The organism is Pedobacter frigidisoli, from assembly GCF_004331675.1.
In the GTDB taxonomy this organism is placed as follows: Bacteria; Bacteroidota; Bacteroidia; order Sphingobacteriales; family Sphingobacteriaceae; genus Pedobacter; species Pedobacter frigidisoli.
Genome location: NZ_SJSN01000005.1, coordinates 1 through 57,671 on the forward strand (window position 1 = coordinate 1; position 57,671 = coordinate 57,671).

At 37.6% G+C, this 57,671-nt stretch carries 35 protein-coding genes (1 of these 35 running past the window's edge); 8 read left to right on the plus strand and 27 right to left on the minus strand.

What is annotated here, in order from left to right:
• Window positions 1–367: 367 nt before the first annotated feature.
• Together EZ449_RS07195 and EZ449_RS07200 are read right to left on the minus strand one after the other, a co-directional pair.
• Entirely contained in the window at window positions 368–952 is a 585-nt protein-coding gene (locus EZ449_RS07195) for a 50S ribosomal protein L25/general stress protein Ctc (RefSeq protein WP_131557293.1), read from the minus strand.
• Between the two features lie 18 nt (window positions 953–970).
• Entirely contained in the window at window positions 971–1,921 is a 951-nt protein-coding gene (locus EZ449_RS07200; RefSeq protein ID WP_131557294.1) for a ribose-phosphate pyrophosphokinase, read from the minus strand.
• A gap of 352 nt (window positions 1,922–2,273) precedes the next feature.
• Here EZ449_RS07200 and EZ449_RS07215 point away from each other — a divergent pair, with 352 nt between their 5' ends.
• Both EZ449_RS07215 and EZ449_RS07220 read left to right on the plus strand, forming a co-directional pair.
• Window positions 2,274–5,300, plus strand: coding sequence for a protein O-mannosyl-transferase family (locus tag EZ449_RS07215; protein WP_131557295.1), 3,027 nt, complete (start codon window positions 2,274–2,276; stop codon window positions 5,298–5,300).
• A 228-nt stretch (window positions 5,301–5,528) separates the two neighbouring features.
• Entirely contained in the window at window positions 5,529–8,567 is a 3,039-nt protein-coding gene (locus EZ449_RS07220; protein WP_131557296.1) for a DUF2723 domain-containing protein, read from the plus strand.
• Window positions 8,568–9,022: 455 nt separating this feature from the next.
• On the opposite strand, the gene EZ449_RS07225 is transcribed toward EZ449_RS07220, so the two are convergent.
• The 21 genes from EZ449_RS07225 to EZ449_RS07325 form a co-directional block, all read right to left on the minus strand.
• Window positions 9,023–9,985 (minus strand): acetyl-CoA carboxylase carboxyltransferase subunit alpha, encoded by a 963-nt coding sequence (locus tag EZ449_RS07225; RefSeq protein WP_131557297.1) that lies wholly within the window; start codon window positions 9,983–9,985, stop codon window positions 9,023–9,025.
• Between the two features lie 503 nt (window positions 9,986–10,488).
• Window positions 10,489–12,048, minus strand: coding sequence for a S10 family peptidase (locus tag EZ449_RS07230; protein ID WP_131557298.1), 1,560 nt, complete (start codon window positions 12,046–12,048; stop codon window positions 10,489–10,491).
• 145 nt (window positions 12,049–12,193) lie between these two features.
• Complete coding sequence (locus EZ449_RS07235; protein ID WP_131557299.1) at window positions 12,194–12,574, minus strand: hypothetical protein; 381 nt, start codon at window positions 12,572–12,574, stop codon at window positions 12,194–12,196.
• 24 nt (window positions 12,575–12,598) lie between these two features.
• Window positions 12,599–13,660, minus strand: coding sequence for a DUF5007 domain-containing protein (locus EZ449_RS07240; protein WP_131557300.1), 1,062 nt, complete (start codon window positions 13,658–13,660; stop codon window positions 12,599–12,601).
• Between the two features lies 1 nt (window position 13,661).
• A complete protein-coding gene (locus EZ449_RS07245) occupies window positions 13,662–14,363 on the minus strand; it encodes a fasciclin domain-containing protein (RefSeq protein WP_131557301.1) in 702 nt (233 codons plus the stop codon).
• An 11-nt stretch (window positions 14,364–14,374) separates the two neighbouring features.
• The gene (locus EZ449_RS07250; protein ID WP_131557302.1) at window positions 14,375–15,844 is read right to left on the minus strand and encodes a RagB/SusD family nutrient uptake outer membrane protein; all 1,470 of its coding nucleotides are present in this window, start codon (window positions 15,842–15,844) and stop codon (window positions 14,375–14,377) included.
• A gap of 11 nt (window positions 15,845–15,855) precedes the next feature.
• Window positions 15,856–19,032 (minus strand): SusC/RagA family TonB-linked outer membrane protein, encoded by a 3,177-nt coding sequence (locus tag EZ449_RS07255; protein ID WP_131557303.1) that lies wholly within the window; start codon window positions 19,030–19,032, stop codon window positions 15,856–15,858.
• 408 nt (window positions 19,033–19,440) lie between these two features.
• Window positions 19,441–21,021: a SusD/RagB family nutrient-binding outer membrane lipoprotein gene (locus EZ449_RS07260; protein WP_131557304.1), complete on the minus strand. Its 1,581-nt coding sequence runs from the start codon at window positions 21,019–21,021 to the stop codon at window positions 19,441–19,443.
• Between the two features lie 19 nt (window positions 21,022–21,040).
• Window positions 21,041–24,316, minus strand: a complete 3,276-nt coding sequence (locus EZ449_RS07265; protein WP_225872253.1) for a SusC/RagA family TonB-linked outer membrane protein — start codon at window positions 24,314–24,316, stop codon at window positions 21,041–21,043.
• Between the two features lie 188 nt (window positions 24,317–24,504).
• The gene (locus EZ449_RS07270) at window positions 24,505–25,566 is read right to left on the minus strand and encodes a FecR family protein (protein ID WP_131557306.1); all 1,062 of its coding nucleotides are present in this window, start codon (window positions 25,564–25,566) and stop codon (window positions 24,505–24,507) included.
• Between the two features lie 418 nt (window positions 25,567–25,984).
• A complete protein-coding gene (locus EZ449_RS07275; protein ID WP_131557307.1) occupies window positions 25,985–26,539 on the minus strand; it encodes an RNA polymerase sigma factor in 555 nt (184 codons plus the stop codon).
• A 129-nt stretch (window positions 26,540–26,668) separates the two neighbouring features.
• Entirely contained in the window at window positions 26,669–28,555 is a 1,887-nt protein-coding gene (locus tag EZ449_RS07280) for an alpha-amylase family glycosyl hydrolase (RefSeq protein ID WP_131557308.1), read from the minus strand.
• Window positions 28,556–28,665: 110 nt separating this feature from the next.
• Window positions 28,666–30,042 (minus strand): MFS transporter, encoded by a 1,377-nt coding sequence (locus EZ449_RS07285; RefSeq protein WP_131557309.1) that lies wholly within the window; start codon window positions 30,040–30,042, stop codon window positions 28,666–28,668.
• A 130-nt stretch (window positions 30,043–30,172) separates the two neighbouring features.
• The gene (locus tag EZ449_RS07290; RefSeq protein ID WP_225872254.1) at window positions 30,173–31,855 is read right to left on the minus strand and encodes an alpha-amylase family glycosyl hydrolase; all 1,683 of its coding nucleotides are present in this window, start codon (window positions 31,853–31,855) and stop codon (window positions 30,173–30,175) included.
• Window positions 31,856–32,013: 158 nt separating this feature from the next.
• Window positions 32,014–34,332 carry a glycoside hydrolase family 65 protein gene (locus EZ449_RS07295; protein WP_131557311.1) on the minus strand — a complete coding sequence of 773 codons (2,319 nt, stop codon included), beginning with the start codon at window positions 34,330–34,332 and terminating at the stop codon, window positions 32,014–32,016.
• Window positions 34,333–34,452: 120 nt separating this feature from the next.
• Window positions 34,453–35,133: a beta-phosphoglucomutase gene (gene pgmB / locus EZ449_RS07300; protein WP_131557312.1), complete on the minus strand. Its 681-nt coding sequence runs from the start codon at window positions 35,131–35,133 to the stop codon at window positions 34,453–34,455.
• Window positions 35,134–35,179: 46 nt separating this feature from the next.
• A complete protein-coding gene (locus EZ449_RS07305; RefSeq protein WP_225872255.1) occupies window positions 35,180–37,123 on the minus strand; it encodes a glycoside hydrolase family 13 protein in 1,944 nt (647 codons plus the stop codon).
• Window positions 37,124–37,196: 73 nt separating this feature from the next.
• Window positions 37,197–38,195, minus strand: coding sequence for a SusE domain-containing protein (locus EZ449_RS07310; RefSeq protein WP_131557313.1), 999 nt, complete (start codon window positions 38,193–38,195; stop codon window positions 37,197–37,199).
• A gap of 18 nt (window positions 38,196–38,213) precedes the next feature.
• Window positions 38,214–39,818, minus strand: a complete 1,605-nt coding sequence (locus tag EZ449_RS07315) for a RagB/SusD family nutrient uptake outer membrane protein (RefSeq protein WP_131557314.1) — start codon at window positions 39,816–39,818, stop codon at window positions 38,214–38,216.
• A 13-nt stretch (window positions 39,819–39,831) separates the two neighbouring features.
• Window positions 39,832–42,804 (minus strand): SusC/RagA family TonB-linked outer membrane protein, encoded by a 2,973-nt coding sequence (locus tag EZ449_RS07320; RefSeq protein WP_131557315.1) that lies wholly within the window; start codon window positions 42,802–42,804, stop codon window positions 39,832–39,834.
• 437 nt (window positions 42,805–43,241) lie between these two features.
• Window positions 43,242–44,252 carry a LacI family DNA-binding transcriptional regulator gene (locus tag EZ449_RS07325; RefSeq protein WP_131557316.1) on the minus strand — a complete coding sequence of 337 codons (1,011 nt, stop codon included), beginning with the start codon at window positions 44,250–44,252 and terminating at the stop codon, window positions 43,242–43,244.
• A gap of 327 nt (window positions 44,253–44,579) precedes the next feature.
• Here EZ449_RS07325 and EZ449_RS07330 point away from each other — a divergent pair, with 327 nt between their 5' ends.
• Entirely contained in the window at window positions 44,580–44,939 is a 360-nt protein-coding gene (locus EZ449_RS07330; RefSeq protein ID WP_131557317.1) for a response regulator, read from the plus strand.
• Between the two features lie 26 nt (window positions 44,940–44,965).
• On the opposite strand, the gene EZ449_RS07335 is transcribed toward EZ449_RS07330, so the two are convergent.
• Complete coding sequence (locus EZ449_RS07335) at window positions 44,966–45,325, minus strand: DUF6717 family protein (RefSeq protein WP_131557318.1); 360 nt, start codon at window positions 45,323–45,325, stop codon at window positions 44,966–44,968.
• 67 nt (window positions 45,326–45,392) lie between these two features.
• Here EZ449_RS07335 and dinB point away from each other — a divergent pair, with 67 nt between their 5' ends.
• On the plus strand, window positions 45,393–46,493 hold the full coding sequence (gene dinB / locus EZ449_RS07340; protein WP_131557319.1) for a DNA polymerase IV: 1,101 nt from the start codon (window positions 45,393–45,395) through the stop codon (window positions 46,491–46,493).
• Window positions 46,494–47,071: 578 nt separating this feature from the next.
• On the opposite strand, the gene dnaK is transcribed toward dinB, so the two are convergent.
• Window positions 47,072–48,982, minus strand: a complete 1,911-nt coding sequence (dnaK, locus tag EZ449_RS07345; protein WP_131557320.1) for a molecular chaperone DnaK — start codon at window positions 48,980–48,982, stop codon at window positions 47,072–47,074.
• Between the two features lie 851 nt (window positions 48,983–49,833).
• Between dnaK and EZ449_RS07350 the strand changes: the two genes are divergently transcribed.
• Both EZ449_RS07350 and EZ449_RS07355 read left to right on the plus strand, forming a co-directional pair.
• Window positions 49,834–50,241 carry a DUF1304 domain-containing protein gene (locus EZ449_RS07350; protein ID WP_225872256.1) on the plus strand — a complete coding sequence of 136 codons (408 nt, stop codon included), beginning with the start codon at window positions 49,834–49,836 and terminating at the stop codon, window positions 50,239–50,241.
• An 8-nt stretch (window positions 50,242–50,249) separates the two neighbouring features.
• A complete protein-coding gene (locus tag EZ449_RS07355) occupies window positions 50,250–50,825 on the plus strand; it encodes a murein L,D-transpeptidase catalytic domain-containing protein (RefSeq protein WP_131557321.1) in 576 nt (191 codons plus the stop codon).
• A gap of 446 nt (window positions 50,826–51,271) precedes the next feature.
• Here EZ449_RS07355 and EZ449_RS07360 read toward each other — a convergent pair whose 3' ends face one another.
• Window positions 51,272–52,477, minus strand: a complete 1,206-nt coding sequence (locus tag EZ449_RS07360) for a class I SAM-dependent methyltransferase (RefSeq protein WP_131557322.1) — start codon at window positions 52,475–52,477, stop codon at window positions 51,272–51,274.
• A 291-nt stretch (window positions 52,478–52,768) separates the two neighbouring features.
• On the opposite strand from EZ449_RS07360, the gene EZ449_RS07365 reads away from it, so the two are divergent.
• Together EZ449_RS07365 and EZ449_RS07370 are read left to right on the plus strand one after the other, a co-directional pair.
• Window positions 52,769–54,505, plus strand: coding sequence for a GMC family oxidoreductase (locus EZ449_RS07365; protein ID WP_131557323.1), 1,737 nt, complete (start codon window positions 52,769–52,771; stop codon window positions 54,503–54,505).
• Between the two features lies 1 nt (window position 54,506).
• Window positions 54,507–55,139, plus strand: a complete 633-nt coding sequence (locus EZ449_RS07370; RefSeq protein WP_131557324.1) for a gluconate 2-dehydrogenase subunit 3 family protein — start codon at window positions 54,507–54,509, stop codon at window positions 55,137–55,139.
• A 103-nt stretch (window positions 55,140–55,242) separates the two neighbouring features.
• Here EZ449_RS07370 and EZ449_RS07375 read toward each other — a convergent pair whose 3' ends face one another.
• A protein-coding gene (locus EZ449_RS07375; RefSeq protein WP_131557325.1) for a glycoside hydrolase domain-containing protein crosses the window boundary here: on the minus strand, window positions 55,243–57,671 show its 3' portion. Its footprint extends 532 nt past the window's final position; the window shows 2,429 of its 2,961 coding nt (coding positions 533–2,961); the start codon falls outside the window, past its right edge; the stop codon is at window positions 55,243–55,245.

Below are 57,671 nucleotides of genomic sequence, written 5' to 3' on the forward strand. Positions count from 1 at the left end.
TTGACAGAACTCATTCAGATCTCCCGGGGTAGGACAATCTACTTCCTATGGATGTGGCCTCTGTATATACGTAATAGTCCCCGTGCAGTATTGGGCTTCTGTTTGTTGGGCAACATCACCCGGACTAAATCCGCCTCATATACAGTTTCTGTTCGTAGGCCCCCATATTTGCCGCGGACTTCCTTCAGATTCGCAGTCACCCACGACACCCTTGTCTCTGGCTAACACTTCCTACTGCTAAGCGTGTTCGGGACTCTAACCCTATAGTCGATTGACATGCCCGGCGCACCCAAAAAAAAGCGGTACAAATAAATTTGCACCGCTTTCTTTAATCTGTGAAATCACTTAAATCAGTGAAATCATTTTACTATTTTTTACCTTTAGCAGCTTCTGTTTCTGCTTGTTTCAATGCTCTACTCATGGTTACCGATACGATTGTATCTTCTGGAGTATTAGTAATTGCATATCCATCACCTTTAATATCACGAACGCGAACTAAACCACCAACTTCTAATTTAGCAATGCTAACTTCAACAGATTGAGGCATTTTAGCTGGTAACGATTTAACACGAAGTTTACGTAATTTTTGAACCATTTTACCACCCATTTTAACACCTGGAGAAGTTCCTGTTAATTTTACAGGGATTTCCATAACGATTTCTTTATCATCAAATAATTGAAGAAAATCGATGTGCATTAAAATATCAGTTAATGGGTGAAATTGTGTGTCTTTAACGATTGCTTTAGTTTTTGCACCGTTCACTTCGATTTCTACAAAGTTTGCTTCTGGAGTGTAAATTACGTCTCTTAAGTCTGCAATAACAACAGCTAAATGTTGTTGTGATGTACCACCATACAATACCGCAGGAACTTTACCTTCGTAACGAAGCTCTTTGGCATCGCGTTTCCCTACGTTCTCTCTTGGAGAACCGCTAATTGCGATTGTTTTCATTTTATATTTATTTAATTATTAATACTCTTGTACTTTAAATAGATCGCTGATTGATCCGTGTTCGTTTACATTAGCAATTGCCCTTGCAAATAAACTTGCTGTACTCAGCTGTCTAATTTTCGGACTTTCCATTTTCAATGGAATAGTATCCGTTACTATTAATTCAGCCAAAACTGAATTTTCTATTGTTTCAATTGCCTTGCCCGATAAAACAGCATGTGTACAAACTGCTCTTACACTTGCTGCACCATTCTCCATAATCAGGGCTGCTGCCTTTGATAAGGTTCCTGCAGTGTCGCAAATATCGTCAATTAATACGACATCCTGCCCAGTAACATCACCAATGATCGACATTGATTCGATTTCATTGGCACGTTTACGGCGTTTATCGCAAATAATAACCTCTGCATTAAAAAACTTAGCAAAGGTACGAGCCCTGTAAGAACCGCCCATATCTGGCGATGCAATGGTTAGGTTCGGCAATTTTAAGCTTTTAATATAAGGAACAAATATTACCGACCCATCTAAGTGATCTACCGGAATATCAAAAAATCCTTGTATCTGTGCAGCATGCAAATCCATCGTCATAATACGGTGAATACCTGCAGACTTTAATAAATTCGCCACCAATTTAGCACCAATAGCCACGCGAGGTTTATCTTTTCTATCTTGTCTGGCTAAACCATAATAAGGCACAACTGCTGTAATATAATGTGCCGATGCCCTTTTAGCCGCATCAACCATTAACAAAAGTTCCATTAAATTATCGCTAGGCTGATAAGTAGATTGGATCAAGAAAACATCACACCCACGGATCGATTCATCAAATGAAGGTTGAAACTCACCATCACTAAATTTGTGAATGGTTACCTCACCAAGCGGCTTGCCGTAACTCTCGGCAATTTTTAGTGATAATCCTCTAGAACCTGTTCCAGAAAAAAGCTTTACCTGATTAAACTGCAATGGCATGATCCGTGTGTAGTTTACTAGTTAAAAAAAAATCGGATCATGTATTGTTAAAATACACGATCCGATGCTAAATTTTGTTGTCCGACCTGGATTCGAACCAAGACAAACAGTACCAAAAACTGTCGTACTACCCTTATACTATCGGACAAAAGCTTATCAAGGATATATCCTCGAAAGGGAATGCAAATGTAGGTAGCATATTTTAATTATGCAATAGTGTTTTTAAAAAAAAGTTAAAATTTATTTCTAACTGATTGAAGATCAAAAAAAAGTTTTTTTGTGGTGCAACATTGTGATTCGAAATCCGACTTTATAGGAAACCTATAACCCAGTTACTTCATTAAACTAAACTATGAGCTATTCAAAAATCAACAACCTGGCCGGATGGACGTGTTTTTTCATTGCTGCCATCACCTACATCTTAACCTTAGATCAATCGGTTAGCTTTTGGGATTGTGGTGAGTTTATCGCCACAGCTTTCAGAATGCAGGTTGTACACCAACCCGGAGCACCAATGGTCTCGATGATTCAGCGATTATTTTCCACGATGGCCATGGGTGATAAAACCATGATCGCTTATTTCATGAATCTTTCATCAGCCCTAGCAAGTGCAGGAACAATTCTATTTTTGTTCTGGACCATTACGGCCTTGGCAAAGAAAACCATCATTAAAAAAGATGAAGTATTAACCAATTCTAAAATCATCAGCATCGTCGGCGCAGGTTTAGTTGGTGCTTTAGCATATGCATTTTCAGACAGTTTTTGGTTTTCTGCGGTTGAGGCTGAAGTTTACGCCATGTCATCACTTTGCACCGCAATCGTATTCTGGGGGATTTTAAAATGGGAATCGCTGGCCGATGAACCAAAAGCTGATAGATGGTTGTTGTTTGTCGCCTACATTATGGGTATTTCAATCGGCGTACACATTTTAAATCTACTAACCATTCCAGCACTTATCTTTGTTTATTATTTTAAAAAGGCCAAATCTCCAAATTGGCAAAGTGTTTTAAAGGTTTTTATCATTTCAATTGTTGTTTTAGGCATTGTTCAATTTGGCATTATCCAATATATGATATCCTTTGCCGCAAGCTTCGATTACTTTTTTGTAAATACATTGGGTTTTGGCTTCGGAACAGGTGTTTTATTTTACGCCATTCTTGTTATAGCTGGCTTGGTTTACGGCATCAGGTATTCTATTGTTAAAAACAAGAAAGCAATGAATTTGATCATGCTTTTTGCCGTGCTTTTAATTTTCGGATACAGTTCTTTCGCATTAATGATTATCAGAGCGCAGGCAAAACCCAATTTAAACAACACCGATCCAGAAAATGCCTTTAACTTTTTGAGTTATGTAAACCGCTCCCAATATGGAGATCGCCCATTGCTCTATGGTGAAAACTACAATTCGGAGAAGATAGACATTAAGGAAACTGATCAGCTCTATAGGAAAGGCGAAAATAAATATGAATCAGCAGGAACGAAATCGGAATATATTTATGGCGATAAAACACTAGCCCCTCGAATGTATAGCGATAAACCCGAACATGTTAGGTTTTACAAAAACTACATGGGTTTTGATGATGCCCACAAGCCTAGCCTGATGGATAACCTAAAATACATGTTCTCATTTCAAACGGGACAAATGTACATGCGCTATTTTATGTGGAATTTTGTTGGCCGACAAGATAATGAAGATGGGCAACATGGCGGCAATGATGGTGCATGGTTAAGCGGCATTAAACCAATCGATGCTATAAGATTAGGCAATCAAACCAATTTGCCGCCATCAATAGTAGAAAACAAAGCTTATAATAGATTCTTCTTTTTACCCTTGATTATCGGCTTGATTGGAGCTGTTTGGCACTTTAAGCGCAATCAAAAAGATGCAGGGGTAATTGGTTTACTATTCATTTTCACTGGCATTGCCATTGTAGTTTACCTAAATTCCATCCCACTCGAACCCCGAGAAAGAGATTATGCTTATGTAGGTTCTTTTTATGCGTTCGCCATTTGGATAGGCTTGGGTGTTTTCGGCTTGAAAGATTTTGTATTTAAAAAGCTTACTCCAGCAAGGGCAAGTATCTTCGCTTCGATTATTGCTTTATTTGCGGCTCCGATTATAATGGCTAGCCAAGGTTGGGATGATCATAACCGCTCTGAAAGTCACGTGGCGCATGATATGTCTGTTAATTATTTAAAATCTTGTGCGCCAAATGCCATTCTTTTTACTTACGGAGATAACGACACTTTTCCCGTTTGGTATGCACAGGAAGTAGAAAATATCCGCCCTGATGTTCGGGTGGTAAACCTAAGCCTTTTTACGGCAGATTGGTATATCGATGGGATGCGGAGAAAACAAAATCAATCAGAGCCTTTGCCTTTAACTATCAAACCTGCCCAATATGTTGCAGGAACCAGAGATGTGATGTATTACCAAGACTATAAAATTACGCAACACATTGAATTGAAAGAAATTTTGGATGTTCTTTTATCTGATAATGATGAAGACAAAGTAACCATGAATGATGGCTCCAAGTACAATGTTTTGCCAACCAAAAACCTAAAATTGGCCGTTAACCCGAAAGAGGTTTTGGATACGGGAACGGTTCCGAAGGAAGATGCTGGAAAAATTGCAAGCAGCATGGAATGGACTTACAATGGCGATTATGTGAGTAAGGGAACATTAGCGTTATTCGATATTTTAACCCACAACAATTGGAAAAGACCAATTTATTTTACTGGGGCAATGCCCGATGAACAATATATTGGGCTTGATAAATACCTTTATATTGAGGGGTTGAATAAGCGACTACTTCCACTAAAACCTGATACCTCGGTAACCCAAAAATTCGAATTGGTTAACGTAAAACCGATGTACAATAACCTGATGAATGTTTATGGATTTGGAAATATCAAGAATGCAAATCATTTGGATAGGCAATCTGCGGATGATGTAACCATGTGTGCCAATATGTTTAATGGTTTATTAAATGGATTGATTAACGATGGCAAAATCGTAGAGAGCATAAAAGTTGCAGATAAATATTTTCAGGTTATGCCGGAGAAAATTTATACTATGCGCCAGGTAATGAGCAATTTTTATTTAACGGAAAACCTTTACCGAATCAACGACCTCAATAGGGCAAATGCAATGATCAGCAAATCTGCAGATTATATTGATAAGGAATTAACGCACTTGGCTGATGTTTCGGAAAGCAAAAACCAATTGGCATCTGAACAAAATGTTCGTTTCTACCTCACCTATCTTGGCCAAATGGTAAAATTAACAGAAACGTTTAAGCAGAATACCCTGAGCAAGAAACTCGAAAAACAATACAATAACTTGCTCGATCGTTTTACGCCATTCGCCACCGGCTAGCTTGAAAATACTTTAAATTTTAACCCATAAGCAGATTTTCAATTTCTGTTTATGGGTTTTGGGATTTTTATCTATTAAAAAATGACTTTTAATCCTAAGCCATAATGAGCTTAAGCCGTATAATTTTGTTAAATCAATCCAAAAATTTACCTGTTTTATCGACTAGAATAGTTAATTTCGGCAGCATTTTTATGTGAACACCATTTTTTAATATCATTAAACAAACCAATGAATTATTCAAAAGTCAATAATATAGTAGGCTGGATCTGCTTTTTAATTGCTACAATAACTTACGTTTTAACCTTAGAGCCATCTGCTAGTTTTTGGGATTGCGGGGAATTTATCGCCTCAGCATTTAGGATGCAGGTTGTTCACCAACCGGGAGCACCTTTATTCTTAATGATTCAACGTTTCTTCTCTATTTTTGCTATTGGCGACCTTACTAAAATCGCTTATTGGATGAACGTAGGTTCTGCAGTTTGTAGTGGAGCAACTATCTTATTCCTTTTCTGGACAATTACTGCCTTAGCTAAAAAAACATTGGTTAAATCTGGTGAAATAATTTCTACAGGAAATTTGATCAGCATTATGGGCGCTGGAGCAGTTGGCGCATTGGCTTATACTTTCTCTGATAGTTTCTGGTTCTCAGCAGTAGAATCTGAGGTTTATGCACAATCATCGTTATTTACAGCCATCGTTTTTTGGGCAATCTTAAAATGGGAAGCACATGCAGACGAGCCAAGAGCAGACCGTTGGCTGTTGTTTATCGCCTATATTATGGGTCTATCAATTGGTATCCACTTGTTAAACTTATTAACTATTCCAGCGCTTGCCTTTATTTACTACTTTAAAAGAACGGGTAAGGCAACGAGATCGGGCATTATCAAAACCTTAATTGTTGGTATTCTAATCCTAGCTGTAATCCAATATGGTATTATTCAATATTTAGTTTCATTCGGTGCGTATTTCGATTTATTCTTCGTTAATACTTTAGGCTTAGGTTTCGGAACTGGTGTATTATTCTTTGCAATTCTGGTAATCGGGGCACTGGTTTGGGGTATCCGTTATTCTATTCAACATCAAAAGAAACTGTTAAACCTAGGGTTAATCTCTACGGTATTAATTATATTCGGATACGCCTCTTTCTCTATGATTATCATTAGGGCAAAGGCAGATCCTAACTTAAATAACAGCGCACCGAAAGATGCTTTCTCATTTTTAAGTTATTTAAATCGTGAGCAATACGGAGATAGACCATTAGGTTACGGACCGAATTATAATTCTGAAAGAACCGGTGTAACAGAAGGAAAAACCATTTGGAGAAAAGGAAAAGAGAAATATGAAGTAGCCGGCAAAAAGACCGATTATGAATATAGCAACAATACCCTTCTTCCTCGAATGTACAGTGATGACCCTAAACATGCGGCTTTTTATAAGGAATGGATGCACATGGATGATGCAAAAAATCCGAATTTGGTGGATAATGTTGGCTTCTTGTTCAGCTATCAAATCGGTTATATGTATATGCGCTATTTCGGATGGAACTTTATTGGTCGCCAAAATGATGAGCAAGGACAAGGAAGCGGACACGAAGGCGAATGGATTAGCGGAATTAAGCCAATCGATGCCTTACGTCAGGGTGATCAAACTAATTTACCGCCATCAACAATAGACAATAAAGCTTATAACAGATTTTTCTTCCTGCCCTTAATTATTGGTTTAATGGGTGCGGTTTGGCACTTTAAACGCAATCAAAAAGATGCTGGAGTAATCGCCTTACTATTCTTCTTTACTGGTATTGCGATTGTTTTATACCTAAATCAAAAGCCATTAGAGCCTCGTGAGCGTGATTATGCCTACGTAGGATCGTTTTATGCCTTTGCCATTTGGATTGGGCTCGGGGTACTCGCCATTAAGGAATGGTTATTTAAGAAACTCACCCCAACAACTGGCGCAATTGGAGCGACAGTTATTGGTTTACTTGCTGCGCCAGTAATTATGGCTGAGCAAGGTTGGGATGATCATGATCGTTCTACTAAAATGGTACCACACGATATCGCTTTAGATTACCTACAATCATGCGCACCAAACGCCATCTTGTTTACCTACGGAGATAATGATACTTACCCACTTTGGTACATCCAAGAGGTAGAAAATGTTCGTCCGGATATTCGCATTGTGAATTTAAGTTTATTCGATACAGATTGGTACATCAATGGTTTAAGGCAAAAACAGAACGAATCGGCTCCACTGCCAATCACCATGAAACCAGAGCAATATGTTCAAGGTGAACGTGATGTAATGCCGTACGATGATTATAAAATTTCTGGAAGCGTTGAACTTAAGAATGTTGTAGATCTTTTATTATCGAATGATGAGGGCGATAAAGTACCGATGCAAGATGGTACAAAATCTAACTTCTTACCAACCAAAAACCTGAAGATTACGATTAATCCACAAGAGGTTGTTAGTACAGGAACAGTTCCTGCGGCAGATGCTTCGAAGATTGTTCCGGTAATGGATTGGACCTTCAATAAGGGTTATGTAACCAAGGGAACATTAGCGATGTTCGATATTTTAGCGCACAACAACTGGAAACGTCCGATTTATTTCGCTTCTACCGTTCCATCAGAGCAGTATAATGGTTTAGATAAATATTTATATAGTGAAGGTTTGGCCTTACGCTTATTACCTTTAAAAGCTGATACCACAACAACTGATGAAAAAGCTGAGCAATTAAATACGCCAGTTTTATACAATAATGTAATGACTAAGTTTGCATGGGGCAATATGAAAACCGCCACCTATTTAGATCCTCAATCATCTGATGATACATTTATCTTCACCAACATTTTCAGCAACTTAACTGGAAGCCTACTAAAAGAAGGTAAAACAGCTGAAGCTAAAAAGGTAGTTGATAAATATTATGCAGTAATGCCTCAGAAATTTTACGGACTGCGTACTGTTGTGGTTAAATATTATATGGCAGAAAACCTTTATAAACTTGGGGAAACAGCTCGAGCGAACGAGATTTTAAATCAATCTGCAGATTATATTAACAAAGAGCTTAATTATTTAGCCGATCTTTCTAAAACGAAAGGTTTGACGGGTTCGCAAAACATTCAAACTGGATTATACTATTTAGATAGAATGATTAGAACGAGTAAAGCCGCCGGACAAGATAAAGTGAGCGATAAATTGCAAAAGATATTTACTGGTTTAGAAAGTAGATTATCGATGTTCTTCCCTCAACAAAGTCCGCAATAGCAAGGGCTAAAAATAATTTTAAGCAGCTGCATTAATTTATAGCTGCTTTTTTTTGGTTTAGGGGTTTGCCGCAGATTTCAACTTGCGAAGTTTCTAATGGCACGGTGCGTTGGAGAACTTCGTAAGTTTAACCTAAAAACCCTTTCAGACTTTTACGGTTCTGCCAATACCCGTTGGAGACTGACGAAGTTTTCTATCACACAACCTAACTAAACTTCGTAAGTCGATGGCTGGTAACTTACGAAGTTTCTAAGGGCACGGTGCGTTGGAGAACTTCGTAAGTTTAACCTAAAAATCCCATCAGACTTTTACGGTTCTGCCAACACCTTTTACCCTTTGGAGACTGACGAAGTTCTCCATCACACAACCCAACTAAACTTCGTAAGTCGATATCGTAAAATAAAAAAGCCTGTCTAACATCCGTTAAACAGGCTTCAAATTTATTTAGTTAATGATTATTCGTTGACTACACCCATTGCACAGAATTTTTCAATCCGCTGCTCAATCATTTTATCTGTTTTTATTTTACCTAACGAAGCTAAATCCCTAATAATATATTCTTTTAAAGTATTACCCATTAACTCTGGATCTTGATGCGCACCTCCAAGTGGTTCAGGAATAATTCCATCAATCAGCTTGTTACCAAACATATCGTCAGAAGTTAATTTTAAACACTCAGCAGCTTTTTCCTTAAAATCCCAGCTTCTCCACAAAATAGAAGAGCAAGATTCTGGAGAGATAACCGAATACCAAGTATGCTCCAACATGTAAACCTTATCGCCGATACCAATCCCTAAAGCACCACCAGAGGCACCTTCGCCAATCACGATACATATAATTGGTACACGAAGAATCGACATTTCTAATAGGTTTCTGGCAATGGCCTCCCCTTGTCCGCGTTCTTCTGCCTCTAAACCGGGGTAAGCACCCATGGTATCGATTAAGGAAACAACAGGCTTATTAAATTTCTCTGCCAAACGCATTAAACGTAAAGCTTTGCGATAACCCTCGGGGTTTGCCATACCAAAATTACGGAATTGACGCTCTTTGGTATTTTTGCCCTTTTGGTGACCAATAACCATTACCGTTTGGCCATTTATAGTAGCAAAACCACCAATAATTGCCTTATCATCCTTAACCGTTCTATCGCCGTGAAGCTCGATAAAATCATCGCAAATCATGCTGATGTAATCAAGCGTTTGGGGTCTATCAGGGTGGCGGCTCATTTGAACCTTATTCCAACCTGTTAAATTTTGATATAAGTTATTCGTGGTTTCATCTAATTTACCGTCAAGCTCATCTAACGTGGCAGACATATCTACCTTAGTTTTTTCGGCAACTTGCTTAACCTTTTCTATCTGCTGAACTAAATCTGCAATAGGCTTCTCAAAATCGAATGATGTTTTTATTTGCTGCATAATTGATCTGCAAAAATAAGTAATTATTTTTAGTTTGCCGTCAACAGTTTTTCGTTTAACTTTTGCTAGCCAATTAACCTACAACCACGATCTATATTTTAATTTGGAAAGCAATTACAGAAGCATTTCGGTTAAAGCAGTCCCGCCCCCATTGCTGCTCCGAAGAAAAATCGGGAGCATCCATTCAGGTCGGGTTTATATTACTCAACTTATGCAACTATGCCAGTTTCCGTGCGAAAAGCCAAGGTTATCTAGCCCTGATTGAAGCGAAGATCATTTTTAGCTGTTCTTCGAAATCACTCAGAACAACACAGTAAAAAGATCGTAGTGCAAAGCAGGACGAACGATAATTATTGTACTGCCTATTGCGCTTCAAAAAATTATTAAAGTTAATTAAAACGGTCTGTGAGACACAGACCATGGAGTTCGCAACCTCGCCCATACGTAGGCAATGTACTTTCTGCTCATCGATCTTAAAAACCTTAAATCTCCAAAAATCCTGGTTAAAATTTTGCCGCTTCCCCGGCTTTTGGCAATGCTTTCTTAATAAATTCGCGAATATGGTTATTGGCTGTCTTTAAATCATCTTTACGGAGGTACATCATGTGCCCACTTCTGTAACCCTCCCAACTCATGCGATCTTGCAATTTACCCGCAGCATCTAATTGCCACATGCTATATTTTGCATTGAAATAATCGCAAGCACCATCATAGTAACCCGATTGCACCAATAAATGTAAGTAGGGGTTTTGTGCCATCGCCTGACGAAGATTATCACCTGTTTTATCGCCAGTATTATCCCAAGGATAAACCGAACCGAACATATTATATTTTAGATCTGTTTTGTAATTCAGCTCGTTGCGGATGTACATATTGATCGCTGGCGTAAAAGAATGTAACCAAGAAGTGAGTTCGGCATTATAATCTGGTCCCTCCCCGGCACTCATTTTATCGATGCCACGATAGCGAGAATCCAATCTTCCAACAGTGAATCCCTTATCCCTCATCAGCTCTTTCCAAAAGAAATCTGTCGGCACATTGAGGTTATAATCCAATATTACTTTTTCTGAAAGACCAGAATAGCGAGCCATTTTAGCGGCAATGGCTTTCTTTTTTTCGGAACTAAGCATTCCACCTTGCGATATTGCAGGAATAAGTTCGTTAATGGTAAAAGTTTCAACTTCAGGAAGCATCACTGTTAAATCCTTGCCCTGCAAATCGGTAGGCAAAACTTTATGGTACCAAGCGGTAGCTGCAAAATAAGGCAAACGCAAAGCGGCATCTACAGGGCCGCTTCTTTCGATGCCCAATTCTGTCGGAGATACCAGCACAACGCCATTTAAATACATCCATTGGCTGTTTTGAAGCTCCAACGCTAAACCAGAAACCCTTGTTGTACCATAACTTTCACCAATTAAGAATTTTGGAGAAGCCCATCGGTTATTTCGGGTGACAAAAGTATTAATCCATTCGGCCAAATACTTGATATCGGCTCTAACACCGAAGAATTTTTCTTTGGGTACATCTTTGTTAATTGCTCGAGAGTAACCTGTATTTACCGGATCTACGTAAACAATATCGGCAACATCTAAAATTGAATAAGGATTTTGTTTATAACCATAAGGCTGAATAGGATAACCTTCATCATCGATATTCAAAACCACAGGGCCAGTGTATGCAATATGCATCCAAACAGAAGCCGAACCCGGGCCGCCGTTAAAAGAGATTACCAAAGGTCTTTTTTCGCGATTGGAAACATCGCTTCTTTCATAATAGGTATAAAATAAACCTGCTATGGCCTTTCCATCTTCATCCCAAACTGGAAGCGTACCTGTTGTTGCTTTATATGGCACTGATTTACCATCTATATTTACCGAATGATTGGTGACTACGGCACTTTCTACTTTGATTGCACGTTCGTTACCTGTAGTTTTTGGCTCTTCTTTTACGGTTACCTCAGTTGTTGTAACTGTTTCCTTTGATGGTTTTTTTCTTGGTTCTTGCTGGGCTTGAGATAAAAGTGCTGAAAAAAATAAAGTGGTGAGTATAAGTCTGAATTTCATTGCGTTTGGTTTGGTTTATAAATATCAAATTAAAGCAGCGTTAATCAAAACTCACATTAGAAATGTTACGCATAAAAAAAAGCCGACATTGGTTTTGGCAATGTCGGCGATTTAAGGGGATTGTAATTAATTAGGGTTTATGACTTTATACTATGGTTTCTGCTTTAGCTTGGTTGATCTGCCAGCCAATAGTGAAACTACCAGTTATCAATAACTTAATATGATATTCTATGTCGCCATTTATAATGACTCCCTCCCAACCATCAGCATTAATTGTACCGCCAGAATGGGATACATTTACTAAATTTATCGTAACGCCTTGTACCGTGGCCTTTACGTTATTATAAAGTTGTCCTGAATTATATTGCAAACTCGCTGTGCAGATTACGCCATTATCAGCATAAAAAGTTTTAGTAACGATTATTGGTGGGGATACTAATTTACTTTCAAATTTAGCATCTGCGCTTAAATTTCCAAATGCGCAAATTGTTGTTATTAACAGCATTATTAAATTACGATTTTTCATTTGCTTTTAGTTTAAGTGTATTAATTATTTCTTGGTAGCCTTTAACATTATCTCATAAATGTATTTTCCAGGTCTATTAATTCTGGTATTAAACCTCACATTTAATTTAACAGGTCTTTTTGCCCAAGTTCCATACGGAAGATCATTTGGAGGATTCCAACCTGCAGCAGAAGCTGTGTCAATAGAGGCAATGTTACTTGCATTTATCCTATAATAACAGTTAATACCATTGCTTTGCCCATCCCAATATAATGATGGGAATGGTGTTGTAGCATAGTCATACAGTACAGCTGTATCAGTAACAGTAGTTTTATAGGCAAAAGTTGATAGGGTTTTTAAGAAGCTGTTTCCATTTGGTCTTTGCTTATATTCTGACGGGGCAAATAATGCTCCATTTTTATCAACAAATTTCAATGCTACCTGATTTGGTGAATCAGCAACCCGCTTAATTCTCAACCAAGCGGTTGTAGATCTACCCACTGCTGCATTGATCCAATCAGCATCATAAGCAAACCTAACAGCAGTTTCACTATTGGCCTCAACAGCTAAAGCATAAGGTGCATTGATATATTCGTATTCAACCTGTGGTGATAAAATAATTGTACATATATTATTGTAGACTTTAGTGCCATTCGGATTTTCGACCTGTAAATCTAATAGATATTCTCCTGATGGAATATTATTACTGGCTTCATTAAATACCATTTGCCCACTCACTGGAGCGATCTCGAATGGTGTTTTCTTCACTGTGGTACGTTTTTTATTAATTAATGCCAGCGTTGTATCTGTTGTAGGGTCGTATGGCAATGTCCAAATATCTACGTTGTAGAGGTTAAAAAATTCTTGTTGACGCTTTCCAGTAGCCTTATTTCGCACATCCAATAAAGTCACCTTAAACGGTGGTGTAGATGCATCGGGAATTAAGCCTTGAGAAATATAAAATTGGCCAGCATTTACCCTTAATGGGTTTGAAGAATACCTTAAATAGTCACTTAAAAATCCTTCCTTAACCTTTCTGCAAGCATTAAAGCTAATAGCAGTAACAACTAAACAAAGTAGTCCTGCATATAAATATATCTTTTTCATTTTAGTTATCTTTTATCTTGAAAGTCCAAGGATGAAAATTTTGTAGCACGTGAACAATACCATTTGTAGTTTCGATGCCTGAGGTTTGACATACTGCAGCTCTATCTAATAAAGCTTCATCCCCACTTGGGTCTTGGGTCTTACCATCAACAATGATATCAACCTCTCCTAATACTTTAACAAAATAAACAAGCCTTGCTTCTGTGGTGATAATTCCATCAACTGTAAAGCCTGGAGTTTTAGTATAGGAGATTAAAAAATTCTCTTTAGCGGAAACTACAGGATGGTAAATTTTTCCATTTTCAGTTAATTGTGGATAAGATATCTTGCCTTGAAAAACATAGATCCCTAAAGAATCGCGAAGCATTTTGGGAGTGAAATACTTAAATAATGAATCTAATGTATAGTTGTTGTTTTCATCAATCTCCCTCAATTCGGCTCTTTTAATATTCAAAAAATTATTAATGGAGTAGTTATTTGGAACAAAGAAAGTGACATCACCATTGATCATATCTTTCATCCCAGCCTTATCAATAACCATCAATGTGGTATCAAAAACTTTCTTATTGTGAGATTTTAAGAAATCGTAAGTTGTCATATTAACTTTTGGATTACTTAATCCTCCATCTATAATTCCATTTCCTTTTTTACAACCAAACATGACGATGATGGCCGAAAAAATTAAAAATATATACTTCTTCATATTATGTCTTATTAATATTTGCCTTTCCAAAATTCGGTCTGGTTAATTAAATTATTGTTTTGTAGAATGCTGTTTGCGATTGGCCATCTCCAACCCTTTAATGCTTTTCTGGCATCAGTCATCCAAACAGGACTACGATTCATTCTTACACCGTCGAAGAAATTTTGGCCCTCGCCGGCTAACTCTCTAATTCGCTCATTCATAATTTCTATCTTCAACAAGTTACCTGAAAGTGCAGTAACATCTGTATTGGCCCTTTCTCTAACTACATTAAGCGCAGTTCTAGCCTCAGGATCACGGGTTAGAAAGTTTAGTGCTTCTGCTTTTAACAAATACATGTCAGCCAACCGATAAATGATTAAGTTGCTTTCTATAAATGGCTGATTGGGAGTCTTAAAACCAACGTCGCTATATTTTATTAAAAGATCAACATCTGCACTACTACTATAGCCATAAAAATTTGCCAATCTTGCATCATTATCGTTTGGATAGATAGTGTATAAATAATCATAGTTAACAAAATACAGCGGAATACCCGTTACTGTAGTTAGATAAGGCGAGGTTAGCGTCTTAAAACCTATAGCTTCAGAATAGTTAGGGATAGAAAAGTTCGCCTCATTATTGGAATTACTTGCCGTTATAACAAATATATTTTCCGTTGAGAATGAATTTTTGAAAGCTAATCTAATGTTATCGGCTGTTTCTAGCTTATACGTATCTACTCTACTAATAATAGAATCGGTATATAAAACTGTTTTATCATATTCATGACGCCAAGCACTAACATGAGCAAGTAATGCTAAAGCTGCACCCTTATTAGCCCTTGCTCTACGGTATTGGGCGGTACCCTCAAAAGTTAGCAATGCCGATGCTTTACCAGCATCGCTCTGAACCTGTTTGGTAATTACATCTTCTGGCGATTGGGGCAGATATTTAATTTCTTCTGCAGTGTAGATTGGAACATTCTGTAATGGAACATCTCCCCAAACGCGTGCTAAATAAAAGTAACACAAAGCTCTTAGAAAATATGCTTCTCCGATTACATAATTTTTACCTTTTGTACCATTTGCGAATGATGCATCTGGAATTGATGGTACCTTATCGATAACCAAATTGCAGACATTAATTACCTTATACCAATTTGTCCAGTTGTGTGCTCCTTCTTCTCGATAATAAACTGCTGCCAAATTTCCGCTTAAATAAGGGCCCTGCATATTTGTATCAAATGTTTGAATTTCACCAACTGGCAGATCACCCCAAATAAAGAAAGCATTATCCTTATACAAACTTGTTCTTAAAAGTGCATAAGCTCCACTTATGGCGCCTTGTGCATCCGCTTCTGTTTTCCAAAATTTATCATCGTAAGTTGCATTGTCTAGCTCATTATCTAACGCCTTTTTACAAGATGGAGAGATTAATATGATCAATAGCATCGCGATCATAAATAAACCGCCGTTTGCTTTTATATTTTTTGTTTTCATCCTCTTAATATTTAAAATTCTACCTGCAAACCAAATGTATATTTTTTCGGAATTGGATATCCATCTCCGAAGTCATATCCTTGAGCATTAACCGCTTCTGCATCTATACCCGAGAATTTTTGAAACATCACTAGGTTATCCACCATCGCATAAAGTTTCAAGCGATTAAGACTTAATTTCTTCATCCACAGGTTTTTCTGTGGTGTAAAATCGTAGCCAAGGTTTACATTCTTAATCCTAACATACCAACCTGGCTCAACATAAAATGTTTGTTCAGCTCTAAATACGTATAATCCTGCGAATGGATTTAAGGCAGGAAAAGTTGCATTATCGCCAGCGTTGCGCCAATAATTATACTGTTCGTAATCTCCAATTGATGCTCTGGCTAAATCTTCAGGCTTGCCGTAAAACAATCCGTTTGACAGCCTTTGCGCAAGGGTATTGTTAACAATTGTTCTGCCTAGTGTAAATGTAGTAAAGATTGATAATGAAAAATTTTTATAACGGAAAGCATTATTAATCCCTCCTGTTGCCTTAGGATTTGGATCACCATAGAAAGTTCTATCATCTTCACCATTGTTGTCAGAAATTTTATAATCTCCGCTTATATCACGCCATTTCGGCATTCCTAATAGCAATGTTCCCCATTTTGTAGCACCTACTTGGCCTGTGTATGGATTTACCAATAAATCATTAATCGAGTTGATAACGCCATCGGTAACATACATGCGATACATATTTAATGGCTTTCCTACCACATAAATAGTTGTTCCGTTTGGACCACTACTAATCAAATCCCGATTACCATTTGGTAATGAAGTGACCATATTTCTATTGAATGAAATATTAATGGATGGGCTCCATTGAAATGCGGCTTCAGGCTTAAAAACTCTTCCACTAATCTGAAATTCTAAACCACTGTTCCTCACGCCTGCAGCGTTGCTTAAAGATGTACTATAGCCAGAGGTTTCAGGAACTAGAACTTTTAGCATCTGCCCAGTTGTATTTCTAACATAAGCATCAACTGTTAAGCTCAACCTGCGCTTAAAAAACTCTAAGTCTAAACCGATATTGGTTTGAGCCGATTGTTCCCAAGTTAAATTGTTATTGGTTAGCTTATCGAAATTTGGATAAATTACTGGTACACCGTTATATGTTCCTGCATCAGATGACCCATTATAACTTCCATCGTAACCAGCTTGTCCAAGTGCAAAACTATTATACCGATCATTATCTCCAATACTGGCTTCATCACCACTTAAACCCCAGCTAAACCTTACTTTAGCTAAATCGACCCAGCTTAAGTTTTTCATAAAATTTTCTTCTGTTGCAATCCACGCAGCTGAAAAAGATGGGAATACTGCCCAACGATTATCACGGCCAAATCTAGAAGATGCATCAGCTCTGATATATGAATCGAAAAGGTATTTTTCTTGAAAATCATAGTGCGCACTTCCAAAGAAAGATAATTTAGCGTAAGTGGAGTGATCAGAGTTACCCCCCACATTGCCTTGGGCAACACCTGAGACTACTTTAATATTATCATTTGGCACACCATTTCCGGCTACTCTTAGTGATTGATTATCTCTTTTTTCGAATGCTTGCCCTGCCAAGAAGTTTAAATTATGGTTTTCATTGATAGAAAAATTGTATAAAACTGTATTGGTAATTAAATACTTTAAGCCTTCACTAAAACCAGAGTATGCATAAGCTAATCCGTCAGACTCACTACGGGCCGGACTAAAGAAATCTCTTTTTGATGAACTATAATTAACTGCAGCTTCGGTATTGAAAGATAAGTTCTTAACAATATTGTACGTTAATTTAGTTACCATACTCACATTATTATCGGCATTGCTGTTTCTAACCGATTCGTAGGGCGTCTCAATATCTGCTCGATCTTGATCGGACAGATAAAATAATGAGGAGGGCATACTAATTGGACTAATCTGGAAAGCATTGCGATAGCCTTGCTCACCTGGCCTTACTCTACCAACCATCCGAATTCCTCTACTTAAACGTAATGAGGTTTGCATCTGGAACTTTTCGCTAAAGTTTGCACCCAAATTCGCATTAACGGAATAACGTTCATAACCAGTTGCCTTAATTATTCCCTTTTCATTGTAATGACCTACACCAACTCGGTAATTAAATTTATCACTTCCACCAGAGATGGCAAGATCTTGATTAGATACTGTTCCATTTTGATAGAATAAATCTTGCCAATTGTTATTATTATTAAATGATGGATTTAAACTATCTGTGAGCATAATTGGCTGTCCATTTGCAATTTGGGTAGGATTCCCATAATGATAGATGAGTTCTAATTTACGTCTACGCTCTTCTGCACCAATTACAGTTTCCAAAAAATTTGGCTGCCTTACCACGCCGTAATAGGTATTAAAACTTACTTTTGGAACGCCAGCAACACCTCTTTTGGTTCTAATTAATATAACTCCATTTGCGCCACGCGATCCATAAATTGCTGCGGCAGATGCGTCTTTTAATACATCAATAGACTCTACATCATTTGGATTTAGAGAAGTTAAAAAGTTGGTTCCAGTCTGGCTGAAAGCTTCAACTTCATCATCGGATATTGGTAAACCATCGATTACATATAGAGGATTACTAAACGCCCTATCTCCATCAAATTCTCCAGAAGACATGATTCTTGTGTTTCCCCTAACCATTAAAGATGTGCTTACGCCTGGCTGACCCGTAAAATTTTGAACATTTACGCCTGGCAACTTACCTTGTAAAAGCACATCAACACTGGCAGCTGGCAAATTTTCGATATCCTTACTGGTTACTGTAGCTAATGCAGCAGTAGAGTTTTTTCTCTTCACTGCTTGATAACCTACCACCACAACATCGGTCAATGATTTTGCATCAGAAACTAGTGAAACATTAATTTCACTCTTCCCAGAAACAGCTACTTCCTTGGCCTTGTAGCCAACATAGGAGAAAATTAACACTGCATCGCTTGTAGCTGCAATGCTAAATCTACCTTTATCATCGGTACTTGTTGCTGTGGCGGCGCCTTTAACCTTTACCGAAACGCCCGGCAAGGTTAAGCCGTCATCAGATCCCCTGACAACTCCGGTGATTTTTAACTGCGCTGTTACGGACGCAACAACGAGTAGAAAAACGGCGAGCAAGCCGATTTTTCGGGTGTAAAATTTGATCATAGAAAATTTATTTAGTTGTGATTAGTTTCCTTTTCCGTTTTGCCTACAAAAAAAGTAAGCGACAAAAATTCTTAGGGATATCGAATCTGTTTGTCATCTAAAGGTAAGGGCAAACATTTAACATATTTTAACTAAACAATGCGCAAACGTTTGATTAGGCTGAATATAAAAAAGCCATCCAGAAGCCTCAAATAACACATTAACAATGTATTATGAGCTTATATAAAGTCAAAAAATAGAGATTCCTTTTCAATCAAAAACATATTGCTAGACAGTGTCAAAATCGTGATAAATTACAGCACAAACGTTTGATTAATGAGTTTTCTAAAATCGAAAAACACCTCAATAAAAAAAGCCGATATCGAAAATATTCGATACCGGCTTGTAAAAAAAATCGAGACTATTTAATTATTTATCCCACCAAACCTTACCTACGAGTTTATCTCCGCCAGGAACGGACGAAGAAGCTGCCTTATAATTCGCAGCATTGGTAACATTTTCTCCAAGTGGATATGGGAAACGGCGAGGAATTGAACCGCCAGTATTTGTATTTGGATACACAATAGGAACCAAAGCTGGAATTCCTGTTCTTCTCCAATTCGACCAAGCCTCATAAAAATCGAGCATGGTAATGGTATGTGCCCAATATTGTGTAGCGATCATATCCAATCCATTAGCGGCAACATAAGGATGAGCTGTTAAGTAAGTATTTGCATCGCTAGCGGTTAAGGCCATTGTAGCATCGTATTGAGAAAGAAAAGTCATGGCTGAGGTAACGCCAGCATTATAATGTGTAGCAGCTGAACCGCCAATACTATAACGCTGTGCCGCTTCTGCCCAAAGCAATTCGGTTTCTGCATAAGTTAAAATAAATGTACTTCCATTGCGTTTCAGCATACCCGGATTTGGTGAAGAATAATCCGTAAAATCGGTGTAAGAAGCATCCTGACGAACATCTCTACCAGCAATACCACTTAAATCCTTACCGTTTGGCATTCCTTTTTGAACAGCAGCGGAAGTTATAAATGCAGGATTTTGATCTTTTGTAAGATCAGTTAAATACAATTTAGTTACCGCAACCTTACTTAAACGTGGATCGTTATTCGTTTTTAAAAAGTTGATGAAAGTGCTGCTCCATCTGGTATAATAATTCTCCTGACCACCATCTCCTAGTAAAACCTGTGCATTTCTATTTTGCGTTACACGGCCACCATTAGCATCGTGCTTAAAGATCGCATTGTCGCCATCGCCAGTCATGGTTTTACCAACTGCCTTGTTAATATAGGTTTGTGCCAAGGCTGCATCGGCTTTTGTTAGGCGCATTGCCATACGCAACATTAAACTACTTGCAAAACGCTTCCATTTAGCAACATCGCCTCCATATACCAGGTCGCCAGTTACTGCATCTCCACCTGCATTTAAAGCATTTCCAGCTTCATCTACCTCTTTCAAAAGATCGGCATAAATGGCCTGTTGCGCATCATACTTCGGATATAAGTTGGCGGTATAGTAACCTTTTCCGGCATCGAAATAAGGAACATCGCCATACAAATCAGTTAACCTTTCAAAAATTAAGGCTTTCCAAATTCTGCCCATTTGATAAACGTTATTGTATTGTGGTTTCCCTTTGGTAAATTCTACCAAATCGGCAGCATATTTTACCTGATCTGGATAAGCCTTTTCCCAATAAGCAGCAGTGTAACCCTCATTTAGCATGTATTTGTCTCCAGCCCAATAACCAATTACTGATGACATTCCCTGCATCATCGTTGCGGCATAAATTAAATTCCCCCTCCAGGTTTCGTAAGCAAAATCGATGCTTCCGGTGTAATTTAATTGTGCTGTTGATAAGAGATAATTGGGATTATATTGTTCTTGCCCAACCGAAACGGGATCGGTATTTATTTTTTCGAAGTCTTTAGTACAACTGGTTATCAGTGCTAACCCAGATAATAAAAGTGGTACGTATAATTTTATGATCGTTTTCATTTTCAATTCGTTTAAAGGATTATAACTTAACACTTAAATTTAAACCATAAGTACGCACAGGAGGCACGCCGCCTAACTCCATTCCAGGAATGGTTGCGTTGTAGCTAGATTCCGGATCGATGTTATCGGTTTTCTTCATGATAATAAATAAGTTACGCCCAACGAAACTTAAGTTTAAGCCCTTAATCTTGTTATTGAACATTTTTGCTGGGAAATTATAGCCCAAAATCACCTGCCTGAACTTGATAAAGCTTGCATCTTGTACAAATTGTTTCGAGACATTATTGGCATAAGTGCTGTAATAATTCGCGGCATTATTTCCGAGTGCATCACGATTTTCGAGCGTAGCTTGATGCAAACCAAATACATAACCATAATAATCAGTAGCTGAAAAAATCTTTCCTCCCCATTTCCCATCAATCAAAAATGATAAATTAACGCCTTTGTAGCTGAATTCGTTGTTCCAACCAGCAGACCATTTATTGTAGGCCGAACCGTACGGTTTTAACTCACCTCTTTGCGGAACCCCATTGGTATCTTTTACGATATTACCACTGGCATCATAAAGGGCATCATAAGCCATAACTTGCGCTCCAGCCAAACCAGCAACGTTTTGTAAGAAACCTACTCCGCTTCTGGATGTTGCCAATAACTGTGATGCTGCTCCAGGAGCTAAAGTGATTACCTTGTTATCGTTATAAGAACCGTTTAAACTCGATGTCCAATTGAAATCTTTATTTTTAAGAACTACCCCTGAAATCAAGGCCTCAACTCCCTTGTTTTGAAGCTCTCCAATATTTAAGGTTGCGCCACTATATCCTGTGGTTGTAGAGGTTGGCACATCAAGAATTTCATCTGTCGATTTTTTGTTATACCAAGTTACGTCTAAGTTTAATCGATCGCCAAAAAAACGCAACTCAGTTCCAATCTCTAATTCCTTAGCTTTTGAGGCAAATAAGCTTGCATTCGGAATCGATGGGTTAACGATATTTCCAATCGGCGTTCCGTTTATGGTTTCACTTCTTAAGTTATAATACAATTGCGTTTTAAAAGGTAATGCACCCTGACCAACAACAGCATAACCAGCCCTTAACTTACCAAAGCTTAAAAAAGATGGTTTCCACAATTCGGAAAACACAAATGAGCCACTTACTGCAGGATAAAATACGCTAAGCTTATTATCTTTCCCCGGGGTTGCCAAGGTTGAGAACCAATCGCTCCTACCACTTCCGGTTAAATAGAATATATCTTTGTAAGTGAATTCTAAGGTACCATACACAGATTGTGTTTCTTGGTCGCTTTGAACAACACCGACCGATTTACCGCCCGTATTGGTTAGCGTATAAATCCCAGGGATTTGAAATGAAGCACCTTGATTTGTAGTTTGTGCCGACTTAGTTCTGCGATAGCTGGCACCAATATTTGGCGTGATAGAGATATCATCAATTTTAAAGCTTTTACCAATTAATCCATCCACATTTACATCAGAAAAAGTAGTAAGTTGCTCTGTGAAACCCCCATCTGGATCGTATCCAGTTCCTGAAGGAGTTACACCAAGATAATTTTCAGTATAAGCATCTCTACCAGCTCTAGCTTGCAAAAATAAACCGTTATCAAAAGTATATTTTGCATTGGCAGAACTTAATAAACGTTCCTTTTTGGTGTTGTGAATAAACTCGTACGCGGCAAACCATGGATTAGTAGCATAAGGATTGCCAGTATTGTATAACACCTCATTTCCCTTGCCATCTTTCCAAGGATCTAGATCTTTTATATTGATACTTGTTGGCAAAAATGCAGCGTTGTAATTGGCATTACCAGCGCCATCAGAAACCATCGGACGATTTTTAGCCTGCTCCAAAATATAATTAAATCGAGCATCAATCACCAGTCTTTTAATCGGGTCGAATGTGCTTGCCAAGGTAAAATTCTGCCTGTTTAAACCTGAATTAGGCACAACAGAATTATTATGCAAATCGCTACCAGAAACACGGATTACACCTCCGGTAAAAGTTTTATTTAAGGCCAATGTATTCGTAAAGGTATTTCCAGTTTTATAGAAATCCTCGATATTGTTTTCTTGTGCAGTGTAAGGTCTGCTTACTCCATCAAATTGGATTACATTCGATCCATCTAAACGGGCGCCCCAACTCGAACCACCCGTAGAGGCCGCTGCTAATTGCGTTGTTGGTTTTTGTCCGTTTACGCCCTGACCATAAACATATTGCCAGTTGGTACGATCCATTACCTGTTCTCCAACATAATTACTATTAAATTCTATGCTATTACCTTTGCCGCTTTTTGTGGTGATTAAAATAACCCCAGATTTAGCACGATAACCATATAAAGCCGCTGCAGCCGCTCCTTTAAGTACAGAGATGCTTTCAATATCATCAGGATTTAGGTTACTGATTGCATCACCTCGATCGGGTGAATTATCATATTGTCCGCCAGAGTTACCAACTGAATTGGTATTGAAACGACCAACAGGTTCGCTTTCCATCGGAATACCGTTAATCACATATAAAGGCTGACTACTTTGGCCCAAACTAGAAACGCCACGAATTACGACGCTTGTTGCGGCCCCTGCACCTCCAGATGTGGAACTTACATCTAAACCAGCAACCTTGCCAACCAACGAATTTAATACATTATTTTCTCTCGCTTGAGTTAGTGTTTCTCCAGCCACTTGCGTTACCGAATAACCTAATGCTCTTCTTTCTTTTTTGATACCTAAGGCAGTAACGACAACCTCAGTAAGTTGTTTGGTGTCTTCTGCCAATACAACCTCAATTGTAGTTTGAATACCGATCGAAATTTCCTTTGTCTGAAAACCTGCGTAAGAAATTACCAAAACTGCATTTTCAGGTGCGTTTAAGGCAAATTTTCCATTAATATCTGTCGATGTGCCGATACCCGTTCCTTTAACACGAACACTAGCACCAGGCAAAGCACCTCCAAGTGCATCTTTAACCGTACCCGAAATCGGAACTTCTTTATTGCGACTAATCACAATTAAACCACCATCAGAAATAGTGTATTTCAAGTTTGTTCTATTCAGTATGGCCGCCAAAACATCGGTTACCAAAGTATTGGTAACGGTGATGCTTACATCCTTATTTACTGGAACATACGAAGAGCTGTAAACAAAATGGTAACTGCTTTGCTGCTCAATAATCTGTAAAACCTTGCCCAGTTTTGTTTTCTTTACATCGAGAGAAATTTTTTCCTGAGAAAAAACCGATGCAGAAACATTAAGGCAAGTAATGAAAACCATAATACAGGCCAATTTCATTAGCATAATGAATTTTAAAAGCCTCCGGTATTTCGGATGCCCTTGCAGTAAGTAATAATAAATCATATTTTTGTTTTTTTTGGTTGCATAAGTTCTTGGCAGCAATCTGTTTGCGCATAAACTGCCATTAATTAATCAAAGAAGAAAACTGTTAAGGGCGGTGCTCCAACACCGTCCTTTTTTTGTTCCTACTTTGAGATGATCACTTGGTTTCCTTTTATCTCATATTTGAAATTTTCTACTTTTTGTAATGCCGATAAAGCTTGGTCTATGGTTTCATTACTGAAAGTTGCCGTAAAACGATACTTTTCTAATTCTGGATGGGTAAACTTAATTTCTACATTATACCATTTCTCCAAAATGTTCTTAATCTCATCAAAATCCTGATCGTAAATCTCTATCCGGTTTTTGGTCCAAGCGGTTTCTACAATCGTACTATCTTTTATTAAGGTATAATGGTTTATTGTAATTTCTGGTCGTGATAACGATGGCTTAACGAGCTTTGCTTTCTGTGGAGTTACCGTATTTTTATAAAACGTAACTTTCTGACTAGGCCTCAAAGTAATGGTTCCGCCGTTGCCATTTGTAGCTTCCATGGTAATTAAACCACGGATTAATGTGGCTTCAGAAGTTACTTCATCTGGATATGCCTTTACGTTAAAAGCCGTTCCTAAAACGTTGATATTAAAATCTTCCGTATGAACCTTAAAGGGCACATCCTTGCAGTGAACCACATCAAAAAAAGCCTCGCCTGTTAAATTAACTTCACGTGTCTTTTTATTAAATCCTTTTATAATTGATAATGAGCTCTTAGCATTCAAGAGCACAACTGTTCCATCTGATAAATGAATTTTCTTACGCTCACCACCTTTTGTTGCCCATGTAAATACTTCTTGAGTAGATTCACTTTGCTTGAAATTATTATAGCTTACGTATAAAAGTGCCGCCCCAACCATTACTATAATTGCCGCAGCAATTTTCAGCCAAAGAAAGCGGTTCATTCTGATCACCTTTTCTTCTGGAAACATGCTTTTTTTAAAAGCTTCCAATTGTTTGTTTTGTTGGCGTTTGTTTCCACTTAAAATCGCATATAATTTTTTCGCTTCTGTAATCACTTCAGCCTGCTCAGGATGGGCATTATTGTACTTATCCCAATATTCAACGCAAAGCTTATCGGTTCCGGCACAATATTGCTGGAATGTACTATCGACAAGAAAATCTTCTGCATTGAATTTACTTCTATCAACCATTATAATTCACCTTTTATATATCAGTGCCCAAAAGCTTTACTTTTTCCTAAGGATATTTTAACTTTTTTTTAACATGACGGAATATGTGGGTTGGCGATGGCAAGAAATAGGAAATTTAATTTTTAGGATTCTAAGTTTAACGATCCAACTTGCGAAGTCTCAAAGGCCAAAAGCCAGGAAAGACTTCGAAAGTTTAGTCGCAGAATCTTCTTAAAGACTTAAGAAGTTTGCCCATTTCATAACCCACCTAAACTTCGTGAGTCGAAAAATCCAACTTCCGAAGTCTCAAAGAACAGAAGCGAGGAAAGACTTCGAAAGTTTAGTTGTAGAATCTTTATTAAAGATGACGAAGTTTAATCTTTCTTGAAGACTGACGAAGTTCCCCATTTCACATCCCACCTAAACTTCGTAAGTCGGATTACGCATTAAACTCTTTCCTTAAGATTTTTAGCGCATCGTAAATGGTGTTGTAAGCAGTCTTTATGCTTTGATTGCTTTGTTCGGCAATTTGCTCATAACTCAATCCATCAAAAAACTTTAAATGAATGAGTTGTTTTTGGCGGAAAGTAAGTTTTTCTAATGCATTTTTGAGTTGATATTTTACCAATTCATCGCTTTGCACTTTTACAATAAACTCTTCATAACTCATTTCCATCCAATCGCCATCCGCTCCTGCATTAAAAAGGGCGTCGTTGATTTTACGCTTTCGTTCTAATATTCGAAGTAATTTACGTTTCAGAAAAGTGCGGAGATAGGCTTCAACATTATCCACCCGAGTTAAGGTTTCATGTTTATCCCAAATGGTGGTAAAAACGAGATCGGTAGCTTCGCTAGAAGTATCTGCATCGGCACAAACACGAATACCGAAGTTAACCAATGGATAATATAATTCTTTGTAGAGATCAAAAAAAGCATCTTTATCGCCAACACGTAGTCGTTCCCATAATAAGTGATGCGATAGTTTGTGGTTCATTAGGGTGATTAGTTGTTAAAGCAATATTAACTAAAAACCATAAGATTATTACAAAGAAAGCCGCAGATCCGCAGATTTTATTTTTATGTAAAACCTGTGAACTTGCGGCTCAGAAATGAATATCTAACTTTACTTTAAGGCAGTTTTGCTGTAAATGTGGTATTCGCCCGGTGCTAAAGTTTTTGTATAAGAATTGGTAGTTAGACTGATGCTCGATCCAACGGCATCCAACCAAGTTCCAGATGCTCCGAAATCGATGTTTGCTGCCTGATTTACCACATCGAAATTACCAATAACCACAACTGCGTTTGCGCCCTCAGTAAGTTTGATATATTTAATCCCACCAGCTAAATTATAAGTAGAATTGGTAGAATTGAAAATGCTATTATTTTTTTTCAAACGGATAAATTTAGCGTAAGCATCATACAAAGCCTTGCGATTCGGATCTGAGTAATAATCCCATTTAATTGGTTTTTCTCCAGTTCTATCGTTGTTATAATTAATGCTATAATCGTAACCCAACTCTCCAAATTGCCAAACCATTTTCGGTCCGGGAATGGCAAATAAAAATGCTGCAGCCAATTCCTCACGCTTTAAAGATGTAGCCAAGTTTCCTTTAATTACATAACTGCCCGATGTATTTCCATAAGTGATGTTCTTAAAATTTAAGCGTTCTTCATCATGACTCTCGCCATAAGTAACCAAGTTTTCTGATTTTGCAAAGCCGTGATTACCGTAGAATCCCCACTGAAAATTAGAATTATCCAACCAACCCATTGTAGCCTCATTCATATTGTAATTGAGGTTATTCCAAAGCACCATGCCATCATCAGCCAAAACTTTTTCTTCTGATTCCTCTGCAAAATGCTCCAAAATCACATAGAAATTATTGGCATCCAAACTTTTGATATAACTGTTATAATCTTTCCAGGTAGCCACACGACCCGCATCATAAAGCCTAAATTGCGAATCATCTGTAGAAGCTTTCTGAGTAAATCCTTTGGATAAATCAAAACGGAAACCATCAATTTTATACTGTTGCATCCAGAATTTAATTACATCTTTTGAGAATTTTTTCGTAGCTGCACTTTCATGGTTAAAATCGTAGCCCACATTAAAAGGATGTTTTGGATCTACATTAAACCAAGGACTATTTGCCGTAGGTTTAGAACCGTCAAAATACATTTGAACCATTGGCGATTGCCCAAATGAGTGGTTGAGCACCATATCCAAAATTACGGCAATTCCTTTTCCGTGGCATTCATCTATAAAATTTTGAAGTGCGGTTTTTGTTCCGTAATATTTATCTGGTGCAAAGTAAAACGATGGATTATAGCCCCAACTCAAATTCCCCTCAAACTCATTTACCGGCATTAATTCGATGGCATTTATTCCCAATCCAGTTAAATAATCCAATTTCGCCAATGTAGAGGCGTAACTATGTTCGGTAGTAAAATCGCGAATCAGCAATTCGTAAACAACTAAATTGTTTTTTTCAGGTCGATTGAAACTTGTGTTTTTCCAAGTATATGTTGGTTGGTTTGCTTGCATAACACTCACAATACCAGTTGTTTTTCCCGTAGGATAAGCTTTTAAATTTGGATAAACCGTTGCCGAAATGTATTTATCGTTATCTGGATCTAGAATTTTTTCGCAATAGGGATCGGCAACTTTTAATTTTCCATCAACATAAAATTGATAGGCATATTCCGTATTTGGATTTAGGTTATCCATTTGTATCCAACAAGTATTTCCGTCAGATGCTTTCTTCATTATGGAAGCCGATGTTGACCAATCATTGAATTCCCCTATCAGTGAAACCGATGTTTTTCCAGGCGCATAAAGCGTTACAATGGCTGATGTTCCATTATTGATGAAAGTGACGCCATCCTTTGCACCTGCTGGCAAATCTGCTGAGGGTATCACAGGAACAACTTCAGGAGTTTCGCTTGATGCTTTTTTACAAGCCGTATTAAAAGCTGTAACTAACAGCAATAAGTAAAATATTTTTTTCATTTGGTTAGATTTAGAGTCGTCATTGCGAGGCACGAAGCAATCTTAAAGCGCTCGCTGGGCTACCTATAGTAATAAGATTGCTTCGTGCCTCGCAATGACGAGTAGTCTATTTATATCGCTCTATTTTCTTCTATTCCAAGTTCAGCGGCTAAAACGTCGTCTACTTTTTTTGGTTCTTTTATGAATAAATAACAGATTATTGCTGCCAAAATCATTAATCCACCACCCAGCTGAACAGCTAAAAGTCTATCGTTATTAAGCACATTGCGCATTAACCATCCAAAACCAAGTGAAGCAATAATCTCTGGCAATACAATGAAGAAATTGAAAATCCCCATATAAATACCGATTTTATCTTTGGGTAACGAACCGCTTAACATGGCGTAAGGCATCGAAAGAATACTTGCCCAAGCCACTCCAACACCCGTCATACACAAATACAGCATGTTTTTATCATGTACCCAAGCCACACTGATTAACCCGATTGCCCCGCAAAGTAAACATAAGGCATGAGTGGTTTTACGACCTAAAGCATCAGCGATTTTTGGTAAAACCAACGCAAACAGGAAAGTAATTACACTATAATAAGCTAGCGTTAAACTACCGAAATCGGCACCGTGAGCGTAAACTGGATCGGCTGCATCTTTACCGCCAAAAACATTAACCGCCACTGCTGTGGTGTAATAAAACCACATCAAGAACAAACCTGGCCAAGTGAAAAACTGAACCAAAGAAACGATTTGCATCCGTTTTGGCATGTTTCTCAATGCGTGGAAAATCTCTTTTGCTCCACCACCAAAACCTTTATTGCTTTCGCGAACTTTTTCTTTAAAATCAACATCTTGTGGGGGATATTCCTTGGTAGTAAAAACTGTCCATAGTACCGCCGCAAAGAAGAAAAACGCACCGATATAAAATGAAACTTTTACGTTATCGGGAATATTACCTTGTGCTGCAGTATTTTGCAAATGGAATACATTGTTCATTAACCAGGGCAATGCCGAGGCAACACTTCCACCTAAACCAATCATCATACTTTGCATAATGAAACCACGGTTAACTTGGCTATCGGGTAATTTATCAGTAACAAAAGCACGGAAAGGTTCCATTGCGATATTTCCAAAAACATCTAAAACCCAAAGTAGTCCAGCAGCCATCCAAAGGGCACTACTGTGTGGCATAAAAATTAAGGCAATACTGCTCACAATGGCACCGACCATAAAATAAGGTCTTCTTCTTCCCCATTTCGGATGCCAAGTTCTGTCGCTCATATAACCGATAATCGGCTGAACCAATAGACCAGTCAGCGGTGCTGCCAAAAACAATAAGGGAACCTGATCAGGATTGGCGCCAAGGTTTTCGTAAATACGCCCCATGTTGGCACGTTGTAAATCCCAACCGAACTGGATTCCGAAAAACCCGACACTCATATTGATAATTTGTGCAAGCGTTAATTTCGGGTTCTCGAATATTGTTTTTAAGCTCATTATATTTGGTTTAGTTTAGTTTAACCGCAAAGAGCGCTAAGTGAATAACGCAAAGGGTGCAAAGCTGGGCATATATGCTTTGTGTTCTTAGCGATAATCTTTGCGTTCTTTGCGGTTAATTCTCGTTATTCTAAAATTCTATCACTTGTGCCGATACCGGTGCAAGTTTTACAGGAATGCTCGTTCCTACGGGTATATTTAATTTTTTATCAGTTAACAAATCCGTAACCGGAGATGAGTTTTTAACTTTTAAAATGCTATCAGGAATTTCGAAGTTCGCTTCTAATGTTTGCGTTCTATCGAAATTAGCGACTACCAATAAACGTTGCTTACCAGAATAACGAATAAAAGCATACATGCGGTTATTCATATTTCCAGCTTGTGGAACATCATAAATTTCGCCGTTTACAACTGCATCGCTTGTTGAAGTAACTTTTAACAACTGTTTGTAGTAAGCTCTTAAACTTTGCTGTGCAGCATTTAGTTTATGACCATCAAATAATCCTCCATTCATCCATTTCTGGTGATTGGGAACGCCCCAATAATCAAAAATTGTGGTTCGGTTGTCATCACCTCCGAAGCCTTCGGCACCTTTTCCTGATTCGCCAACCTCTTGTCCGAAGTAAAGCATTACCGGACCCGAGCCTAAAGTTGCCGAAACCACCATTGCAGGTAAAGCCAATTCAGCTTTTTCTGCAAAGCCTACCGATGCAATACGTTCTTCATCATGATTTTCTAAAAAGCGCAACATGTGTTTGCCAAAACCGGCGCTTTCTACCTGCCACACATGACGAATATCCTTTACATCTGCAGATGGTTCGTTTCTAATCAATTTTTTCAGACCATCATAAAGTCCAACTTTATCGTATAAATAATCGAATTTACCCTCTTCCAAATATTGCTTGTAAACCTGTGGATTGTAAGCTTCTCCCAGAAAAATCAAATCAGGATTCTCTTTTTTTACCTGCGGAATAACCCAGTTCCAGAAAGCAATCGGCACCATTTCGGCCATATCACAGCGGAAACCATCAACGCCTTTTTTTGTCCAATAGATTAAAATATCACGCATTTTGGTCCAAACAGGTGGAATAGGTTCAAAATATTGTTTTTCTCCATTTTGATAATCCACTCCATAATTTAGTTTGATTGTTTCAAACCAATCATCGTATTTTGGCTGCGCAACAAATGCATTATTCCCTGTTGCCTTTGCAGGATTTTCATCAAACTTGCCATCTTGCAACGCAGAAATTGGTGTTTGCTTGGGTTCATGTTGGGGCACTAAAAACTTTTGACCAGGAATATAATAGAAATCGTTTTGCGCACTGAAACCTTTGGTTACATCATCCTTCGCACCAAAATCTATAATATTTTTTGGTTTGGCATAAGAATGATAACTTCTGGCAACGTGATTCGGAACAAAATCAATAATTACTTTTAAATTTTTTGAATGCGTTCTTTTCACCAAAGCCTCAAACTCTTTCATCCTGTTTTTAACATCGACCGCCAAATCAGGATTTACATCGTAATAATCGCGAATAGCATAAGGCGAACCCGCTCTGCCTTTAACCACATCGGCATCATCAACCTTAATTCCATAAGCAGAATAATCGGTTAAACTGGCGTGAGCAATGGCGCCAGTGTACCAAACGTAATTTACATGAAGCTCTTTAATGCCATCTAAGGCCTTATCTGTAATATCATTAAACTTCCCAGAACCATTTTGTTCAATGGTGCCATAAGGGATGTTCGTTGTGTTTTTATTTCCGAATAAACGGGGCAATAACTGATATATAACGATTTGTTTATCGTTCATATTTTTACTCTTTTTTTGTGCAAAGGATGATTGTGAAATTAGTAAAAGGAAAAATGCTATCACTGAAATCATTGGAGTGAGATTGCTTCGTCGTTCCTCCTCGCAATGACGACTTATTGAGTAGTTGCCGTCTTCCATTTTACGTTTTACCTCTACAATCATACCAACTCCGCGTTATTTACTTCAATTTCTGCGTTCCCTGCTAATTTATAAAGTTGGTTTTTGATTCCGATTTCTAAATCAACCGCGTTGTTGTTTTTGATATTGATTCCCTTTTCAGTGATGTTAATTTTCAACGTTGCACCTCTGAAACCAATGGTAAACGAGAACGATTTCCATTTTTCAGGTAAGAATGGATTGAATTGCAATTTTCCATCGCGAACACGCATACCTGCGAAACCCTCTACCACGCTCATCCAAGTTCCGGCCATAGAAGTGATGTGTAAACCATCTTCCGTGTCGTTGTTGTAATCGTCTAAATCTAAACGGGCAGTACGTAAATAGAATTCGTAAGCACGGGCTTCATCATTTAATTTAGCAGCTAAAATACTGTGTACGCAAGGCGATAAAGAACTTTCGTGAACGGTACGCGGCTCATAAAAATCGAAGTTTCTTCTGATCGTTTCCAAATCGTAATCTTCTTCGAAGAAATACAATCCTTGCAAAACATCTGCCTGTTTAATAAACGGCGAACGCAAAATTCTATCCCAACTCCATTTTTGGTTAATTGGTCTATCGCTTGCCGGTAAATCTTTTACTAAAGTTTGTTCCTTATCTAAATAACCATCTTGTTGTAAGAAAATTCCTTTTTCCTGATCTTCAGGATAGTACATTTTCTCAATGATATCTGCCCAATCAGCAAATTCTTTATCATCGAAATTTAAGCTATTTAATAAGCTTGTATATTTTTCCGGTTGTTGCGTTTTTACAATTTCAGCAGCTTCAGTTGCATATTTCATGCACCAGGTTGCCAATAGATTGGTGTACCAGTTATTATTTACATTATTTTCGTATTCATTCGGACCGGTTACGCCAAGCATTACATATTTTTGTTTTTCACCGCTCCAGTTTACACGTTGTTTCCAGAAACGGGCAATGCCGATTAAAACTTCCAAACCGAAATCTGATAAATAACTTTCATCACCTGTGTAGCGGATGTAATTGTAAATTGCGAAAGCGATAGCGCCGTTACGGTGGATTTCCTCAAAAGTAATTTCCCACTCATTGTGGCATTCTTCGCCATTCATGGTTACCATCGGATACAATGCGGCGCCATCTTTAAAACCTAATTTCGCCGCATTTTCAATCGCTTTACCCAATTGCTTGTGGCGATAAACTAATAAGTTTTTGCTTACTTCCTGTGGCGCAGTTGCCAAATAGAATGGCACACAGTAAGCTTCTGTATCCCAATAAGTAGAACCACCGTATTTCTCGCCTGTAAAGCCTTTCGGACCGATGTTTAGCCTGTCGTCTTTACCTGTATAAGTCTGGAATAATTGAAAAATGTTGAAACGGATGGCCTGCTGAGCAGAAACATCGCCCTCAATAATGATATCGCTTTCTTCCCACTTAGTTGCCCAGGCTTTAGTTTGCTCTTGGTATAAAGTATCGAAACCTTTTGCAGTAGCTTTTGCAATAACTGCTTTTGTTTCTTTTAAAAGTGATTCTTTAGGATAATTTTCTGAAGATAAATTTGCAGCGATTTTAATCAAAGTGATTTCTTCGTTTAATTTTATATCAACTGAAAAAGTTTGTCCGACGAATTTCTCTTTACGAACAGCTTCAGGATTGATAGTTACTTTCTCTGAATCTTTATACAATTCGATGTTACTTCCTGTGCAAACTTCAAATTCAGTTTTTTTCGTTCTTAGTTTGATGTAAGCCTCCGTTCCGCTGATTTCATCAGAAACCATATCCCAGAATTTTTCATCGTAATTGCTATCTTGGTTTTTAATATCACCATCAATGAACGGCATCAACGTAATTTTACCATCGAAGTTTAAAGGTGTAATGCTGTAACGGATTGCACCAACTTCATCATCAGCTATGCTGCAAAAACGTGTTGCTTTAACTTTTACCGTTTTACCACTTTTCAGTTTTGCAGTAAATGTACGTTCCAAAATACCCGCATGCATATCCAAAACACGTTTGAAATCGCTTACTTCAGCTGTTGCCAAATCTAAAACTTCACCATCCAATTTTACTTCGATGCCCACCCAGTTTGCAGCATTTAAAACCTTAGCAAAATATTCCGGATAGCCATTTTTCCACCAACCCACGCGGGTTTTATCCGGATAATAAACACCGGCAACATAATTTCCTAAAAGGGTTTCGCCTGAGTAAGTTTCTTCAAAGTTGGCACGTTGCCCCATACGGCCGTTTCCCAAGCTGAAAATACTTTCCGAAATTTTATTTAAGTGTGGATCAAAGCCTTCTTCGATAATGTTCCACTCATCTGCTTTAATGTAATTCTTCATCTTTTATGCTTTCGTCATTGCGAGGCACGAAGCAATCTCCTTTCAGAGCGTTCATCCTCACAATTATATTGAATTCTTTATTAGATTGCTTCGTGCCTCGCAATGACGGCCTTGGTAAACCTACAATTCCTCTAAATCCTTAACTGTTAATTTATCTAATCCGCTTACCACCACATCTGCTTCGGTAAGTACACTTTTTGTGCCGATACCAATCGCTTTCATTCCACCACGTTTTGCGGCTTCAACGCCTGCAACTGCATCTTCAAAAACTACACATTCATCAGGTTTGAAACCTAAAAGTTCAGCACCTTTCAAGAAAACCTCAGGATCTGGCTTTGACTTCGTAACCATATTTCCATCTACTATCTCATCGAAAAAATGAGCAAGATTTGTTTTTTCTAAAATGATTCCAGAATTTTTACTTGCCGAACCTAAGGCCAGTTTATAACCTGCTTTATGAATCGCCGTTAAAAAATCAACTGTACCAGATAAAACTTCAGCAGGAGTCATTTTGGTAATCATATCTACATACCAGCTGTTTTTTAAGGTGGCTAATTCTTCTTTTTCAGCATCTGTTTTTTCTACACCGCCCCAAGCCAAAATTTTATTTAAGCTTTCTACACGGCTTACGCCTTTCAATTGCTCATTCTGTTCTTCAGTAAAATCGAATCCCATGGTATTGGCCAAACGTTTCCAAGCTTGATAATGGTAAACTGCTGTATCTACCAGTACACCATCCAAATCAAAGAGACAGGCTTTAATTTGAGATGTTGCAGGTAGTATATTTGATATTTCTTGCATGTGTATTTATAATATCCGTTGGCTAAAGCCGAACGGCAATGAATGACTAATTTAATTCTAAGACCAATGTTGTTTTGGCTGGCACTTTAATTTCTTTGATTGAAATACTTTCACCAGAGATAACATTTTTTGCAGTGGTAATTCCACTGGTTCTTTCTGCAAAACGATCGGTATTTAAAGTTTTTTCTTTTTCTGTATTGTTAGAAATAACCATAACTGTTCCTTTTTGTTGGGTATTGTATCGGAAATAAACATAAACATCATCTTCAGGTACAAATTGCATCAATTTACCTTTTTGTAAGGCAGCACTATTTTTACGGTAGTTGGCCAAGGTTTTCACAAAATTGAAAGCTTCATTTTCTTTATTTGTTCTGCCATCGACGATGAACTTATCTTTTTTATCTCCATCCCATCCACCAGGAAAATCAGAGCGAACCAAACCATCAGGGTTAGAGAAATTTTTCATCAATATCTCGGTACCATAATACATTTGAGGAATACCACGCATGGTTAACAATAAGGCCAAGCCCATTTTATATTTGTCGAAATCTTCATTTACAACCGAGTAAAAACGACTCATATCATGGTTATCTAAAGCGATACAATTCAAAGTAGGATCTTTATAAAGAAAATCATGCGCAACAACATCATACAAGCGGTTCACACCATCTGTCCAACCATTCTTTCCATTTAAAGCTTCGTAAATTCCCTCCTTGACTGCCATATCTGTAATTCCTGGGAGATGTGTATCAAAACCACGATTTACGGTGTTTCCGCCAGTAAAATAGGCTTGATTGGCTACACCAGAAACAAATGTTTCTCCAAAGATTGATAAATTAGGAAACTCTGCTTTTAATTTAATTGCCCAATTAGCCATATATTCAGGGTCGTTGTAAGGATAGGTATCCAAACGCAGTCCGTCGATTCCTGCATATTCAATCCACCAAATGTGGTTTTGTGTTAGATAATTTTGGACATAAGGATTTTGCTCATCCAAATCAGGCATTGAGGGTACAAACCAACCATCGAGCATTTTTTTACGGTCGGCAGCTGATGCATGTGTATCCATCACGGTTTGGTCGCGATAACTGGTTTGTGTATATTTTGGCCATTGGTGTACCCAGCTCTTCATTGGCAAATCTTTGAAAAACCAATGTCCTGTACCAATATGGTTGTGCACAATATCTTTAATCACCTTCATGCCTTTAGCATGAGCAGTTTCTACGTATTTTTTAAAAAGTTCGTTTGTTCCGTAGCGAGGATCAATTTTATAATGATCGGTTACCGCATAACCATGATAGGAAGCTTTCTCCATGTCATTTTCTATTTCTGGAGTCATCCAAACGGTGGTAATCCCCAAATCTTTTAGATAATCCAAATGATTGATTACCCCTTGAATATCTCCACCGTGGCGATAATACATACTATCGCGGTTGAGTGCTGTTTCAGCTAAACCTTTAACAACATCATTACTTTTGTCGCCATTCGAAAAACGATCGGGCATCAATAAGTAAATAAAATCTTTTTGAGTTACACCTTGAATTCTGCCAGCGCTTTTATCGCGATTCTTTAACTCGTAGCTATAACTAAATACTTTTTTCCCTTTAACAGTAAAATTAATCGGGAACGTTCCCGACCTTACTGTTGAAGAAAGTTCTAGATCCACAAATAAATAATTAGGGTTTTCGACTTTGTTTACCTTAACCAATTTAACGCCAGGATAAGATAATGAGATCCTGCTTGCTGCGATATTATCGCCATGGACAAGCAATTGTAATTTTGGATTATGCATCCCTGCGAACCAGAACATTGGTTCAATTCGCTCGAGTTTTTGTGCAAAAAGATTTGCACTGATTAAAAGTATAATAAGGGCAATAATGATTTTTTTTATTCCGATTGCATCAAAAGACTTAACTGCAAATTTAGTTTGAGCATTCAATTTAAAAGGAGATTCGAAGAATGATGGGATTGAGATAAGGGATTTGATCATGCTAAAACTTGAAATGATTAAAAAAAACCCTGTGAAAGTTTTTCAATTCTCACAGGGCTATTCTAGTTAATGATTATTGTTTAACTGCAGTATACGTTCCGGTTTTGCCATCAGTATTCACTGTTAAAGTTAGCTTGTAGGTACCTGCTGTCGAAATTACTATATTTCCAGATCCCTCACCAATACTAGTGGCCCAATCATGATTTAATCGAAATTTAAGTTCTCCAGCTGTAAGTGGAGTTGTAATAGACCAGCTACCTTTACCGTCGTTAATAAATTTCATATCAGTATCTACCGCCCAGTTACTTCCAGGTACGGCGTTCCCAATTATCGACCAATAATCAGCTTTAGCTATGGTATAAGTTTTCTTATTTAAATCTACTGTTAGCAATTTAAACTCTGCAGACATAGAGCTTATGTCTCCACCTGAAGTACTAATAGTTCCTGCACCTGCATCGCCATAAGCCACATCCCATTTTTTTGCTGGAGTGATTTTAAATGGGCTACCATCAAATTTGATTATACCAGTGTAAATACCATTACTTGTCAACGAAACCAAACTATCAGCGGTTGCTGGATTCCAACCTTGGTAATTCCCAGGAACGTAAATCCAAGCCGATGCCAAATAAGGTGTTGCTGTTAACGTAACAACGTTTGAATACGTCATAGCATTTGCTGCAGCTCCCGATTTTAACCTAACTTCAACTTGAGCTGAGGTACCAATTTTAGCACCTAATGCTAATAACATGGTATTAAAATCGTTAACTGTAGGAGAATATGATGCGCTACTTACTACAAATTCTTTAGCTGTAATAAAATTATTTCCTTTAAGATCAAACTGCAAACTTGTTGCAACTGGAACTACATATCCTGTTGAGGTAGAAAGCGGATATGTGAATGTTAAAGCTGGTTTAGCTCCGTTTGATTGCACCAAACTTAATGCTGTTGCCGAAGCCGTTAAAGTACCTGTTGGACTAACATTTGAAACTATTTGAGTTTCGTCTTTTTTGCAAGACCAAAGCGATAAGGTTATTAAACCAAGCGCCAAGGATTTTAAAAATATTGATTTCATCTTTTTAAAATATTAAGATTAATAGCCTGTATTTTGAACCAAGTTCGGGTTTGCAATTAAATCTGCATTTGGAATTGGATATAAATTACGATAAGCAGGTACGCTGGTTCCAGCTTTTGCACCACCTTTAAAAGGCCACAAATAAGTACCACCAGTAAATTTGCCGTAACGTACTAAATCTGTACGACGGTGACCTTCCCAATATAATTCTCTTCCACGCTCATCTAAATAAAAATCTGTTGTCAAAGCTGCAACCACAACATTTCCACTAGTATTGCCATAAGCACGTTGACGTAAAGCATTTACATACAATAAAGCTTGCGCAGCTGTTCCGCCAGAACCGCCTCTTGCAACCGCTTCGCCATAAATTAAATATTGTTCTGCTAGGCGGAATAATGCAAAATCTAATGAACTGAATGTTCCATTTAGTGATGCAGGAGTTGTTCCAGTTGAAGTAACATTTTTAAACTTAGTAACTTTTAAACCGTCGTTTGGTGCATCAATTGCATCAATTGTAGCTTTTGAACCTGCAAAAATTCCACGCTTATCTAAGGTTCCGCTAGCATCAGGAAACAATGCAGGAAGATTTTGACGAGTACGATTACCAGCCCATCCGCCGTTTGGCACACCATAAGCAGTTGAAACCATACCGGCAGCATCTGTAGCAGTATAAACCATCGCGTTAATTAAGAATGTGGTACCACCGTAATTTGTTCCATTTACACCATCATAATTAATAGTTAAAATGTTTTCGGTATTATTAACATTATTATCAGCCTTGAACAAGTTTGCATAGCTTGGATTTAAGATATAACTAGCTGCGATTACCTTACTTGAGTAAGTAATAGCCTCCGTATATTTTGCAGTACCAGTATAAACCTGTGCGTTTAAATATAATCTTGCTAATAATGCCCAATCTGCACCTTTATCTGCACGTCCATATTCGTTTGTACGAGCATCTGCCAGATCAGGTTCAATAGCTTTCAATTCTGATTCTACGTAAGCAAATAAGGCTGCTCTCTGAATTTGTTTAGGATTAACTTTCCCAATTAAATCGTTTTCAGTTAAGAAAGGTGGATTACCAAAGGCGTCTAACAAAACCCAATATTGATAAGCACGTAAGAAACGAGCCTCAGCACGATAACGTAAAACATTAGTTGCATCAGCACCAGTAATGTTTCTACTTGCCAATTGCTCTGGTGTACTTTGACGTAGATACTCGTTAACCAATGTGATTTGAGATATACTTCTTGAATATAATCCTCTTAAAAATTGGTTATCAGTAGACCAAGTAGAATTATCTAGTTCAGGAATACCAGTATCGCCCCAGTTACAAACTGCCTCATCGGTAGTTAATTCCTGACTTGTCCAAAATAATCTTAAAAAATCTGCAAAGCCAGCATTTAATCCACCTACATCGCTATTATCAGAACCTGATGGACTTGTTAAAGCATAATTTGCATATAACCTTACCAACCCCTGTTTGTAACCAGCAGGTGTAGCATAAACTACACTCTCTGTTGCATCATTTGTTGGAAGTAAATTTAACGCCTCTTTTTTACAAGAGTTTAACGACAGCAATAAAACTGCTGAGGTTAATATTGTTTTAAATGAATTTTTCATTTTTATATCTTAATTAAAAACCAACGTTTAAGCCCAATGTGTATGTTCTTGGTCTAGGGTAAAGATTGTAATCGATACCTGAGGTTAATTCAGGATCTAAACCTTTGTAGTTAGATACGACAAAAACATTTTGACAGTTTGCTGAAATTCGCATGGTGGTATTTCCATTTTTAGATAATTTACCAACATTATATGCTAGGCCAAGGTTATCCATTTTCAAGAATGAAGCATTTCTAATATAATAATCGCTCAAGTATTGATTATTTGTAAAACCAGTAGTCAACAAATTAGTGCTAGCATTATTTAAAACGCCTACCGAAGTAAGAATATTAGATTTGATACCATAGTTTGAAGCAACGTTATCATAAACATAATTACCAATGTTAGCCCTTAGCACTGTGTTAACGGTCCATTTTTTATAGCTGAATGAAGTATTAAATCCGAAAGTAAAATTAGGATCTGGTTGTTTGTAGAAATATTGATCATTAGTGTTAATCACACCATCACCATTTAAATCTGCAAAAATACCTTCCAATGGCTTACCTGCACCATCATATACTTGTTTATAAACGAAAAACGAACCTGGTACCTGGTTTACTGCATTATATTTCAAGGTAACACCTGTTCCACCTGTAATATCTCCAGCGCTAACTTTAGATCCTGGATCTGGATTTAAGGTTAAATTTGTAATTTTTCTTTTGTTGTAAGCAGCATTCACACCAAAATCCCAAGTAATGTTATCTGTTTTGATAGCTACAAAGTTTAAGCTTGCTTCAGCCCCCTTAACTTCCATATTACCAACATTTGTAGTTAATAAATTGGTGAAGTTTGTTCCAACAGGAATGTTGATCGTACTTAGTAAATCCTTAGTTTTTTTGTAGTAAACATCTAAGCTACCATACAATCTTCCATTTAGGAAACCATAATCCAAACCTGCATTATAGGTTGTGGTTGTTTCCCATTTCAAATCAGGGTCGTAACCGGCAGGCGCATAATAGTTGTAAAAAGTATTACCGATTTGGTATTGACCAGTGTTCGTATTGGCATAGTATCTTGATAAATAATTATAGTTACCGATATCCCCTCCATCTTTATTACCAGTTTCACCGTAACTCAATCTTAATTTTAAGTCTGAGATCACTTTACTATCCTTTAGGAAGTTTTCACCAATAATTCTCCAGGTAAAACCAACTGAAGGGAAATAGCCCCAACGGTTATCTTGAGCAAACCTCGAAGAGGCATCAGTACGCATTGTACCAGATAGAATATATTTATCAGCCAAGGTGTAAACAAATCTACCGTAGTAAGAAAGCAATTTGTTACGCTCTACAGAAAAAGTGAAAACTGGTGAAACAAGTGCTACACCTGTACCTGTATAACTGGTAAAATTGTATCCAGTGGTTGAGTTATCATAATAACCATAACCAGCAGTTACATCAAATCTGCTTCGAAGACTTTCTACCGTATGCGCATAGTTTAAGTAAAATTCTGAGAATTTATCGCTTCCCGTTCTAAGCGCATGGGTGGCAGATCCTTGTGTAGATGCGCTTTGAGCAGCGAAAGAAGGCACGTTGATTGAACCATAACCTTTGGATACATCATAACCTAAGTTTAAGTTTGCATGCAGTTCTGGTAAGAAATGGAATGAATAATCAAACTTCACATTACCAACACTTCTAGCTGCATTTCCATTATTATCTTGCAACCTAATCAAACCAACCGGATTACGTGGAGCATTTGGGTTTGGAACCATATCGGCACCAGTACCTTGTGTCCACTCGTAATAGTTGCCATATTTATTAGTTGCATTTACAGGCTGAGTTGGATCAAACTGAATGGCATTGGCAATTGCACCGCCATTTGCAAAATGAGAATCAGTTAATGACCCCTTTAAGTTCAAATCAATTTTTAAATGATCTCCGAATAATCGTGGTGATAAGGTGATTGAACCTGTTCCACGTTTTAATTTATCAGTTATTAATAAACCATCCTGATCTAAATAACCAGCAGAAACACGATAAGGAACACCTTTAAACGAGCCTGCAATACTCAAATTGTTATCTGTGGTAAAAGCTCGTTGGTAAATTTCGTCTTGCCAATCTGTACTTGCTGTACCCAATAATGCTTTTTGACTTGCACTACCGTTAGCGTTTACATAAGCACGAACTTGATCTGCAGAAAGTACATCTACCTTTTTAATTACAGTTGCAATTGAGTTATTGGTGCTGAAGTTAATTACAGGCGCACCAGAACCTCCTTTTTTCGTGGTGATCAAAATTACACCATTCGATGCTCTTGATCCATAAATTGCTGTTGCATTTGCATCTTTCAAAACAGTAAATGTCTCGATATCATTAGGATTGATTAACGAAAGTGGACTTGGCGCATTATCAATAGTGTTACCACTAAAAGGAACTCCATCAATTACGATTAAAGGATCATTACTTGCATTAAGCGAAGCACCACCACGAATACGAATTGTACTTCCAACACCCGGCTGACCGCTATTAGATATTACATTTACACCTGCAATTTTACCTTGAATTAGTTGTTCTGGCGTTGTAATTGCGCCCTTTTGGAAATCTTTAGAAGATACTGTTGTGATAGATCCCGTTAGATTTTTCTTTTCTGCTGTACCGTAACCAATTACAACAACCTCGTTAAGTTTTTGTGCATCTGGCACCAATTGGAAACTTACTGTTGCATTTGCAGAAACTGTAACTGCTTTATCTAGTGTTTGATAACCAATAAAGCTTGCAGAAATGGTTACCGAACCATTAGGTAAACCTGCCAATTTAAAATTACCATTTACATCAGTCGATGTGCTTCTGGTAGTTCCTTTAACTAAAAGGGAAGCACCAGGTAAAGGTTGGCCGGTTTCATCAAGCACTTTACCAGATACTGATCCAGTTTGTGCTTTTACGATCAATGCTGAAAAAACTAACAGCATTAAAAGCCCCTGTTTTAACAGGTAAAATACTTTCATATTAATAGCTCGTTTAAGTATAAAAATTTGGTTAAATATTATAGTGATTTACACATAGGCCTAATTTACAGCACTTAATGATATTTCAAAATATATTTGAAAAATATATTTCACAACCATTTCTCAAGCCGAAATCAATTGATATTTTTTGCATTTTTTAACAATATTAATTTCACATTAAATAAATGTTATTGTTTTAAATAGCTATATTTCAATGAATTATATCTCTTAAAATAGATTTTAATGTGTATTTTTTACACTAAGCCATTTTTACGCTTCTTTTCGGGAACGTTCCCGAAAAAAACAACACAAATTCCGATTGATTTTCGGGAACGTTCCCGAAAATCAATCGGAATTCTGCTTATTTTACACTAAGTGATGAAAATTTTTGAAAAAATTGAAGCAAAAAAGACGCCTAGTTTACAGGTGTTTTTTAGCTAATTTGAGGTAGAGTTTCTCTTAATAATTTTGGACTGTAAAACGATCTCATTTGCCATGTTTTTATCTACATCACCATCCAAAATCGTAAACAATAATTTAGCGGCTTGTTCGCCAATTTCTGTTGCTGGTTGAGTAATAGTGGTTAGAGATGGGTTGAGCAATGGCGCAATTTCCAAACTCGAGAAGCTAATGATCTTCAAGTCTTTAGGAATATTGATATTCAAATCATAACAGGCATAATAGGTTGCAAAAGCCAAACGTTCTACGGAAGTGAAAACGCCATCAGGCTTAAGCTCGGTTAAGGCTTGTTTAACAATAATGCTGTTTTCCTCATAACTGTTGCTACAATCTACAATCAAGTTTTCTTCGAATGCAATATGGTGTTTCTGCAATGCATCGATATAACCTTGCATACGGGTTTTACCGATAGATAAGCTTTTGTTGATTACCATATAGGCAATCCGCTTGCAACCTTGTTCAATTAAATGCTCTGTGGCAGAAAAACTACTGTTATAATCGTTCGTAATTACCCTAGGTGTTTCAATATCCTCATAAATACGATCGAAAAAAACCAATGGCAAGCGTTTAGCACCGAATTTATTGAGGTAGTTATGGTCGTTCGCCTCGCCAGAAACCGACATTACTATGCCATCGGCCCTACCGTTGTGTAAATGGCGAATAAAATTTACTTCTTTTTTGTAGTCATCATCAGTTACGTAAATTAAGATATGATAACCATTTTCTCTCGCTACCCTTTCAATACCATGGATAGCCTGCGAAAAATAATTATTTGCAAGCTCAGGTACTATCACAGCAATGGTTTTACTTTTCTGCTCTCTTAAATTACTGGCGTAATGATTAGGCTGATAGTTTAACTCTCTTGCTTTGGTTAAAATAAGCGCTTTAGTAGCCCCATTTATGTCACTGTTGTCTCTAAAAGCACGAGAAATTGTAGAAGTAGATAGATTTAAAGCTTCTGCTAACTTCTTTATATTAATACTATCCATTTTCGGCCAATAAACCCACTTAATTTGATTTTGATGCCGTAAATATAACTTATAAAATCCCTAAATAGATTATGGCTACTCATAAATTGTTATTTTTTACCTCCGAAGATTCATTCTATCTAAATAGGGGTATTTTATGTTAGCCCTCTAATGAATTTATTAGAAACAGACATGATATCTCGGCTAATGCAACCACATAACTGAAAGCTTAAAATAAATTATAAAAATTTTAAAACAAAATGAACATTAAAAGCATTAGTAGTTATGCACTATTATCATCTTTGTGTTCAACTGCATAATTAAATCAAATGGATCTAATGTTTACTAATGGGAAATAAGAAAATACTCATCGCGGATGATGATGAGGGTATTGTAGATGCTGTAACGATGATATTAGAAGTTATGGGCTATGATGTTGAGTACACTTATGACGGTGGAGCTGTAATTGATGCCGTTAAAAATAAACCAGACCTTATTTTGCTTGACATTTGGATGAGTGGCCATGATGGAAGAGATATTTGCAGACAGTTAAAAAACGACCCTAATTATAAGCAAATTCCTATTTTGATGATATCTGCCAGTAGAGATATTAGGCAATCTGCCATGGATGCTGGTGCAAACGATTTTATGGAAAAGCCTTTTGAAATGGATTCACTTTTAAATAAAGTTGATTTTTTGTTGAACTAACCATTGATATTTTAATTATTCACCATTTATAGATTATATAAGTCCTTAAAGTATATTCTTTGTGGTAATTGTTTAAAAACGTACTCAGTTACTCCACAAAGCCAAACCCTATGATTTTTAATTTCTCCCCTAAAGCTCTCTAGCATATAATCGCCACCTCCACCTAAATTCTCTTCTCTAGTGTAAACCAATTCAAGAATTTCGGACGATTCAAAATGTTTGTCGGCCATTAACAATTTGCATTCATCTCCAGAGGCTGCAACCCAATTTAATAATTCATCCGCACCTTCAACCATTTGCAAATCGGCAATATCTCCACCCCATTCTGGTATATCGGCATACCAATCTTGCTTTGCATTTTTATAAAATCTAATGGCTCTTTCCATATCTTTTGTAAAGAAAAAAAATCTAAGTCAATAATCAAGATAAAAATCCCGAAATTTAGATCATTACATGTCTAATCAAGCTTTACCTATTTTAAGGAAGATTATCCACATTGATATGGATGCATTTTATGCTTCGGTAGAACAGCGTGATTTCCCTGAATATCGTGGCAAACCCTTGATTGTTGGTGGCAAACCCGATAGTCGTGGTGTTGTTGCTACAGCGAGTTACGAAGCCCGCCAATATGGAATTAGATCTGCCATGTCTTGCAGTAAGGCTTACCAACTTTGCCCCACTGCTATTTTTGTATATCCCAGGTTCGATGCATATTCAGCAGTATCCAAAGCAATCAGGGAAATTTTCCATCGTTATACTGATCTTATTGAGCCCCTTTCTTTAGACGAGGCCTATCTAGATGTTACCGAAGATAAATTGGGTATTGGATCGGCGATTGATATTGCACAATCCATAAAGGATGCCATCAAAAATGAACTAAACCTTACCGCATCTGCAGGAGTTTCCATTAACAAATTTGTAGCGAAAGTAGCATCCGATATGAATAAGCCAGATGGCTTAACTTTCATAGGTCCATCGAAAATTAAATCTTTTATGGAAAAATTGCCCGTCGAAAAGTTTTTTGGCGTTGGTAAGGTCACTGCAGCGAAAATGAAAGCGATGCAGATTAATATTGGAGCAGATTTAAAAAAGTTAACCGAAGCTCAGCTCATTTCCCAGTTCGGTAAATCGGGCATATTTTATTACAAAATTGTTCGCGGAATAGATGATCGTGCCGTACAATCGCACCGCGAAACAAAGTCTGTTGGTGCCGAGGATACGCTTTTCGAGGATACAAATGAAGATTCGGTGATGCATGATCTGCTAAAGCAAATTAGCGAAACTGTAGCAAAACGATTGGAAAAACATCAACTAAGCGGCAAAACAATCACCTTAAAAATTAAGTTTGAAGATTTTAGGTTAATTACCCGCAGCCGATCTTTCCCAATACAAATAAATAAGGCGGATGTAATTTACGATGAAGCAATAAAACTTTTGGAGGAAGCAGACATTGGCTTTTCGAAAGTAAGGTTATTGGGTATAACGCTTTCACGTTTTTACGATGACGTACCCATTGATAAACCAGAAACTAATCAATTGGAGTTTGAGTTTTGAGCAAGCTTGAGCTCTTAAACCCGACAGAAGCGAAATACTTTTTATTTGCAGCAACTTGAATATACTGTCATGCTGAGGCACGAAGCATCTGCTACCGATGAAACAGATGCTTCGTGCCTCACCATGACAGAAGTTTAAAAAGATCATAGCGAATGGCGGGACTGCAGTTTCCGAAAAGAACCGAACCGTTCATTTCCAAATATTTTTAACCATATAAGACATTTAAGAAAATATAAGCTTACATGTTCTTAGGTGGTAAATTCTTTATAACAAAAAAAGCGTCATAATTTTACTCGGAACACTTTTTATATTCTCACTAGACTCAGGACTAAAGACTCAAAACTTATATCTTATCGTCCTCATTCCTCAAAATCAACATTACCACAACATTCATTTCCAAATCCCTTTTAACCATATAAGACATTTAAGAAACATATAAGCAGCATGGTAATGAGATTACTTCCTCAGGTGAAAAAGACTCCTAGAAATGACGAAACACAAAAAAGCGCTCCTGAAATTAATCAGAAACGCTTTTTATATGCTCCCAAGATTCTCGACTCAGGATTAAGACTCAAAACTTATTTCTTATCGTCTTCTTTTACTTCTTCAAAATCAACATCAGTAACGTTATCGCCACCTTGAGGCTGACCATCAGCTTGTGGTTGTTCACCACCACCTTGAGGTTGCTCACCAGCTTTGTACATTTCTTCTGATGCAACGTTCCAAGCAGCTTGCAATTCAGCTTGTGCTGCATCGATATCTGCGAAGTTACGTGATAAATGCGCTGCTTTCAATTTCTCTAAACCAGCTTCGATTGGCGCTTTTTTATCAGCAGATAATTTATCACCAAACTCTTTTAATTGTTTCTCAGTAGAGAAGATTAAAGCATCAGCACCATTGATTTTGTCAGCTTCTTCCTTAACTTTTGCATCATCTGCAGCGTTAGCTTCCGCTTCTTCTTTCATTTTCTTAATCTCAGCATCAGTTAAACCTGAAGATGCCTCGATACGGATTTTTTGCTCTTTACCAGTAGCTTTATCTTTTGCACTTACGTGTAAAATACCGTTAGCATCAATATCAAAAGCAACTTCTACCTGAGGTACACCACGAGGCGATGGTGGAATACCATCTAAAATGAAACGACCAATTGTACGGTTTTGACCAGCCATTGGACGCTCGCCTTGTAAAATGTGAATTTCTACCGATGGCTGATTATCAGCTGCAGTTGAGAAAGTTTCCGATTTTTTAGTAGGGATTGTTGTGTTAGACTCGATTAATTTGGTCATTACACCACCCATAGTTTCGATACCTAATGATAAAGGCGTAACGTCTAACAACAATACATCTTTAACATCACCAGATAAAACACCACCTTGAATTGCTGCACCAATTGCTACAACCTCATCAGGGTTAACACCTTTACTTGGCTCTTTACCGAAGAAAGCTTTAACTGCTTCCTGAATTGCAGGAATACGAGTTGAACCACCTACTAAGATAATTTCGTCGATATCGCTTGTGCTTAAACCTGCATTTTTCAATGCCGATTTACATGGGTCGATAGTACGTTTAATTAAATCACCAGCTAATTGCTCAAATTTAGCACGAGATAATGTACGTACTAAGTGCTTTGGTCCGCTAGCGTCAGCAGTAATATATGGTAAGTTAATTTCAGTGGAAGTAGTGCTTGATAATTCAATTTTAGCTTTCTCAGCAGCTTCTTTTAAACGTTGTAACGCCATTGGATCTTTTGCAAGGTCCATGCTGTTTTCTGATTTAAATTCTTCAGTTAACCAATCAATAATAATGTGGTCAAAGTCATCACCACCTAAGTGTGTATCACCATCAGTAGATTTTACCTCGAAAACGCCATCACCCAATTCTAAAACAGAAACGTCATGCGTACCACCACCACAGTCAAACACAACAATTTTCATGTCTTTGTGTGCTTTATCCAAACCATAAGCTAAAGCAGCAGCAGTTGGCTCATTGATGATACGTTTTACAGATAAACCTGCGATTTCGCCAGCTTCTTTCGTAGCCTGACGTTGTGCATCGTTAAAGTAAGCTGGTACAGTAATAACTGCTTCAGTAACTTCGTATCCTAAGAAATCTTCAGCAGTTTTTTTCATTTTCTGCAAAATCATTGCAGAAATCTCTTGTGGAGTATATTTTCTGTCGTCGATTTCAACACGTGGTGTGTTGTTATCACCTTTAACAACTTTATAAGGTACACGTCCAGCTTCTTTCGCACTTTCGTCGTAGCTGTTACCCATAAAGCGTTTAATCGAATATATCGTTTTAGTTGGGTTGGTTATAGCCTGACGTTTAGCAGGCTCGCCAACTTTACGCTCACCGTTTTCTGCAAAAGCAACAATAGACGGTGTAGTACGTTTACCCTCACTGTTTGCGATAACTACAGGCTCATTGCCCTCCATTACGCTCACGCAAGAGTTTGTTGTTCCTAAGTCTATTCCAATAATTTTTCCCATTGTATTTTTAATTTCTCTTTTTAAAGTATTATAATTTCTACAGCTATTAAACAATGCTTGTGCCAATTGGTTTTTGGCAGATAATATGGGTAAAAGACTGATAAAATGTAAAAAACAGAGCTGAATGGTACTGACAGCATGACAGAAAGAGGTGGAAGATGTAGGATGGAAAATGGATGATGAACCTAAAAGGTTATAAAATTTATTTGGAAATGAATGTTAGTAGTTCTTAGGCTGCACCTGCCCCGCTGTGCGCTTTACTTCGTTACACTCCGTGCTCGCTGCCATCGGGTTTATGAACGAAGTTAGGGAGCTTTTAGGGTAAAAACCACCCCCGCCCCCTCCTTGAAAATAAGGAGGGGAGTTGGATGTGCAGATATAAAGATTTCTACTAAAACGTTTGGTTAAAGGCACAGAATGTAGTTTAATAAATATTATTGCCAAACCACAAACTTTCAAAGTAGCGAGGACTGGCATCAGCCTGAGTGGAGGAAAAATCGTTGAAATCGTTATCCAATCCTTTAAAAAAAACCACAGACCAAAAGAATTTGTAGTCTGCGAAGTGGATTTAGAGCAAAGGCAAAGCCCTCAACCGTCAAAGTTTATTCAACTTTGATAGCTCTATTTCAAATAAAAAATAATAAATGCCCAATAGAAATTATTTTCAAAAACGATTTGACGCTTTTTTACCCAATCAGGCGCAAGCCTTGATTATTCATTAGTGTCTATTTGTTTTTAACGGTATTCATGAGCTCGCAGAAAAGCTCGGTTTTTGCTCCATTTTATCAAGGAAAAGAAAAAAGCCCGTCTGGCCAAGACAAAACAAAACTCATTGATTCAAACTAACTACAATGAAGAAAATTTTATTGTATCTTCAATTACCAAATCAAATTAATATGCAATTAGCAGCAGAAATCATTATCGGCATAGTCGCGGCCATTCACATTTACATTCTTTGGTTAGAAATGTTCGCTTGGACAACCAGGGCACCAAAAGTTTTCAAAACCATCCCAAAAGATTTATTCGTACCAACCAAAACGCTCGCAGCAAACCAAGGACTGTATAATGGCTTTTTAGCCGCGGGTTTAATCTGGTCGCTTTGCATTACCGACCACCATTGGAGATTTTATGTAGCCGTGTTCTTTTTAACCTGTGTAATTATAGCTGGCATTTATGGCGCAGCCACAGCTAGTAAAAAGATACTTTATGTGCAATCCATCCCAGCTTTGGTGGCTTTGATTTTATTACATGTGAGATAAATTAAAGCATGAGAAATTTCACAATCCTCATTATCCTCTTTACCCTCTTCAGCTTTAAACCAGCCTCAAATAATAAAATAAGTGAATCAAAAATCAACGATGCTTTAGCATTTTGCAAGAAAAACAAAATGGATACAGAAATTTGTATTATGGTAGATATGAGTATCCATTCTGGCAAAAATAGAATCTTCGTTTACGATTTCAAGAAAAAACAAATCGCTATCGAGGGACTTTGCGCTCACGGTGTAGGCGGCGGAAGTACAGCTACTAAACCAGTATTCAGCAATGCTATTGGTAGTAACTGCACTTCTTTAGGAAAGTATAAAGTTGAAGGTCGTTCTTACAGCAACTGGGGAATTAACATCCACTATAAAATGCATGGTTTGGAAAAAACAAACAGTAATGCTTTTAAGCGGATTGTAGTTTTGCATTCATACACGCCAGTGCCAAATCACGAAATTTATCCTCAAACCCTTTTCGGACAAAGTGCTGGCTGCCCTGTTTTAGCTGACGGAACTATGAGAAAGATTGATACCCTTTTAAAAAACAAGAAAAAACCAGTGTTGCTTTGGATTTATGTTTAAATAACTGCAATGACACCTAATTATCCCTAATCTTTCTGTTAAAATAAGGTGGGGCTAACCCTAATATCCTTGAAGAATACATTGGGTTAAAAGTACATAGGAAATTATTAGAAGTATTTTAAAGCCAATGCATTGACATTCAAAGTAACGAGGACTGGCCTCAGAAGATTTAGAAGCAAATACCAATAAATCTTTGTTGCAAATACATTCATAAACCTAATGAAGCAAGAAATCCTACGAGTGTTATACAAATTTTCAAAGCTTGCAAACTTTCACACGGCTTAGGATTACGCCTAAAGATTAATTAGGGATTTACGATAAAGCTTCGCAAGCCTTGATTTTTGTTTCTTTTTATCAAGAAAAAGAAAGAAGCCCGTCTGGCTAAGACAAAAGATAAATCTCCTTTACGTAGATGCTGACATGAATTCAGCATGACAAGTGAGTTATTACAATTCCAGCAACCGTTCCAAATGATGATAACCAATTCCGAAATACGCTTTACTGGCTTTAATCTTTTCTAAAATCACTTTCTGCTCCTCACTCATCGGACTTCCGACTAAAGACTTCTGACTTTTTTTAACTCCTACAACAAGTACATTTTTCGGCGTATGCGCATCAGAAATAAATTCAAATACTTTTGTTTTATAACCGAAATATTCCAAAATCAAAGCACGAATTCCATCGGTAACCATTTCCGCTTGACGCTCTAAAAATATACCGTATTTAGTCAAAAACGAAACATCGTTCTTCACTTTATTTTGCTCAATTTCCCTGCGGATTTGTTTATGGCAACAAGGTGCAACCACAATTAATTCGGCATTAGCTTCAATGCCTTTAAAAATCGCATCATCGGTTGCGGTATCGCAAGCATGAAGTGCGATTAACAAATTCACATCATCAGCATTATAATCTTCAATTGTTCCCTGAACAAAATTCAGTTTATCGAAAGCAGATTTATCAGCCACTGCATTACATAAATCAACCATATCCGGGCGGTACTCAACACCAATAACCTCAGAATCCAACTTTAAAACTGAATGCAGGTAATCGTATAAAGCAAAAGTTAAATAACCTTTACCCGAACCCATATCAGCAACTTTTTTAATCGTTTCCTCCGGCAATTCCTTAATTAAAGAGCTTAAAATTTCGATGTAATGGTTAATCTGACGAAACTTATCCTGTGCATTTTTGAAAACTTTTCCATCAGCATCGGTAATCTTTAATTCCGTTAAATACGACTTTGAGTCAGCTTTAATCAGTCTCGATTTTTCCTTATCATGACTTGCCGCTGGAACTACATTCGTTGATGCCTTTGTTTCCCTGAAAACAACTTTACCATTGTTCAACTCCTCAAAAATTAAATCCCTTTCAGTAGTAAATAGTGTTCCAATTTTAAAACCAGTATTTAAGTATTCAGAAATTAAGTTAACGCCCTCACTTAAATCAAAATTCTTCACCACATCTCGGGTTTTATAGCGAAAGGTAAAAGCCAATTTATCTTCTCGTTTAATCACCACTTTTCGAACAAGTATTTGCTTTAAGGCTTCTTCCGCTCCTTTGTAATTCCCTAAAGAAATTTTAACGAAGTTTTGTGATGCTAAACTTGCTTCTAAAGCAGAAATAAATTGTTCGATTTGTACTGAAAATACCATAGACTAATTTTAAAACACAAAGATAAACCAATTTATTTGGTCACAATCTCAAACAATCATAATGTAACAATTGCACGACTTTTTTAAGCTAAACAATTCAACTTCTTCCAATTGATTGATAAAATCATCCTTAAAATATTTACCAGCAACATTTTACTAATACGATTTAGAAAACATTTCAAGAAAGAATATTTGTAATCATTCCAAAGTAGATAATGATTATTGAATATGCTTCCAATTCAGAAAATTTAGCTTTAAATTAGAATTTGATTTATTTTCTAAACCATATTCATGAGTGACTTTCAGATAAAAAAATCGCCAACTGTTTACGATGCCATTGTTGTTGGTTCGGGTGCAGGTGGTGGAATGGCTGCGTATGTACTTGCAAATGCAGGCCAAAAAGTTCTAATGCTCGAAGCTGGTCAATATTTCGACCCACGATTAGATTCTCATCAATTAAAATGGCCTTGGGAATCTCCTCGCCGTGGTGCAGGAACAGTTCGTCCGTTTGGAGATTTTGATGCCTCTTATGGCGGATGGGAATTAGAGGGCGAACCTTATACTCAAAAAAATAAAACAGAATTCGAATGGTTTAGGTCGCGAATGCTTGGTGGAAGAACCAATCACTGGGGTAGAATTTCATTAAGAATGGGTCCGCAGGATTTTAAACCAACGGATGGATTAACTGACGATTGGCCAATTACTTACAATGATGTAAAACCTTTCTACGATAAAGTTGACCGCATGATTGGTATTTACGGAACTGCTGAGGGTTTGGAAAACGAACCTGATGGCATCTTCATGAAGCCACCAAAACCCCGCCTGAATGAACTTTTCATCAAAAAAGGTGCTGAAAAGGCTGGCGTAAAAGTAATTACAGGCCGCGGAGCGGTAATGACAGAATCGATAAAAGGAAATAACGACCGTGCACCTTGTTTCTATTGCGGTCAGTGTGGCAGGAGTTGCAAAGTTTACGGCGATTTTTCGGCTTCATCTTGCTTGGTTATTCCTGCAGTAAAAACAGGAAATCTAACCGTAATTACCGATGCGATGGTTCGTGAGGTAATCACTGATAAAGACGGGACGGCCACGGGTGTCTCTTATGTAAACCGAAAAGATTTACAAGAATATCAGGTGAATGGTAAACTGGTAATTTTAGGCGCCAGTGCCTGCGAGTCTGCCCGTATTTTATTAAACTCAAAGTCTTCAGCACATCCTGGTGGTTTAGCAAATAGCAGCGGCGTAGTTGGAAAATATCTGCATGATTCTACAGGTGCTGGTGTGTATGGTTTTCTTCCTCAACTAATGGATAGAAAACGTTATAATGAAGACGGGCTAGGAAGTGTTCACATTTATTCTCCATGGTGGCTGGATAACAAAAAATTGAATTTCCCTCGTGGTTATCATATCGAATATGGCGGTGGAATGGGTATGCCATCATACGGTTTTGGCGGAGGCGTTCCATCAATTAACGGAATGGTTCCTGATAGAAACGGCAAGAAAAAGGAAGCTGGTGGCTACGGTAAATCGTTAAAAGACGATTATCGCCGCTTTTACGGTACAAGTGTTGGGATGGCTGGTCGCGGAACGGCAATTGCCCGTGAAGATAACTATTGCGAAATCGACCCGAATATGGTTGATAAATACGGTATCCCTGTATTGAGATTTAACTATAAATGGGCTAAGGAAGAAATTCTTCAGGCGAAACACATGCAGGAAACATTTCTATCCATTATGAAAGAAATGGGCGCTGTTGTAACTTCTGAAATTCATGGTGCAGATACAAACTACGGCCTATTAAATCCAGGGAAGATTATTCACGAAGTTGGTACCATCCGTATGGGCGATGACCCTAAAAAGTCGGCTTTGAATAAGTATTGTCAGGCGCACGATTGCAAAAATTTATTTGTTGTTGATGCTGGTCCTTTCGTACAGCAAGGCGATAAAAATGCAACCTGGACAATCCTGGCCCTATCAATGAGAACTGCAGAATATATTTTGGCACAAAAGAAAAAACAAAACATTTAATATGAACAGACGAGATTCCATAAAGGCTTTGGGCATAACGGCCTTAAGTACAGCAGTACTGGTTGAAGCCTGTAAACAACCCGAAACCAAAACCGAAGTCGCAGCTCCTGCCGAAACAACAAAAGAAGTAGGAAGAGAGCAATGGGAAATGGACAGGGATAAAAAGCTTAAATCGGAAACCTTTTTTGATATGCATGAAATGGCTACGATTACCGTTTTAGCCGATATTATTATTCCTAAAGATGATGTTTCGGGAAGTGCTTCTGATGCTAAAGTTCCCGAATTTATTGAGTTTATTGTAAAAGATATCCCCGAGCACAAAGTACCGATGCGTGGTGGCTTGAAATGGCTGGATATTTATAGCTTTAATAAATTTCAGAAATCTTTTGTTGAGCTTTCCTCAAGTGACCAGCTATCAATTGTTGATGAAATTGCTTATCCTAAAAAAGCCAGACCCGAAATGCAAGCTGGTGTGGCCTTTTTCAACAGAATGATAGATTTAACCGCATCAGGGTTTTACACAAGTGAAATTGGCGTAAAAGATATTGGTTATGTAGGAAATTCGCCAAACCAATGGGCGGGCGTTCCTGATGATGTGTTGAAGCAATATGGCATGCAAAATGTGAAGATATAATAGAAAAATCGTCATCGCGAGTAGGCTTTTTCAGCCAACGAAGCAATCTTACTTGCAGAAAAGATTGCTTCGTTGTTCCTCCTCGCAATGACGAGTTTTTGAGCTATTCCAAAATCAATATCAAACCTTTCCCTTTTTCTACAGGAATCGATTTTCCCTCTGGATAATTTCCTGCAGTTTGAAACTTATCAATACCTGGAGCCGAGATTTTTACTTTATCTGCGCTTAAGCCCAATTTATTATAGTCAATAGTTAAGTTCACTTTTGTATCGCTTTCATCCCAACTGGCCAATGCAATCATTGTTTTGTTTTTCTGTTTGTAAACCGTGGCCAGAACTTTCGGGTTATCCGTTTTAACAGGACAGTTATCGCTCCAGTAACCAATCATTTCTGAGCCTTTAATACCGAAATTATCCCAGGCTTTCCAAAGCGGTTTCGGGTCGCTTTTTTCAGACCAACCCAAACGACTGGTCATGCCGTAAATCATTCCACGCCATGAATTTCCATCATCCTGAAGCATTTCGCCCATTAACCCGAAAGGAATCCCACTTACTTCCGTTAAAAAGAAATCAGGATTGTTTTTCTCGTAATCGAAATATTCTCCAAACCATAAGCGATTCAGATAAGGAAAATGTTCCAAATACAAAATGGCACTGTTATTAAATCCATCACTTTTATTGTATTGGTTTGCCGAATGTAAATCGATAATCCCTGGATGATTATTTTGCGTTAAAACTCGCTTAATGCGTTTCATCGTCACCCTATCGAAAGCCACATCATCGAGGTAAACGCCATCAATGCCAACATTGTTAACCAACCAATTCATGCCCTCTACATAATAGTTGTGCCAGCGATTCATTCCGCTGTTTATAATTGCCGCATCTTTAATTTCAGGCACAAACCATGCAGCAATGTAATTCGAATCCAAATGCTCTTGCAACCAACTAAAGCCACCGCCCTTGCCTGGCGAATAAACTTCAGTACCCAAACTACGCAAGGCAGGCCATTCATAAGCATGATTGGAAAGCTCGCGAACCGTATTGTAAATTTTAACCTTTAATCCTTTTGAGTGGGCTTCATTAATATAGCTTTTCATTTTTGTCGATTCGATAAAAGGATAATTTATCCATGGATTTATCGGCGTGGCGTGATGAATATTTACCAAAGTTGCACCTTTTGCTTTAATAGAATCCAATTCTCCATATTTATGGTAGAAACGATTATCCCACTGAAAATCAGTATTTAATAGATGGAAAGGCGTTATCAATAAGTTGAAATTGTAGTAAAGAACATCTTCCTCTTTCATGGTTCTGGCGCCCGTAAAGTTATCAGCCAGCATAGAACTGCCTTTTACATTAATCTGAATGCCGCCCTTATCATCATTCCCCCAGGATTTTGGCAACAATAAAGGCTTCTGCAAATAGAAATTGGTATTAAGCGGACGAACATAATTTTCATCTCTTAAATTATAATACAAACCAGCGTTTACATTTCCAATCCAAACTGCATCTTGGTTTTTATGCGCAACATCCCATTTCCATTTAACCGTATCTGGCCTCACACCACCTTTTTCACCCAAGCCCATCAAATATTTTGTAGAACCTTTTTCAAATGGGATATGAAAATCGACATTGCTAAAATCAACATCCTTTAGTGCAGTAACCTTAACCACATAGTGTACATAACCATCGGATTCTAAAGCACCCTCGATTTCCATTTTAAGGTTTTCAGATGTATTGGTTGTAATCCATTTTACCGTTCCCACTTCTTTATTGGTTATTTGAAAATTGCTAGAAACAAATTTCTCCTGAGTTTTTGGTGTATTGTAAAAATGGAAATGGATGGGTTCGTATAAAATGTTATTAGGTTTTTCAGAGTAACCCGTCATATCCGCATTGAAGAAAGTTTGAATCTGCTTCGGGAAACCATCGGTATTAATTTCGAACTTTCTCCCTAATAAAGAAATCACATTTCCATCAACCTTTAGCGGCGTGTAAGGCGCAACAATGGTATTTGCCTGTGCCATCGTAGAATTCAACCAGGTTAACCGCGTCTGTTTGTTCGGTGTTCCGACACCTGCATCAGCTAAAACTTGATTTCCTACCGTTAATTTTACATCAATTACTTTAGATTTTCCGTTGGATTTTACAGTAAACCTTCCATTATAAATGCCTGGGGAAGTAGCTTTTGGGATATCAACTGTAATCCACATGGGCTGTACTTTTCCTGCAGCAACATTTACCGTTTCCGTCAATGGCTTGTTATCGTAACTTATTCCGTTTGTATTTAAGCAGTTAATATATTTGGCAGAAATTGTTTTTCCTGTTGATGATTTTAAATCGCCAAAGGAAACTCTAACATCTTTCAAATCCTTTAAAGCATAAACAGCCAATTGAAATGCATAATTCTCCCCCTTACTTGCTGAGCCACTAAACGAATTTGAAACACCTTTCTGAATCCAACGATAAGGCAAGTCATTTTGCATTTTAATGGGGAACATTCTATCCTCAGGAAAAACAATGAAAGAATCTG

Bases quoted from the DNA above. Each gene is read 5' to 3' on its own strand.
- EZ449_RS07195 (WP_131557293.1), bottom strand. From the start codon at position 952: ATGAAAACAATCGCAATTAGCGGTTCTCCAAGAGAGAACGTAGGGAAA.
- EZ449_RS07200 (WP_131557294.1), bottom strand. From the start codon at position 1,921: ATGCCATTGCAGTTTAATCAGGTAAAGCTTTTTTCTGGAACAGGTTCT.
- EZ449_RS07215 (WP_131557295.1), top strand. From the start codon at position 2,274: ATGAGCTATTCAAAAATCAACAACCTGGCCGGATGGACGTGTTTTTTC.
- EZ449_RS07220 (WP_131557296.1), top strand. From the start codon at position 5,529: ATGAATTATTCAAAAGTCAATAATATAGTAGGCTGGATCTGCTTTTTA.
- EZ449_RS07225 (WP_131557297.1), bottom strand. From the start codon at position 9,985: ATGCAGCAAATAAAAACATCATTCGATTTTGAGAAGCCTATTGCAGAT.
- EZ449_RS07230 (WP_131557298.1), bottom strand. From the start codon at position 12,048: ATGAAATTCAGACTTATACTCACCACTTTATTTTTTTCAGCACTTTTA.
- EZ449_RS07235 (WP_131557299.1), bottom strand. From the start codon at position 12,574: ATGAAAAATCGTAATTTAATAATGCTGTTAATAACAACAATTTGCGCA.
- EZ449_RS07240 (WP_131557300.1), bottom strand. From the start codon at position 13,660: ATGAAAAAGATATATTTATATGCAGGACTACTTTGTTTAGTTGTTACT.
- EZ449_RS07245 (WP_131557301.1), bottom strand. From the start codon at position 14,363: ATGAAGAAGTATATATTTTTAATTTTTTCGGCCATCATCGTCATGTTT.
- EZ449_RS07250 (WP_131557302.1), bottom strand. From the start codon at position 15,844: ATGAAAACAAAAAATATAAAAGCAAACGGCGGTTTATTTATGATCGCG.
- EZ449_RS07255 (WP_131557303.1), bottom strand. From the start codon at position 19,032: ATGATCAAATTTTACACCCGAAAAATCGGCTTGCTCGCCGTTTTTCTA.
- EZ449_RS07260 (WP_131557304.1), bottom strand. From the start codon at position 21,021: ATGAAAACGATCATAAAATTATACGTACCACTTTTATTATCTGGGTTA.
- EZ449_RS07265 (WP_225872253.1), bottom strand. From the start codon at position 24,316: ATGAAATTGGCCTGTATTATGGTTTTCATTACTTGCCTTAATGTTTCT.
- EZ449_RS07270 (WP_131557306.1), bottom strand. From the start codon at position 25,566: ATGGTTGATAGAAGTAAATTCAATGCAGAAGATTTTCTTGTCGATAGT.
- EZ449_RS07275 (WP_131557307.1), bottom strand. From the start codon at position 26,539: ATGAACCACAAACTATCGCATCACTTATTATGGGAACGACTACGTGTT.
- EZ449_RS07280 (WP_131557308.1), bottom strand. From the start codon at position 28,555: ATGAAAAAAATATTTTACTTATTGCTGTTAGTTACAGCTTTTAATACG.
- EZ449_RS07285 (WP_131557309.1), bottom strand. From the start codon at position 30,042: ATGAGCTTAAAAACAATATTCGAGAACCCGAAATTAACGCTTGCACAA.
- EZ449_RS07290 (WP_225872254.1), bottom strand. From the start codon at position 31,855: ATGAACGATAAACAAATCGTTATATATCAGTTATTGCCCCGTTTATTC.
- EZ449_RS07295 (WP_131557311.1), bottom strand. From the start codon at position 34,332: ATGAAGAATTACATTAAAGCAGATGAGTGGAACATTATCGAAGAAGGC.
- pgmB (WP_131557312.1), bottom strand. From the start codon at position 35,133: ATGCAAGAAATATCAAATATACTACCTGCAACATCTCAAATTAAAGCC.
- EZ449_RS07305 (WP_225872255.1), bottom strand. From the start codon at position 37,123: ATGATCAAATCCCTTATCTCAATCCCATCATTCTTCGAATCTCCTTTT.
- EZ449_RS07310 (WP_131557313.1), bottom strand. From the start codon at position 38,195: ATGAAATCAATATTTTTAAAATCCTTGGCGCTTGGTTTAATAACCTTA.
- EZ449_RS07315 (WP_131557314.1), bottom strand. From the start codon at position 39,818: ATGAAAAATTCATTTAAAACAATATTAACCTCAGCAGTTTTATTGCTG.
- EZ449_RS07320 (WP_131557315.1), bottom strand. From the start codon at position 42,804: ATGAAAGTATTTTACCTGTTAAAACAGGGGCTTTTAATGCTGTTAGTT.
- EZ449_RS07325 (WP_131557316.1), bottom strand. From the start codon at position 44,252: ATGGATAGTATTAATATAAAGAAGTTAGCAGAAGCTTTAAATCTATCT.
- EZ449_RS07330 (WP_131557317.1), top strand. From the start codon at position 44,580: ATGGGAAATAAGAAAATACTCATCGCGGATGATGATGAGGGTATTGTA.
- EZ449_RS07335 (WP_131557318.1), bottom strand. From the start codon at position 45,325: ATGGAAAGAGCCATTAGATTTTATAAAAATGCAAAGCAAGATTGGTAT.
- dinB (WP_131557319.1), top strand. From the start codon at position 45,393: ATGTCTAATCAAGCTTTACCTATTTTAAGGAAGATTATCCACATTGAT.
- dnaK (WP_131557320.1), bottom strand. From the start codon at position 48,982: ATGGGAAAAATTATTGGAATAGACTTAGGAACAACAAACTCTTGCGTG.
- EZ449_RS07350 (WP_225872256.1), top strand. From the start codon at position 49,834: ATGAAGAAAATTTTATTGTATCTTCAATTACCAAATCAAATTAATATG.
- EZ449_RS07355 (WP_131557321.1), top strand. From the start codon at position 50,250: ATGAGAAATTTCACAATCCTCATTATCCTCTTTACCCTCTTCAGCTTT.
- EZ449_RS07360 (WP_131557322.1), bottom strand. From the start codon at position 52,477: ATGGTATTTTCAGTACAAATCGAACAATTTATTTCTGCTTTAGAAGCA.
- EZ449_RS07365 (WP_131557323.1), top strand. From the start codon at position 52,769: ATGAGTGACTTTCAGATAAAAAAATCGCCAACTGTTTACGATGCCATT.
- EZ449_RS07370 (WP_131557324.1), top strand. From the start codon at position 54,507: ATGAACAGACGAGATTCCATAAAGGCTTTGGGCATAACGGCCTTAAGT.